At 71.0% G+C, this 55,016-nt stretch carries 53 protein-coding genes and 8 pseudogenes (1 of these 61 running past the window's edge); 37 read left to right on the top strand and 24 right to left on the bottom strand.

Annotated features, from left to right (window positions below; genetic code table 11):
- Nucleotides 1–295 (bottom strand): annotated as a pseudogene (locus tag AB0N07_RS27285) (hypothetical protein); the annotation flags it as partial.
- 155 nt (nt 296–450) lie between these two features.
- Between AB0N07_RS27285 and AB0N07_RS27290 the strand changes: the two are divergent.
- From AB0N07_RS27290 to AB0N07_RS27310, 5 genes and pseudogenes are all read left to right on the top strand, one after another.
- Nucleotides 451–1,365, top strand: a complete 915-nt coding sequence (locus AB0N07_RS27290) for a LysR family transcriptional regulator (protein WP_365839396.1) — start codon at nt 451–453, stop codon at nt 1,363–1,365.
- Between the two features lie 70 nt (nt 1,366–1,435).
- Nucleotides 1,436–1,828 carry a dihydrofolate reductase family protein gene (locus tag AB0N07_RS27295; RefSeq protein WP_365839398.1) on the top strand — a complete coding sequence of 131 codons (393 nt, stop codon included), beginning with the start codon at nt 1,436–1,438 and terminating at the stop codon, nt 1,826–1,828.
- A 156-nt stretch (nt 1,829–1,984) separates the two neighbouring features.
- Nucleotides 1,985–2,213 (top strand): annotated as a pseudogene (locus tag AB0N07_RS27300) (DNA-binding response regulator); the annotation flags it as partial.
- 210 nt (nt 2,214–2,423) lie between these two features.
- The gene (locus tag AB0N07_RS27305) at nt 2,424–3,530 is read left to right on the top strand and encodes an FAD-dependent oxidoreductase (RefSeq protein WP_365839525.1); all 1,107 of its coding nucleotides are present in this window, start codon (nt 2,424–2,426) and stop codon (nt 3,528–3,530) included.
- Between the two features lie 58 nt (nt 3,531–3,588).
- Entirely contained in the window at nt 3,589–4,368 is a 780-nt protein-coding gene (locus AB0N07_RS27310) for an SDR family oxidoreductase (RefSeq protein WP_365839400.1), read from the top strand.
- 12 nt (nt 4,369–4,380) lie between these two features.
- Here AB0N07_RS27310 and AB0N07_RS27315 read toward each other — a convergent pair whose 3' ends face one another.
- Nucleotides 4,381–5,343 (bottom strand): alpha/beta hydrolase, encoded by a 963-nt coding sequence (locus tag AB0N07_RS27315; RefSeq protein WP_365839402.1) that lies wholly within the window; start codon nt 5,341–5,343, stop codon nt 4,381–4,383.
- Nucleotides 5,344–5,462: 119 nt separating this feature from the next.
- Between AB0N07_RS27315 and AB0N07_RS27320 the strand changes: the two genes are divergently transcribed.
- Together AB0N07_RS27320 and AB0N07_RS27325 are read left to right on the top strand one after the other, a co-directional pair.
- Complete coding sequence (locus AB0N07_RS27320; protein ID WP_365839404.1) at nt 5,463–6,260, top strand: SGNH/GDSL hydrolase family protein; 798 nt, start codon at nt 5,463–5,465, stop codon at nt 6,258–6,260.
- 392 nt (nt 6,261–6,652) lie between these two features.
- Nucleotides 6,653–7,243: a PadR family transcriptional regulator gene (locus AB0N07_RS27325; protein ID WP_365839406.1), complete on the top strand. Its 591-nt coding sequence runs from the start codon at nt 6,653–6,655 to the stop codon at nt 7,241–7,243.
- A 13-nt stretch (nt 7,244–7,256) separates the two neighbouring features.
- On the opposite strand, the gene AB0N07_RS27330 is transcribed toward AB0N07_RS27325, so the two are convergent.
- Nucleotides 7,257–7,697: an ATP-binding protein gene (locus AB0N07_RS27330; RefSeq protein ID WP_365839409.1), complete on the bottom strand. Its 441-nt coding sequence runs from the start codon at nt 7,695–7,697 to the stop codon at nt 7,257–7,259.
- Between the two features lie 225 nt (nt 7,698–7,922).
- On the opposite strand from AB0N07_RS27330, the gene AB0N07_RS27335 reads away from it, so the two are divergent.
- The 3 genes and pseudogenes from AB0N07_RS27335 (at nt 7,923) to AB0N07_RS27345 (ending at nt 9,865) form a co-directional block, all read left to right on the top strand.
- Nucleotides 7,923–8,573 carry a TetR/AcrR family transcriptional regulator gene (locus AB0N07_RS27335; RefSeq protein WP_365839411.1) on the top strand — a complete coding sequence of 217 codons (651 nt, stop codon included), beginning with the start codon at nt 7,923–7,925 and terminating at the stop codon, nt 8,571–8,573.
- An 83-nt stretch (nt 8,574–8,656) separates the two neighbouring features.
- A pseudogene (locus AB0N07_RS27340) lies at nt 8,657–9,308 on the top strand (acetoacetate--CoA ligase); the annotation flags it as partial.
- A 50-nt stretch (nt 9,309–9,358) separates the two neighbouring features.
- A complete protein-coding gene (locus tag AB0N07_RS27345) occupies nt 9,359–9,865 on the top strand; it encodes a MarR family winged helix-turn-helix transcriptional regulator (protein WP_365839413.1) in 507 nt (168 codons plus the stop codon).
- 618 nt (nt 9,866–10,483) lie between these two features.
- Here AB0N07_RS27345 and AB0N07_RS27350 read toward each other — a convergent pair.
- A complete protein-coding gene (locus AB0N07_RS27350; protein ID WP_365839415.1) occupies nt 10,484–10,987 on the bottom strand; it encodes a MarR family transcriptional regulator in 504 nt (167 codons plus the stop codon).
- 84 nt (nt 10,988–11,071) lie between these two features.
- Here AB0N07_RS27350 and AB0N07_RS27355 point away from each other — a divergent pair, with 84 nt between their 5' ends.
- The 4 genes from AB0N07_RS27355 (at nt 11,072) to AB0N07_RS27370 (ending at nt 15,164) form a co-directional block, all read left to right on the top strand.
- Nucleotides 11,072–12,340: a multidrug effflux MFS transporter gene (locus tag AB0N07_RS27355; protein ID WP_365839417.1), complete on the top strand. Its 1,269-nt coding sequence runs from the start codon at nt 11,072–11,074 to the stop codon at nt 12,338–12,340.
- Nucleotides 12,341–12,392: 52 nt separating this feature from the next.
- Nucleotides 12,393–12,926 carry an NUDIX hydrolase gene (locus tag AB0N07_RS27360; RefSeq protein ID WP_365839419.1) on the top strand — a complete coding sequence of 178 codons (534 nt, stop codon included), beginning with the start codon at nt 12,393–12,395 and terminating at the stop codon, nt 12,924–12,926.
- Between the two features lie 17 nt (nt 12,927–12,943).
- Nucleotides 12,944–14,632, top strand: coding sequence for a murein biosynthesis integral membrane protein MurJ (gene murJ, locus AB0N07_RS27365; protein ID WP_365839421.1), 1,689 nt, complete (start codon nt 12,944–12,946; stop codon nt 14,630–14,632).
- A 106-nt stretch (nt 14,633–14,738) separates the two neighbouring features.
- The gene (locus tag AB0N07_RS27370) at nt 14,739–15,164 is read left to right on the top strand and encodes a CBS domain-containing protein (RefSeq protein ID WP_365839423.1); all 426 of its coding nucleotides are present in this window, start codon (nt 14,739–14,741) and stop codon (nt 15,162–15,164) included.
- 353 nt (nt 15,165–15,517) lie between these two features.
- On the opposite strand, the gene AB0N07_RS27375 is transcribed toward AB0N07_RS27370, so the two are convergent.
- Nucleotides 15,518–16,639, bottom strand: a complete 1,122-nt coding sequence (locus AB0N07_RS27375; RefSeq protein WP_365839425.1) for a CapA family protein — start codon at nt 16,637–16,639, stop codon at nt 15,518–15,520.
- A 105-nt stretch (nt 16,640–16,744) separates the two neighbouring features.
- Here AB0N07_RS27375 and AB0N07_RS27380 point away from each other — a divergent pair, with 105 nt between their 5' ends.
- Entirely contained in the window at nt 16,745–17,503 is a 759-nt protein-coding gene (locus tag AB0N07_RS27380) for a hypothetical protein (protein WP_365839427.1), read from the top strand.
- Between the two features lie 7 nt (nt 17,504–17,510).
- On the opposite strand, the gene AB0N07_RS27385 is transcribed toward AB0N07_RS27380, so the two are convergent.
- On the bottom strand, nt 17,511–17,819 hold the full coding sequence (locus tag AB0N07_RS27385; RefSeq protein ID WP_365839429.1) for a hypothetical protein: 309 nt from the start codon (nt 17,817–17,819) through the stop codon (nt 17,511–17,513).
- 105 nt (nt 17,820–17,924) lie between these two features.
- Between AB0N07_RS27385 and AB0N07_RS27390 the strand changes: the two genes are divergently transcribed.
- Both AB0N07_RS27390 and AB0N07_RS27395 read left to right on the top strand, forming a co-directional pair.
- Nucleotides 17,925–18,596 (top strand): alpha/beta family hydrolase, encoded by a 672-nt coding sequence (locus AB0N07_RS27390; protein ID WP_365839431.1) that lies wholly within the window; start codon nt 17,925–17,927, stop codon nt 18,594–18,596.
- A gap of 266 nt (nt 18,597–18,862) precedes the next feature.
- Nucleotides 18,863–19,510: a phosphoribosyltransferase family protein gene (locus AB0N07_RS27395; RefSeq protein ID WP_365839433.1), complete on the top strand. Its 648-nt coding sequence runs from the start codon at nt 18,863–18,865 to the stop codon at nt 19,508–19,510.
- 87 nt (nt 19,511–19,597) lie between these two features.
- Here the strand turns inward: AB0N07_RS27395 and argG are convergent, their stop codons facing one another.
- On the bottom strand, nt 19,598–21,052 hold the full coding sequence (argG, locus tag AB0N07_RS27400) for an argininosuccinate synthase (RefSeq protein ID WP_365839527.1): 1,455 nt from the start codon (nt 21,050–21,052) through the stop codon (nt 19,598–19,600).
- 132 nt (nt 21,053–21,184) lie between these two features.
- Between argG and AB0N07_RS27405 the strand changes: the two genes are divergently transcribed.
- Nucleotides 21,185–22,273, top strand: a complete 1,089-nt coding sequence (locus tag AB0N07_RS27405) for a hypothetical protein (protein WP_365839435.1) — start codon at nt 21,185–21,187, stop codon at nt 22,271–22,273.
- Nucleotides 22,274–22,338: 65 nt separating this feature from the next.
- Nucleotides 22,339–23,214: a fructosamine kinase family protein gene (locus AB0N07_RS27410; RefSeq protein ID WP_365839437.1), complete on the top strand. Its 876-nt coding sequence runs from the start codon at nt 22,339–22,341 to the stop codon at nt 23,212–23,214.
- Between the two features lie 198 nt (nt 23,215–23,412).
- On the opposite strand, the pseudogene AB0N07_RS27415 reads toward AB0N07_RS27410, so the two are convergent.
- Nucleotides 23,413–25,086: pseudogene (locus AB0N07_RS27415) on the bottom strand (hypothetical protein); the annotation flags it as partial.
- Between the two features lie 195 nt (nt 25,087–25,281).
- Between AB0N07_RS27415 and AB0N07_RS27420 the strand changes: the two are divergent.
- The 4 genes and pseudogenes from AB0N07_RS27420 (at nt 25,282) to AB0N07_RS27435 (ending at nt 28,842) form a co-directional block, all read left to right on the top strand.
- Nucleotides 25,282–27,618, top strand: a complete 2,337-nt coding sequence (locus AB0N07_RS27420; protein WP_365839440.1) for a molybdopterin cofactor-binding domain-containing protein — start codon at nt 25,282–25,284, stop codon at nt 27,616–27,618.
- An 18-nt stretch (nt 27,619–27,636) separates the two neighbouring features.
- The gene (locus AB0N07_RS27425) at nt 27,637–28,113 is read left to right on the top strand and encodes a (2Fe-2S)-binding protein (protein WP_365839442.1); all 477 of its coding nucleotides are present in this window, start codon (nt 27,637–27,639) and stop codon (nt 28,111–28,113) included.
- Between the two features lie 99 nt (nt 28,114–28,212).
- The gene (locus AB0N07_RS27430; RefSeq protein ID WP_365839444.1) at nt 28,213–28,470 is read left to right on the top strand and encodes a ribbon-helix-helix domain-containing protein; all 258 of its coding nucleotides are present in this window, start codon (nt 28,213–28,215) and stop codon (nt 28,468–28,470) included.
- A gap of 1 nt (nt 28,471) precedes the next feature.
- Nucleotides 28,472–28,842 (top strand): annotated as a pseudogene (locus AB0N07_RS27435) (toxin Doc).
- A gap of 134 nt (nt 28,843–28,976) precedes the next feature.
- Here the strand turns inward: AB0N07_RS27435 and AB0N07_RS27440 are convergent.
- The gene (locus AB0N07_RS27440; RefSeq protein WP_365839446.1) at nt 28,977–29,936 is read right to left on the bottom strand and encodes a LysR family transcriptional regulator; all 960 of its coding nucleotides are present in this window, start codon (nt 29,934–29,936) and stop codon (nt 28,977–28,979) included.
- Nucleotides 29,937–30,019: 83 nt separating this feature from the next.
- Here AB0N07_RS27440 and AB0N07_RS27445 point away from each other — a divergent pair, with 83 nt between their 5' ends.
- The 3 genes from AB0N07_RS27445 (at nt 30,020) to AB0N07_RS27455 (ending at nt 31,794) form a co-directional block, all read left to right on the top strand.
- Complete coding sequence (locus AB0N07_RS27445) at nt 30,020–30,712, top strand: type 1 glutamine amidotransferase domain-containing protein (RefSeq protein WP_365839448.1); 693 nt, start codon at nt 30,020–30,022, stop codon at nt 30,710–30,712.
- Nucleotides 30,713–30,832: 120 nt separating this feature from the next.
- Nucleotides 30,833–31,234 (top strand): SseB family protein, encoded by a 402-nt coding sequence (locus AB0N07_RS27450; protein WP_365839450.1) that lies wholly within the window; start codon nt 30,833–30,835, stop codon nt 31,232–31,234.
- 92 nt (nt 31,235–31,326) lie between these two features.
- Complete coding sequence (locus AB0N07_RS27455; RefSeq protein WP_365839452.1) at nt 31,327–31,794, top strand: anthrone oxygenase family protein; 468 nt, start codon at nt 31,327–31,329, stop codon at nt 31,792–31,794.
- A gap of 45 nt (nt 31,795–31,839) precedes the next feature.
- Here the strand turns inward: AB0N07_RS27455 and AB0N07_RS27460 are convergent, their stop codons facing one another.
- The 5 genes from AB0N07_RS27460 to AB0N07_RS27480 all read right to left on the bottom strand — a co-directional run bounded on the left by AB0N07_RS27460 (nt 31,840) and on the right by AB0N07_RS27480 (nt 38,817).
- Entirely contained in the window at nt 31,840–33,591 is a 1,752-nt protein-coding gene (locus AB0N07_RS27460) for an RICIN domain-containing protein (protein ID WP_365839454.1), read from the bottom strand.
- Between the two features lie 213 nt (nt 33,592–33,804).
- Nucleotides 33,805–34,626, bottom strand: coding sequence for a carbohydrate ABC transporter permease (locus AB0N07_RS27465; protein ID WP_365839456.1), 822 nt, complete (start codon nt 34,624–34,626; stop codon nt 33,805–33,807).
- The gene (locus tag AB0N07_RS27470) at nt 34,623–35,594 is read right to left on the bottom strand and encodes a sugar ABC transporter permease (RefSeq protein ID WP_365839458.1); all 972 of its coding nucleotides are present in this window, start codon (nt 35,592–35,594) and stop codon (nt 34,623–34,625) included. The genes AB0N07_RS27465 and AB0N07_RS27470 overlap by 4 nt, the downstream gene beginning before the upstream one ends.
- 7 nt (nt 35,595–35,601) lie before the next feature.
- Nucleotides 35,602–36,849, bottom strand: a complete 1,248-nt coding sequence (locus AB0N07_RS27475) for an extracellular solute-binding protein (RefSeq protein ID WP_365839460.1) — start codon at nt 36,847–36,849, stop codon at nt 35,602–35,604.
- 39 nt (nt 36,850–36,888) lie between these two features.
- Nucleotides 36,889–38,817: a beta-L-arabinofuranosidase domain-containing protein gene (locus AB0N07_RS27480; protein WP_365839462.1), complete on the bottom strand. Its 1,929-nt coding sequence runs from the start codon at nt 38,815–38,817 to the stop codon at nt 36,889–36,891.
- Between the two features lie 220 nt (nt 38,818–39,037).
- On the opposite strand from AB0N07_RS27480, the gene AB0N07_RS27485 reads away from it, so the two are divergent.
- From AB0N07_RS27485 to AB0N07_RS27500, 4 genes are all read left to right on the top strand, one after another.
- On the top strand, nt 39,038–40,057 hold the full coding sequence (locus tag AB0N07_RS27485; protein ID WP_365839464.1) for a LacI family DNA-binding transcriptional regulator: 1,020 nt from the start codon (nt 39,038–39,040) through the stop codon (nt 40,055–40,057).
- A gap of 54 nt (nt 40,058–40,111) precedes the next feature.
- Complete coding sequence (locus AB0N07_RS27490) at nt 40,112–40,516, top strand: hypothetical protein (protein WP_365839466.1); 405 nt, start codon at nt 40,112–40,114, stop codon at nt 40,514–40,516.
- Nucleotides 40,517–40,524: 8 nt separating this feature from the next.
- Nucleotides 40,525–40,899: a hypothetical protein gene (locus AB0N07_RS27495; RefSeq protein ID WP_365839468.1), complete on the top strand. Its 375-nt coding sequence runs from the start codon at nt 40,525–40,527 to the stop codon at nt 40,897–40,899.
- Nucleotides 40,900–40,978: 79 nt separating this feature from the next.
- A complete protein-coding gene (locus AB0N07_RS27500) occupies nt 40,979–41,929 on the top strand; it encodes a class I SAM-dependent methyltransferase (protein ID WP_365839470.1) in 951 nt (316 codons plus the stop codon).
- 113 nt (nt 41,930–42,042) lie between these two features.
- Here the strand turns inward: AB0N07_RS27500 and AB0N07_RS27505 are convergent, their stop codons facing one another.
- Complete coding sequence (locus tag AB0N07_RS27505) at nt 42,043–42,888, bottom strand: helix-turn-helix transcriptional regulator (RefSeq protein ID WP_365839472.1); 846 nt, start codon at nt 42,886–42,888, stop codon at nt 42,043–42,045.
- 101 nt (nt 42,889–42,989) lie between these two features.
- On the opposite strand from AB0N07_RS27505, the gene AB0N07_RS27510 reads away from it, so the two are divergent.
- The 3 genes from AB0N07_RS27510 to AB0N07_RS27520 all read left to right on the top strand — a co-directional run bounded on the left by AB0N07_RS27510 (nt 42,990) and on the right by AB0N07_RS27520 (nt 44,630).
- Complete coding sequence (locus AB0N07_RS27510; protein ID WP_365839474.1) at nt 42,990–43,697, top strand: SDR family oxidoreductase; 708 nt, start codon at nt 42,990–42,992, stop codon at nt 43,695–43,697.
- Between the two features lie 133 nt (nt 43,698–43,830).
- Complete coding sequence (locus tag AB0N07_RS27515; RefSeq protein WP_365839476.1) at nt 43,831–44,289, top strand: SRPBCC domain-containing protein; 459 nt, start codon at nt 43,831–43,833, stop codon at nt 44,287–44,289.
- Complete coding sequence (locus AB0N07_RS27520; protein WP_365839478.1) at nt 44,286–44,630, top strand: metalloregulator ArsR/SmtB family transcription factor; 345 nt, start codon at nt 44,286–44,288, stop codon at nt 44,628–44,630. Before AB0N07_RS27515 ends, AB0N07_RS27520 begins: the two co-directional genes overlap by 4 nt.
- On the opposite strand, the pseudogene AB0N07_RS27525 reads toward AB0N07_RS27520, so the two are convergent.
- The 5 genes and pseudogenes from AB0N07_RS27525 to AB0N07_RS27545 all read right to left on the bottom strand — a co-directional run.
- A pseudogene (locus AB0N07_RS27525) lies at nt 44,630–44,734 on the bottom strand (electron transfer flavoprotein subunit beta); the annotation flags it as partial. The gene AB0N07_RS27520 and the pseudogene AB0N07_RS27525 overlap by 1 nt on opposite strands.
- Before the next feature lie 52 nt (nt 44,735–44,786).
- Nucleotides 44,787–45,533, bottom strand: a complete 747-nt coding sequence (locus AB0N07_RS27530; RefSeq protein WP_365839480.1) for a GntR family transcriptional regulator — start codon at nt 45,531–45,533, stop codon at nt 44,787–44,789.
- A complete protein-coding gene (locus AB0N07_RS27535) occupies nt 45,526–46,692 on the bottom strand; it encodes an acyl-CoA dehydrogenase family protein (protein WP_365839482.1) in 1,167 nt (388 codons plus the stop codon). The genes AB0N07_RS27530 and AB0N07_RS27535 overlap by 8 nt, the downstream gene beginning before the upstream one ends.
- A 25-nt stretch (nt 46,693–46,717) precedes the next feature.
- Nucleotides 46,718–47,908, bottom strand: a complete 1,191-nt coding sequence (locus AB0N07_RS27540; RefSeq protein WP_365839484.1) for a CaiB/BaiF CoA-transferase family protein — start codon at nt 47,906–47,908, stop codon at nt 46,718–46,720.
- Entirely contained in the window at nt 47,905–48,882 is a 978-nt protein-coding gene (locus tag AB0N07_RS27545) for an MmgE/PrpD family protein (RefSeq protein ID WP_365839486.1), read from the bottom strand. The genes AB0N07_RS27540 and AB0N07_RS27545 overlap by 4 nt, the downstream gene beginning before the upstream one ends.
- Before the next feature lie 378 nt (nt 48,883–49,260).
- Here AB0N07_RS27545 and AB0N07_RS27550 point away from each other — a divergent pair, with 378 nt between their 5' ends.
- Both AB0N07_RS27550 and AB0N07_RS27555 read left to right on the top strand, forming a co-directional pair.
- Nucleotides 49,261–49,596 (top strand): SAV_915 family protein, encoded by a 336-nt coding sequence (locus tag AB0N07_RS27550; RefSeq protein ID WP_365839488.1) that lies wholly within the window; start codon nt 49,261–49,263, stop codon nt 49,594–49,596.
- 13 nt (nt 49,597–49,609) lie between these two features.
- A pseudogene (locus AB0N07_RS27555) lies at nt 49,610–49,876 on the top strand (diaminopimelate decarboxylase); the annotation flags it as partial.
- Nucleotides 49,877–49,970: 94 nt separating this feature from the next.
- On the opposite strand, the gene AB0N07_RS27560 reads toward AB0N07_RS27555, so the two are convergent.
- Nucleotides 49,971–51,218: an MFS transporter gene (locus tag AB0N07_RS27560; protein WP_365839490.1), complete on the bottom strand. Its 1,248-nt coding sequence runs from the start codon at nt 51,216–51,218 to the stop codon at nt 49,971–49,973.
- 143 nt (nt 51,219–51,361) lie between these two features.
- Here AB0N07_RS27560 and AB0N07_RS27565 point away from each other — a divergent pair, with 143 nt between their 5' ends.
- Entirely contained in the window at nt 51,362–52,282 is a 921-nt protein-coding gene (locus tag AB0N07_RS27565) for a LysR family transcriptional regulator (RefSeq protein ID WP_365839492.1), read from the top strand.
- Between the two features lie 3 nt (nt 52,283–52,285).
- On the opposite strand, the pseudogene AB0N07_RS27570 reads toward AB0N07_RS27565, so the two are convergent.
- The 3 genes and pseudogenes from AB0N07_RS27570 to AB0N07_RS27580 all read right to left on the bottom strand — a co-directional run bounded on the left by AB0N07_RS27570 (nt 52,286) and on the right by AB0N07_RS27580 (nt 54,626).
- Nucleotides 52,286–52,719 (bottom strand): annotated as a pseudogene (locus tag AB0N07_RS27570) (hypothetical protein).
- Nucleotides 52,720–52,783: 64 nt separating this feature from the next.
- Nucleotides 52,784–53,995: an MFS transporter gene (locus tag AB0N07_RS27575; protein ID WP_365839494.1), complete on the bottom strand. Its 1,212-nt coding sequence runs from the start codon at nt 53,993–53,995 to the stop codon at nt 52,784–52,786.
- 172 nt (nt 53,996–54,167) lie between these two features.
- A complete protein-coding gene (locus AB0N07_RS27580; protein WP_365839496.1) occupies nt 54,168–54,626 on the bottom strand; it encodes a MarR family transcriptional regulator in 459 nt (152 codons plus the stop codon).
- 135 nt (nt 54,627–54,761) lie between these two features.
- Between AB0N07_RS27580 and AB0N07_RS27585 the strand changes: the two genes are divergently transcribed.
- On the top strand, nt 54,762–55,016 hold the 5' portion of the coding sequence (locus AB0N07_RS27585; protein ID WP_365839498.1) for a 2'-5' RNA ligase family protein. Its footprint extends 279 nt past the window's final position; only the first 255 of its 534 coding nucleotides appear in the window; it begins with the start codon at nt 54,762–54,764; the stop codon falls past the right edge of the window.

Here is a 55,016-nt window from a genome sequence, read left to right on the forward strand (position 1 = left end):
AGTCCGCGGTCACCCGCCGGGAGGTGGCCTCGTCACTGATGTGCTTGGCGCCGTTCTCGCAGTACTCGTTGCGGTGCCGCTCGCCCGGCGCGGGCTCCGGCCAGGCGCAGCCGGGGCAGTCGAAGCCCTTCGCCTGGTTGATGTTCAGCAGCGTCAGCGCGGTGCGCTTCGGCGAGGTCTGGCCCAGTGCGTACTTGAGCGCGTGCGCTACGGCGGGAGCGCCGGTGGCCCAGGTCCTGGGAGCCGAGACCGACAGCTCGCCCTCGTCCGCTCCGTCTTCTTCGAAGCCCCGCATCGCACACCACGCCCTCTCGTCCGCACGCCACTCTTCGTCAGCGCCTCTGAGCAGGTCAAAGCGGAAGTTCCGATCGCGTGACAGGCGGCACCGATCAGTGCAGCGTGTTCAGGACCACCGGCGCGCAACGGCCGTGGGCGAGGGATCATGGGACGGTGCTCCTGCGTCAACTCGAATACCTCGTCGCCCTCTCGCGCGCCCGCCACTTCGCGAAGGCGGCGCAGGCCTGCTACGTCTCCCAGCCGACCCTGTCCGAGGGCATCCGGAAACTGGAGGACGAGCTCGGCATCCCCCTGGTCCAGCGGGGCCGCAGGTTCGACGGCCTGACACCGGAGGGCGAGCGTGTCGTGCTGTGGGCGCAGCGCATCCTCGCCGACCGGGACGCGATGCAGGGCGAGATCCAGGCGCTGCGGGCGGGGCTGACCGGACGGCTGCGCATCGGCACCGTCCCCACCGCCGCCACGGCGGTCGCCCTCCTGACCCAGCCGTTCTGCGCCGCCAACCCGCTCGCGACCGTGCAGGTCTTCGCGGATCTGCAGTCCGTGGACATCGTCAGCCGACTCCAGACGTACGAACTCGATGCCGCCGTGACCTACCACAGCACCGTCGTGGAACACGGCTTCAAGTTCGTCCCGCTGTACCTGGAGCGGTACGTCCTGCTGATCCAGAGCTCCGGCCGCGCCCTGGGCCCGGCCGAGATCTCCTGGGAGGAGGCATCCCAGTACCCGCTGTGCCTGCTGCACCCCGGAATGCAGGGGCGTCAGGTCCTGGAGGCGGCCTTCGAGGCGGCGGGCGTCTCCGTGACCCCGCGTGTGGAGACGGACTCCATCGCCTCGCTGTTCGCGCAGGTCAGAGCCGGGCACTGGGCGAGCGTCGTACCGCATGCCTGGCTGCACGTCTTCGGCGTGCCCGCGGGGATGCAGGCCGTTCCCCTGGTCAGCCCGGTCCGCACGGAGCGGATCGGGCTGGTTCTCCCGGCGCGGGAGCCGGTCTCGGTGATCGGGCAGGCGCTGATTGACGCCGTCGGTCAGGCGGGCGTGGCGGCTGCGCTGGAGCGGCTGCCCGACTAGCCAGGAGCGATGAGTTTCCCGGTGACCGAGGGTCTCCACACCCACCGCGAGCGGGCTGCAGAGCGCGCTCGTGGTCGGCCGCCGGCTGTTCGACGTCACCCGGGGCTGGGACGGTAGGCATCCCTTCGGCGTGCCGGTCTACGTCGTCACCCACCGGGCGCCCGCCGACTGGGCCCACCCGGAGGCCCCCTTCACGTTCGTCACCGACGGCTTGCACAGTGCCATCCAGCAGGCAAAGGCCACCGCCGGTGCGCGCGACGTGGGCGTGGCCGCGGGCGACCTGGCCCGCCAGGCACTGGACGCCGGGCTGGTGGACGAGATCCACGTCGACCTCGTCCCCGTACTCCTGGGCGCCGGCACCCGCCTCGTCGGAGACCTCACCAACGCTCCGATCACGCTTGGCACCCCGCGCGTCGTCGAGAGCGCCGGGGTCACTCATCTCTGCTACCCCGTCAACAAGTAGGCGGCTCGGGCCGGCGGCGGCTGTCTCGTGGGCCGCGCTTGTCACCGCGGTCGGTGTCGGCCGCACGGCTTCTGGCCGGGCGCGGTGCTGTCGGGAGCCGCGCGCGGGAAGGGACGTGGCCGCCGGCGCCCTTCGGGAAGAGCAGGAACACCGACGGTGGACCTCACGCGGGCCCGTCACCCCGATGTCGTCCTGGTGGACACCCGCATGCCGGGCACCGGCGGTCTGGCCGCCGCCGCCATCTGCGTCGACCCCGAACCGTCCGGCACCCGCGGCACCGCGCGTCGGAGCGAGCGACTTCCTGGGCAAGTACGTCGCCACCGACGTCCTGTTGCCCGGGATCCGCCCCGTCGCCTCCGGCGAGGCGCTCCTCTCACCCGGCGCCCGGGCGCCCGGGCGCCCGCGACCGCGCTCAACTCGTGGTCATCGCCTACGGGACCGGCCGCATCCACGCCGTCGCGTTCGCTTCACACAATTCCCACAAAGCCCCATGAAAGCTTTAAGTTTCAAGCGGTACGCTCTTTCGCACTTCGAGTGGCCGAGGAAGCCCCACATCGCGGCGCTCGCATCCCCCCACAGGCACAGGAGACGCGTTGTGCACGACGGCGACGTAGTGGTGATCGGCGGCGGCTACGCGGGAGTACGGCTGGCGAAGCGACTGGACTCGGTGGCGCGGGTCACGCTGGTGGACCGCAAGGAGGTCTTCTTCCACCGTATCGCCTCGCTGCGCGCCGGAGTTCGCCCGGAGTGGTCGGTGACCCCCTTCATCCCGTACGACCGACTGCTGCGCAACGGCCGGGTGGCGGTGGGCAAGGCGGTCCGTATCGACACCACTGAGCGCCAGGTCGTCCTGGCGACGGGGGAGAGGCTGCCGTACGACGTGGTGGTGATCGCCACCGGTGCCGACTACCCCGAGCCGGCCCGCTTCACCGGCACCACCACCGACGAGGCCGTGAAGTCCTTCGCCGGGCACCAGCAGAAGATCGCCACGGCCGGGCATGTACTCGTCGTCGGCGGAGGCCCTTCCGGCGTCGAACTCGCCGCCGAGGTGCGCCTGGCCCGGCCGGACGCCCGGGTCACGCTCGCCCACTCCGGGGCGGCGCTGCTGCACTCCACGGGTGTCGAGCGGGCCGGGCGCAGGGCGCGGGCCTGGCTGGAGGCCCACGACGTGGAGGTACGCCTCGACTCGTTCATGTCGCCCGGCAACGACTTCGGCACGTATCGCGACGCGCACGGCACCGTCATCGAGGCCGACCTCTCCTTCTGGGCGACCGGCACCACGCCCAACACGCTCTGGCTGCGCCTGGGGGGACACGGCGACTGGCTGAACCCGGCCGGGCACGTCAGGGTCGACCGGACCCTGCGGGTCGAGGGACGGCTGGACGTGTTCGCCGTCGGCGACGTGAACGACGCCACCGAACTCAAGATCACCCCCGCCGCGCTGGCCCAGGCCGACCTCGCCGCCTGGAACATCCGTACCTACCTGAACAGTTCCGGCAGGCACCGCAAGGAACCGCGCCTGTACCGGGCGATGCACCGCACCCCGCTCATCGTGCCCTTCGGCCCGGCCGACGGGCTGACCCTGCTGCCCGTGCCGGGCGGCGAGAGCGCGGTCCTCGGCGGCCGCACCTCGGTGCTGGCCAAGGCGAAGACCCTCATGACCCCGTACATGAGGCGCCAACTCGGCTACACCGCAGCCTGAGCACAGGCTCGGCCCTCCCGCGTCCAGGGCGCGGCCAGGGTGTGTCTAGGGTGCGGGCATGACCTCGCAGACGTACCTCTCCGAACTGTTCTCGCTCAGGGACCGCGTCGCCGTGGTGACCGGCGGGAGTTCCGGCATCGGCCGGGCCGTCGCCGGGGCCCTCGCGCGGGCCGGGGCGAGCGTGGTGGTCGTGGCGCGCAGGGAGGCGGAGCTGGCCGCCACGGTCGAGGAGCTGACGGCCGACGGCTGCCGGGCGGCCTGGGTCAGCGCCGACCTGGGCAGCCGCGAGGGCGTGCGCGCGGCGGCCGAGCAGGCGGCCGGGGTGTTCGGGGAGCCCGACATCCTCGTCAACAGCGCCGGGATCAATCTGCGGCCGCCGATGGGGGAGTTGGGCGAGGACGTCTGGGACACCACGATGGCGGTGAACCTGGAGGCGCCCTTCCTGCTGGGACAGCGCTTCGGCCCCGGCATGGCCGAACGGGGCTTCGGACGGATCATCCACGTCACCTCCCAGCAGGCGCACCGGGCGTTCGTGCAGAGCGGGGCCTACGGGGTGTCCAAGGGGGCGCTGGAGTCCCTGGCCCGTTCCCAGGCCGAGGCGTGGTCGCCGTACGGCGTCACCTGCAACACGCTCGTGCCGGGCTTCGTGATGACCCCGCTCAACGAGCGGCTGTCTTCCGATCCCGAGAAGGTGGCGGCGCTGGCCGCGCGCACCATGGTCGGGCGCAACGGTCTGGCCGACGACTTCGCGGGTGCGGCGGTGTTCCTCGCGAGCCGCGCCTCCGCCTACGTCACCGGGCAGGCCCTCTTCGTCGACGGCGGACTGTCCGTCCACTGATCACGTCACGGTTCACACCAGTTCGGTGAGGAAGTCGATGAGCGCTTCGTTCACCTCGCGGGGACGCTCCTGCTGCGTCCAGTGGCCGCAGCCCGCCAGCTTGACGGGTTTGCGGCGCAGGCCGGGCATCAGGTCCGGGAGGGCCGCTATGAGTTCGGGCGTGCCGGGGAAGGCGGGGACCAGGTCGCGGTCGCCGTACACGTACAGGGCGGGCGGGCTGACGACGGCGCCGTGCCAGGGGGCGGTCAGTTCCCAGTTGCGATCGAGGTTGCGGTACCAGTTCAGCGCCCCGGTGAAGCCGTGGGAGAAGCTCTCGGTCAGGGCGTCGAGGTCCTCCTCGGTGAACCACTCCGGCAGGGTCTCGGGGTCCGTCATGGTCGCCAGCCAGCCCTGACCGGGTTCGATCAACGGCTGGGCGCCCGAGCCTGCACCGGGCGCGTCGCCGGAGGCCGTGTAGAAGATCTTCCGCAGGGCCGTGCGGGTGTCCTGCGCCAACTCGGCGTCCGCAACGCCGGGTTGGCTGAAGTAGTTCCAGTAGAAGCGGCCGTCGAACCGCTCGTCCATGACGGCCAGCGGCGGCCGGGAGCTGCGGAACGGCGGCGGCACGCTCAGACCGGCCACGCCGCGCACGACGTCCGGGCGCAGCAGCGCGGTGTGCCAGGCGACCGGGGCGCCCCAGTCGTGCCCGACGACGAACGCCTGCTCCTCGCCCAGCGCATGGATCAGCCCGACGACGTCGCCGACCAGGTGGAGGATGCTGTAGGCGCTCACCTCGGCGGGGCGGTCGCTGCGTCCGTACCCACGCTGGTCGGGGGCGACGACGCGGAAGCCGGCGTCGGCCAGCGGACCGAACTGGTGATGCCAGGAGTGCCAGGACTCGGGGAAGCCGTGCAGCAGCACGACCAGGGGGCCTTGGCCCTCCTCCGCCACATGCAGCCGAATGCCGTTCACGTCAATCATCCGATGCTCAACCATGGGCACGAGCCTACGTGCGCCGTGATCTTCAGGTGGCTGATATATTCAACAATGCGAGTAAGAGATTAATCACCTATGCCGTCGGCAGTCGTGCGGTGTCAACGGAAGGCGGTGGCTCCGTGGCCGGCAGTGGATATCTGCGGTACGTCGCAGTCGGTGACAGCCAGACCGAAGGCGTCGGCGACGGCGACGACGTCCGGGGCCTGCGCGGCTGGGCGGACCGGCTCGCCGAGCAGATCGCGCGGGAGAGCCCGGGCCTGTTGTATGCCAACCTCGCCGTGCGCGGGCGGCTGGCCGGACAGGTGCGTACCGAACAGCTGGCGCCCGCCCTGGAGTTGCGGCCCGACCTCGCCACGGTCGTCGCCGGCCTCAACGACGTGCTGCGGCCCCGGTTCGACGCGGACGAGATCGCCGGCCATCTGGAGGCCATGTTCGCCGCGCTCACCGGACAGGGCGCCCGCGTCGCGACGGTCACCTTCCCCGACCCCGGCCGACTCGCCCCCTCGGCCCGGCCGCTCGCACCCCGCGTCCTCGCCCTCAATGCCCGCATCCGTGAGGCGGCCCGACGGCACGGCGTCGCCGTGGCCGACTCCTGGCCCCACCCGGCGGTGACCGATCCCCGGATGTGGAGCGCCGACCGGCTGCACGCGAGCCCGCTGGGCCACGCCCTCATCGCGGCCGCCGTCGCCCACGCCCTCGACCTGCCGGGCAGCGACGACGGCTGGACGCGACCGCTGCCTCCGGAAGCGGTGGCCCGCACGGGCCTGCGGGCCGTCGGTGCCGAACTGCGCTGGGCGGGCGCCTTCTTGGGGCCCTGGATCGTACGGCGGGTGCGCGGCCGCTCCTCCGGCGACGGCCGCCAGGCCAAGCGTCCCGCACTCCTCCCGGTGACCGTACTCGCCGACGGCCCCTCCTGAACCCCAGGAGGACCAGAGCACCTCGTCCAGCCTCCCCTGGCACCTGAGGCTCGGGAGATGGCGCAGGCCTGATGCGCTGAGCGATGCAGCCCATGCTCGACCGGGTCGGCAGCCGGCTGCTCGAACGCGTCGAGGCCATCGGGGACTTGGGCCGCCGTCCCCCTGGCGTGCACAAGAGCGCTGGTACGGCGTGTGCTCACCGGCTCGGCCTCAAGACGGAGCGGCTGCTGCGCTGCTGGACCGGCTTGGCCTCGACGCCGCCTGTGGCCCGGGGTCCTGAGCCCGCAGGCCTGCACCGACGTGCTGCACGGCGCCCTCTCGCCGGCCGCCGGGTCCGACACCGCCGTAGTAGTCGTCCTATTGATTAATCAACAAGGTGTTAAATTGGGGCAATGGCTCTGCGCAACGCGGTGATGGCCGCTCTTCTGGAGGGTGAGGCGTCCGGGTACGACCTCGCGAAGGGCTTCGAGGCCTCCGTCGCCAACTTCTGGATGGCCACCCCGCAGCAGCTCTACCGCGAGCTGGAGCGGATGGAGAGCGAGGGGCTCGTCTCCGCCCGGGTGGTCCAGCAGGAGCGCCGCCCCAACAAGCGGCTCTTCTCGCTCACCGAGGCCGGCCTGGAGGTCCTGCGCGACTACGTCGGCGAGGCTCCGGCCAAGCCGCCGGCCCTGCGGGACGAGCTGATGGTCAAGGTCCAGTGCGTCGACATCGGTGACGTCGTGGACTTCGAGGCTGTACGCGCCTCGGTCGCCGAGCGCTTCGAGCGGGCCACCGCCAAGCTCGCCCGCTATCTACGCATGCAGGAACGCATGCTCGACGGCCGCACCGAGGACGAGTACCTCGCCACCGCCGAGCGCATCGGCCCCTACCTCACGCTGCTGGGCGGCATCGCCCTGGAGCGGGCGAACCTGCAGTGGAGCGAGACGGCCCTGAAGAGGCTCGAACAGCGCGCCGCGGCACTCGCCGAACCGTCCGGCGACTGACCCGGCCGCCGCGCTACCTGCACGGCTTCTGCAGACCGGCGACGGTGTGCGGGCGGGGATGGCGCACCAGGGCCCACACCGTCTTGCCATGGCGTCCCCGGGGCCGTACACCCCAGGTCTGGGCGAGCTGGTCGACGAGGTGCAGGCCGCGCCCCTTCTCGTCGTCACCGGTGGGCACGTCATGCAGGACCGGCTGCGCCGGGCTCTCGTCGGAGACGGCTATGAAACAGGAGCCGTCCGCCCGCGCCGTCACCGCCAACTCGAACTCGCGCTCCAGGATGGGCCCGTGACGCACGACGTTCGCCGCCAGCTCGGAGGCCAGCAGAACGACCCTCTCCGTCATCTCGTCGTTCGATGCATGCCCCCAGCTGGCCAGATGCTGCCGTACCCGGTACCGGGCGAAGCCGACCGAAGCCGGATGACGGGGAAGCCGGAACGTCTCACGTCTCAGCACACGCATCCCTCCCGAATGACATCGAAAAGATCTCGACACTCGAATAAGCGCACAGTGACAGATGAATGTCACTGCGCACACGGGGGGCGGCTGAATCCGGCCATATCTGGCCGAGTGTCGCCTACTGCCTGCTGCGTAGCCGGTCTGGTCAGACGGGTGCCGTGCCAAAATGGACACCATTGCGCCTGCTCAGCCCACCCGCCCGCGTACCGCCGAGGTTGAACCGTGACCAAGCCCGCCGCCCGTGTACCGATGCGCCGCAACTCGCGGTCCAACCGGGCGCGCATCCTGGCCACGGCCCGCCGGGAGCTCGGCCGCAACCCCGACATCACCCTCGAGGAGCTCGCGCGCGCCGCAGGTGTCGTACGGCGCACGCTCTTCGGTCACTTCCCGGGACGCTCGGCCCTGCTGGAAGCGCTCGCCGAAGAGGCGTCCGAGACGTTCCAGGAAGTGCTGGTGGACGGGGTGCGGCCCGAGGAGCGGGCCGACCGGGCGCTCGCGTACTTCATGCTCCGCATCTGGCCGGTGGGCGACCGCTACCGGATGCTGCTGGGCCTGGCCCGTCGCGACCTGGGTGCGGAGCGGGTGACCGAGGTCCTGACCCCGGCCCGCGATGTGGTCACGGCCATCCTGGAGCGCGGACAGCGCGACGGCGTCTTCCACTCCCATCTGCCGCCCGCCGTGCTGAGCGCCGGACTCGAGGCGATGGCGGTCGCGCTGCTGGAGGACGTCAACACCGGGGCGCTGGAGGACGACGGGACGCGTACGGCCGTCGCCACGCTGATCGCTGCCGGTGTGCCGGAGAAGCAGGCGAGCGCGGTGGTCGAGGAGATCGCGGCGCTCGTGCCGCGCGAGGAGCCTGGCGCCGAGGTGTGAGCCGCGGGATCCGGGTGATCTCGTACCGGGCACGGATCGGTTGCGGCCCTGACGTCCCGCCGTACAGGTGGTGCGGCTGCGGCAGCGGCGCCACGACCTGCACCTACGACGGCAGCCCGGCACCCCTGGCCCGCCCCGACCTGCTCTGGGAACTGGCCTCCCGCCACCGCGTGACCCTCTTCGGCACCAGCCCCCAATACCTGCTGGGCATGGCCGAGTTCGGTATCGACCCGGTCGTGCCCGACCTGCCGGCGATCCGCGTCATCGGCTGCACCGGCTCCGCGCCCAACACCCCGGTATGGGCAGGGGAGTTGTCGGCACCGCAGCTGGGCGTGGCGCTGGCGGCCTACGATACCGAGGGCTTCCCCGTGGTGGACCGGGTCGGCGAGCTGGTCGTCACCCGGCCCGGACGCGGAGGCGCTGGTCATCGGCGCGGAGGAGCCGGACGGCGGCTATCGGATGCCGTTGCTCGTGGTGCTTGCGGCTGGGGCGGTAATCGACGACGCCCTGCGGGAGAAGATCCGCGACGCGATCCGCACCGGCGCGTCCCCGCGGCACGTACCCGACGAGATCCTCCAGGTCCCGGCCGTCCCGCACACCCGCACCGGCAAGAAGCTCGAGGTCCCGGTCAAGCGGCTGCTCCGGGGCGCCCCCGTCGAGCAGGTCGTCAATCCGGCCGTCGTGGGCGCCCCCGACCTCGTCCACTACTACACCCGGCTGGGCGAGGAGCGCCGCAAGAGCGGTGTAGTTGAAATTTCAAACGGTGTTCCGGTAGGATGTCACCCATGCCCACCACGCCGCGCTGGCTCAACGCCGAGGAACGACGAGCCTGGCTGGCCTACGTCGACTTCTCCACGCTGCTCACCGACTATCTCAACCGTCAGCTGAGGCGCGACGCGGGCATGACGCATGCCGACTACAGCCTGCTCGCCTATCTCTCCTCGACGCCCGACGGCGTCCTCGGCATGTCCGAACTGGCCCAGCGGCTCAAGATCACCCGTAGTCGGCTCACCCATGCGGTGAACCGGCTGCGGGAGGTCGGCCTCGTCGACCGCCGCGAGGACCCCGCCGACGGCCGCGGCCAGCTCGCCGTCCTCACCGCCGAGGGTCGCGCCCTGCTCGAACGGGCCGCCCCGGGCCATGTCGACGCCGTACGCCGGGCCGTGTTCGACGCCCTCACCCCCGAACAGGTACGGCAGTTCGCCGAGATCGGCGAGGCCATCAGTGACGCCCTGCACCGCGTGGAGGCCACCGAGACCGATCCGGCGGTACTTCCGTGGCGGCGCAGATAGGGCTCAGCGTCGCAGGCCGCTGCGGGCCGGCTCCGGGCGGTGGACGCCTCGGGGACGGTGGCCGAGCTCGTCGGAGCGGCCCAGCGGGTCGGCCAGGTACCAGATGACGGCCAACCACGTCTCGGGGCCCTGCAGACCGGGCCGCGGGCCAGGCCCCGTAGGGCCGAAGCCGGAGACCTCGCCGTCGTGTCGGCGGGGCAGGGCCGCGCTCGGCTGCCGCTCGGCACAGGCCCGTATCTCGGCCGTACGTGGCCGTCGCCTCCGGCGCCGTTGCCGAGCTGCCGGGTGCGCAGCCGCAAGGGGTGGGCGACGTCCAGCACGTTGCCGGCGTTCTTCCGGCCCCCACCGAAGCGACGGGAGTCGCGGGCGTGGTCCAGGACGGCGTCCACGATGCGGTCCGGATGCGGCACCGGCAGCCCGAACCGGGCGAACGAGCCGCGGGTCAGCCGGTAGTAGCCGTTGGCGACCTGCAGCCGCCCGTCCCTCGCGCCTCGGTCGCCTCCTGGGCGACCAGCCACCGACAGTGGCCGAAATGCCGTACGGACGGCCCCTGTTGATGATCCATACGCGCACGCCAGGCAGCAGGCGGCCCGTACGGGAAGGCACGGGAGTGCTCGCTCAGCCGCGGCCCGTCCTGCCCTCCATGACCTCCACGAGCCGCCCCAGCGCCTTGAGAACCCACTCCCTGTCCTCGCCCAGACCCGCCAACAGCTGGACCTCGGCGGCGAGTTGGCGGGGGAACAGTTCGTCGACGGCCTTCGCGCCGTCTGGCGTGATGGTGACCAGGGCGGCGCGGCGGTCCGCGGGGTTGGGGGTGCGGGCGATGAAGCCGCGGCGTTCCAGCTTGCCGAGCGTCTTGCTCACGCCGGCGCGGGACAGGCCCATGCGCTCGGCCAGACTCCGGGCGATCACCGGCTCGGTGGTGTGCCGCAGCGGAATGAGCATGTCGACCTCCGGGGCGGTGAGCGGAGCGCCCGCGTAGAGGGGCTCCACGGCGCGGCCGAGCAGGGCGGTGGCGTGCTTGAGCAGGCCGACCAGCTCCATGGGCGAGGTGTCGAGCCCGGGGTTGTGCTCGGCCCACCGCAGGCGGGTCTCGGCCGGGGAGGCGGGGGAGGAGGGCATTGTGGTTCGCCTTCTCGCTGTTCGGGTTCTCACTGCTTGGACGGTTATTAGTTAACTGGTGAACTATTGGTTACCGTTATGCTCATGATATCCCGCTCCCCATCGGCTGCGCCGGACGAGACCGACTCCGGCCGACCGTCGGCCTCCAGGCGCGGCACCGCCAGCCTGGTCGCGGTCCTGGGCTCGCTGACTGCGGTCGCCCCGCTCGCCATCGACATGTACGTGCCCGGCTTTCCCGTCATGGGGGACGCGCTCGGAGCGAGCAGCGCGGCCGTGCAGCTGACCATGACCGCGTTCCTGGCCGGGTTCGTCGTCGGACAGCTGCTGATCGGGCCGCTCAGCGACGGGCTCGGGCGCCGTCGACTGCTCATGTCGGGGCTGGCCGGCTTCGTCGTGCTCTCCCTGGTGTGTGCCGCCGCCCCGAACATCGGCGTGCTGACCGGTGCCCGCTTCCTGCAAGGTGTGACCGGCGCGGCGGGCACCGTGCTGGCCCGGGCCGTGCTCACCGACCGTTTCCACGGACCCGAACTGCCCCGCTACTTCGCCGTGTTGTCCCAGATCATGGGTGTGGCACCGGTCGCCGCACCGGTGCTCGGCGGGGCCATCCTCAGCGTGTCCACCTGGCGTGCCGTGTTCGCCGCACTGGCCGTGCTGGGGGTCCTGCTGGTGCTCGCCGTGCTGCGGGCCGTGCCGGAGTCCCTGCCGCCCGAGCGGCGGCACAAAGGCGGGCTCGCCGGCACCTTCCGCGCCATGGGCGCACTGTCCGCCCGCCGCACCTTCATGGGGTACGTCCTCGTCCTCGCCCTTGTCTCCGCCGCACTGTTCACCTACATCAGCGGCTCCAGCTTCGTCTTCGAGAACCTGCACGGCGTCTCGGCGACGACGTACTCCCTCATCTTCGCGAGCAACGCGGCCGGCATGCTGATGGCCGGCGCGGTCTTCTCGCGGCTGGTCGGACGGGGCGTACGGCTGAACACACTGCTCACGGCGGGCGTGTGCGTGGCCGCAGCCGGCGCCCTGACGCAGGTGCTGCTGGTGGTGCTCGTCGGCGAGACTCTCCTCGGCACCTGGGTGACGCTGTTCGTGACCCTCGGTGGCATCGGCATGATCTTCCCGGCATCGATGAGCATCGGGCAGACCCTCGGCCGCCGCACCCCGGGCGCCGCCTCCGCGCTCCTCGGCGGCCTGCAGTTCCTCTTCGGCGCCCTCGCCTCGCCCCTGGTGGGCCTGTTCGGTGAGAACAGCTCCCTGCCGATGGCGCTGATCATGCTGATCGTGGTGGCTGCGGCGGGAGTTGCACTGCTGGCGCTGGCACGCCCCTGGAAAGGGGAGGGGGAACCGGCCGCAGGCTGACGGGTACGGGACGCGGGCGCCGTTGTCAGTGGCTCGTCGTACGCTCCGGCAGATGACACACCACCGCATCGAGTCACGCACCCTCGAAGCCGCGCTCCACGACGTCCGGCAGGCCATGGCCGTACACGACAACGCCCTGGAGTGGCTGCTGCGCCCCGACGCGGCACTGCACCCACCGCTCGCCGCCGAGGTGTGGGCCTTCGACAGCACTCTGACGCAGGTCCTGCTGGTGCGCCACCCTTGGCGGGGATGGGTGCCGCCCGGTGGCAAGGTGGAGCCCGGCGAGACCCCTCGCGAGGCGGCGCGCCGGGAGCTGTTCGAGGAGACCGGCGTCCGGGCCGAACTTCATCCGGTGCCGGCCGCTGTGACGGTGCGCTCCTATCATCCCGACTGGGCTGCCACCTTGGGTGTGACGTTCATCCAAGTCGTCGACGGACGAACGGAGTTGACGCCCGAGGAGGGACAGCCTGCGGACTGGCTGTCGCTGGACGAGGCGTGGCAGGGCTGGTTTCCCGACGACCGGCTGCGGATGAAGCGGTGTGCACAGTGGCTCGGCGAACGCGGCCGGCGAGTGCGGGGATCTTGATGGCATAGGTTGACCGCATGAAGCAGGGGGAGCAGCCCGCGAGGCCGGTCACGTCGGCGGGCGAAGGAATACGAGGGCGGCGTACCGCCCGGCGGGGGACAGCAGCGACGGGCGGACCGGCCCGGTCGTCGGTGCTGATGGCGGTGGCCACCGTCGTGTCCCGCGCCACGGGGCTGATACGGCAGGTGCTGCAGGCCGCGGCGCTGGGCGTGGGCCAGCTGGCCGACACGTACAACACCGCGAACACGGTGCCGACCAGCCTGTACACGCTGCTGATCGGCGGCGCGCTGAACGCCGTCCTGGTGCCCCAGCTGGTACGGGCGCGCGCCACCCATCCGGACGGCGGCCGGGCCTACGAGCAGCGTCTGGTGACCCTCGTGGTGTGTGTGCTCGGCGCGGGCACCGCGCTCGCCGTGTGGGCCACACCGCAGATCGTCGGTGTCTACATCCAGGACACCCCGGACAAGCACCAGGCCTTTCGACTCACGGTGACGTTCGGGCGGTTCCTGCTGCCGCAGATCTTCTTCTACGGATTGTTCGGCATCTACGGCCAAGTACTCAACGCCCGCGAGAAGTTCGGCGCGATGATGTGGACGCCCGTCCTCAACAACGTCGTCCTGATCGGCATGTTCGGTGCCTACCTGGGCCTGATGACCGTCCCGGATCGGGTCGAGGACATCACCGCGACCCAGGTGCGGTACCTGGGCGTCGGGACCACCGTCGGCATCGCCGTGCAGGCCCTGGCGCTGATCCCGTTCGCGCGGGCCGCCGGATTCCGCTTCCGACCCCGGTTCGACTGGCGCGGCACCGGCCTGGGCTCCGGGATCCACGCGGCGAAGTGGACGCTGCTGTTCGTCCTCGCCAACCAGGTCTCCCTGGCGGTGATCACCAACTACGCCAACGCCGCCGATGCGCCAGGGTCGAAGGCCGGCGTGGGCTACACCAACTACATGTACGCGCAGACCATCTGGATGCTGCCGCAGTCCGTCGTCACGGTGTCCCTGGTGACCGCGCTGCTGCCGCGGATGAGCAGGGCCGCCGCCGAGGGCCGTGTCGCGGACCTGCGTGCCGACCTGTCGCGGGCGCTGCGCATCAGCGGCGTCGTCATCGTGCCCACCGCCTTCCTCTTCCTCGCGCTGGGTCCCCGGATCGCCACGCTGATGTTCGCCCACGGCGCGTCCGATGCCGCCGCCGCACAGCCGGGTGGGCAGATGCTGCAGGCCTTCGCTCTCGGCCTGATCCCGTTCTCCGCGCAGTACCTGCTGCTGCGCGGCTTCTACGCCTTCGAGGACACCCGCACCCCGTTCTTCATGGCCGCGTGGATCTCCGCGGTGAACATCGCCCTGGCCACCGCCTGCCATGTGCTGCTGCCCGCCCGCTGGTCCGTGACCGGCATGGCCGGCGCCTACGCCTTCTCCTACCTCGTCGGCCTCGCGCTCACGGCACGGCTGCTGCGCCGCAGGACCGGCGGCCGCCTGGACGACGGCGCCCTGCGCCGCACCTACCTCAGACTGCTGTCCGCCGCCGCCCTCGCCGCGACCGCCGGCTGGGGCGCCGCACACGCCTGTTCCGTCTTCCTGGGCAGCGGGATCTGGGCCACCGCGGGTGCCCTCGCCGCGGGAACGCTCGCACTGGCTGTGGCGTTTCTCGCCCTGGCCCGTCTCCTGAAGATCGCAGAGCTGCGCAGCCTGCCCGGACTGCGGTGACGCAGAGCCGAGGCGCCGAGCGATGGCCGATGGCCGGTTTACCGCCTGCGCTGCGGGCTACGCGGGCGAGAGCACCACCCCGCCGATGCAGGACCTGGGAGCTGCCATGACCCGGAAGATACGCGACGTGATGTCCCCCGGCGCGGCCGCCGTCGAGCCCATGACCACGGTGGCGCGCGCGGCCCGTCTGATGCGTGAGCAGGACGTCGGCGACGTGCTGGTGGCCTACGACTGCGACCTGTTCGGCGTGCTCACCGACCGGGACATCGTGGTCCGGGCCCTCGCCGCGGGCCGCGACCCCGCCGTCACGACCGTCGGCTCGGTGTGCACGCCACCGCCCGTGGTGACCCTGACACCGGACGACACGACCGACCGGGCCATAGAGCTGATGCGCGAGTACGCCGTCCGCCGCCTTCCGGTCGTTGAGCACGGCGGCTGCCCGGTCGGCATCGTCAGCATCGGTGACCTCGCCGGCACCGAGGACCCGCACACCGCCCTCGCGGACATCAGCCGGGCGGCCCCGAACCGCTGACCTCAATGCTCCACGCCTGACCGCAAGGAGTACGTGCGCCCCTCGACACCCCACTCGTCCACCGGCGGCCGCCCAGGCCGGGAACTCCCAGAAGGTGTGCGCCACCGGCAGGCACCGCAGCCGTGGCTCGCCCCACTGCTGGGCACCGGCCCGGATCCGAACGCCGCGGGCGCTCGCGCAGTTCCGCGTGCTCGTCGCTGACCAGCCGGGCACCAGCGGCAGCGGCGGGGATCCGGCGCCGGGACCGCCGTCGAAGACGAGGTGACGGCCACAGCAGGGCAGCAGACCGGCGGGCGCGAAGCGGGGCGTGTTCATCGTGCCCACGTCCAGCAGCGTCAGCCGCAGCCATCGGTTCACGTGCCGGTCCGGGTCCGGTGCGTCAGCGTGAGGGTGCCGTCCGGATCCAGGGTCAGGTGTACGGCCTCGCTGATGCCGTTCAGGGTGGCGCGCAGCCAGCTGCGGTCCGCGTCCGATGCGGGCTCGAGCCGCATACGGCGGGCCTGCAGGGGCACCATGCGCAGGCCGGTCAGGCGCCCTGTGTCTGCCGCGAGGGTGACGAGATGGGCGATCCGCAGGTCGTCGCGATACTCCTCCCAGCCGCCGATGCCCTCGTAGTCGTCGATGAAGTCGCCGCAGCCGTACAGGATCAGCCGGTCGCGGTACACCTCGATCCGGCGGGGGTGGTGCGAGGAGTGGCCGTGGACCACGTCGACTCCGCCGTCCACCAGGGCGCGGGCGAAACGGACGTGTTCCCGGGGCACCCGATAACCCCAGTTCGAGCCCCAGTGCACGGACACGACCACGACGTCGCCCGCACGCTTTTCCGCCCGTACCCGCCGAACCACCTCGGCGGCCGCGGCCGCCGACACCTCGGGCAGACAGGCGACCCCGGACCGGCTGGAGGCGGCCGCCCAACCGGGCGGAACACCGCTGGAGCGTGCCCCGAGGGCGAACACCAGCGCCCGGCCCCCTCCAGGGACCGGCACCGCGGCGGGCGCGTACGCCTCCTCGGCGCTGCGTCCGGCGCCCACCGCCCGCAGGCCCGCGCGAGCGAGCGCGTCCAGGGTCTCCGCCAGTCCCTCGCGGCCGAAGTCCAGCACGTGATTGTTGGCCAGCACGCAGACGTCCGGGGCGGCCACGCTGAGCGCGGGCAGGTTGGCCGGGTGCATGCGGTAGTGAATCAGCTTGTCCGGTGCAAATGTGTCGCTGCACGTCACGGACGTCTCCAGGTTCACGATCCGGACGTCCGGGGCGGCCCGTTCCAGCAGCCGGAGTGCCGCGCCCCATGGCCAGGAGGGAGCGACGGGCGCAGGGATCGGACCGTTCACCGACTCCGCCAACCGGACATAGGAGCGGGCGTCCTCGACGTACCCCTCCCGCAGTTCCGGCAGACCGGGATGCGCCAGGATCTGATCGACGCCGCGCCCGAGCATCACATCACCGCACAGGAACAGCGTCACCGCGCCGCCGCCCATGCCCCCACGGTAGTGGCGGCCACACGGGCGAGGCGAGCGTGAGCCGGTGCACTTCGGGTAGGTGCAACGACGACCAGGGAACGCACCGCACCGCGGGAGACTCCCATGAGCGTCACCCTCGTTCACCCACGACCCAAGTTCGCTCCGGCCCGCCTCACCGAGCCGCCGCCGTCCGGCTACCTCCACATCGCCGCCGCGGTGGAACCCCCGGACGGGATCGGCAGACCCGGCCACAGTCGCGACAAGACGCATCTGCTCGATGTCCTGCGGGCCGAGGCGGAGGACCTCGCCAGCCTGGTCGAGGTGAAACGGGCGAGCGTGTACCGGGCCGCCGCCGTGGCACCGACCGTCGGCCTGCACTCGGACACCGCGCACCCGGCCCGCTACGACGTCGTCGTCCTCGTCGAGACCAGGACACCGCAGGACATCGACCAGGTGCAGGACAGCGCCGCCTGCCTTCGCCTGCACCGGCGGCTGGAGCAGGCCGCGGGCGATGTCCATGTGATGGCGGCCCGCTGCGACAAGTGCGTAGCCGACGTGGGCCGCAGCCAGGAAGGCCTGTTCCAGTTCAGCTACTTCGTCGGTGACGATCCCGAGCTCACCGCGGAACTGTGGGAGCACCTCGCGGGCTGGTACGCCGCGGAGACCGGCCTCGACAACTCGCTGCTGCTGCAGCCCCTCGACGGCACGACCTCCGATTACTGCTTCGTCGGTCATGCCCACTGGGACCTGAGCCTGGCGGCCGTCGCCCTGCGCCAGTTCAGCAAGCCGAGCTTCTACCGCTTCCTGCAGCCCACGCTGAAGGAGAACCGCACGACCGTGATGCCGGTGCTGTACCACCTCGTGCGGCTGCGGGACCGGTGACGCCTCCTCAGGCCCGCTCGTCCGGTCCCATCATGTCGTCGAGACGGGTCGTCTCACCGGCGTGGCGCGTGCGCACCCTGCGGTGGTGGCGATGGTTCGGCCGGTGCGAGACGCCGTTCACCGCGGCGGCCAGCGCCAGGCAGAAGATCAGCGCCAGCGCGAGGCCGGAGCTGAAGACGGCCAGCGTGTTCATGGTGGCGATGTGGTGGTCGAGCACCGAGACGGTGTATTCGGGGCCCCCGGACAGGTTGCCGGCGATCGCCAGGGCGGTGAAGGCGCCTGTCGCCCCGAGGAGAAGCAGTCCGATGAGCAGCATCCGAGTCATCTCCTCGAAAGAGGTGTTTCACCAGTACGGGTACCCGTGACCCAGCAGGCCATACGAGGCCCCGCCGGGCCGGCCACGAGGAAGAAGATGATGGCGATGATCTCCCAGCTGATCTCGGTTCCCGCCGACGGCGTGGCACTCCCGGGCGATCTGGTCCTGCCCGACTCGGCCCGCGCGGTCGTGGTGTTCGCGCACGGCAGCGGCAGCTCCCGGCACAGCCCCCGCAACCGCGCGGTCGCCGCCGAACTGCGCACCGTCGGACTGGGCACCGCACTGATGGACCTGCTCACCGAGGAGGAGGACCGCCGGGACGCCTCCACGGCGGAGTACCGCTTCGACATCCCTCTCCTGGGCCGCCGAGTCGTCGCCGTGGTCGACTGGCTGGAGACACAGCCCGACACCGGGAAGCTGCCGGTGGTCCTGTTCGGTGCCAGCACCGGGGCGGCAGCGGCCCTGGTGGCCGCCGCCGAGCGGCCGCGGCGGACCCTGACCGTTGTGTCGCGGGGCGGGCGCCCGGACCTGGCCGGCGATGCGCTGCCCGGCGTACGGGCCCCGGTGCTCCTGATCGTCGGCGGCCGTGACCCCGAAGTGCTGCGGCTGAACCAGGCGGCCGCCCGGGAGCTCAGCGGCCCGCACTCGCTGCGCATCGTGCCCGGTGCCACTCACCTGTTCGAGGAGCCCGGTGCGCTGGAGCAGGTCGCGGAGATGGCACGGAACTGGTGCGAGGACCGTCTCAAGATCGCAGGCGAGGCCGCGGCGGAGCAATGAGGGGCGAGAGCCGCGCGCATCCTCCGCCGTAGCTGCCGGTGTCCGCGGCCGGCCTGTTCCCTCCGGGTCGCGGCCGCGCTGACGCTGCTGCTCAGCGGCCCTGGCACCGCGCCTGCCATCGCCGCACCCCGCCCGTTGGTCATCCAGGCCGACTCCACCCCCGGGGGACGGAGGGACGGCCGGGGCGCGTGCTTCGACCGGCGTGTGAGGGGTACGCGGGGAACGCACCGAGGGGGCCGTCCGCGCGGGAAGGAGTGGCGACCGCGATGCAGTTCCATGACCGCACGGAGGCCGGGCGGGAACTGGCCGAACGGCTGCGGATCCGGCAGGAGAAGGACGTCCTGCCGCACCCCGTCGTCCTGGCTCTCCCACGCGGCGGCGTCGCCGTGGCCCGGGAGGTGGCGCGGGCGCTGGGCGCCCCGCTCGACGTCCTGGTCGTACGCAAGATCGGCGCCCCGTTCCAGGAGGAGCTCGGGGTGGGCGCGATCGTCGGCGACGACGATCCCCTCTTCGACGAGGACGCCCTCGTACAACTGGGCCTGACCCGGGCCATGCTGGCCCCGGTGGTGGAACGTGAACGCAGGGAACTCCACCGCCGCGAACGCCTCTACCGTCAGGGCCGCCCCGCCCCCGACCTGACAGGCCGCACCGCCATCGTCGTCGACGACGGGCTCGCCACCGGATCGACGGCCCGCGCCGCCCTGCGATACGTACGGCGGCAGGCCCCCGAGCGGGTCGTGCTGGCCGTGCCGGTCGGCTCGCCGCACGCGGCGGACCAGATGCGTGCCGAGGCCGACGAGGTGCTCTGTCTGCAGCAGCCGGCGTCCTTCATGGCCGTGGGCCTGTGCTACGAGAGGTTCGAGCAGCTGACGGACGAGGACGTGCTGAGGGCCCTGCACACGGCGGCCGGCTGAACCCGCTGCGTACGGGGGCGTCGATGAACCGACGGAGAGGCCGGCCCGACACCCACGGTGTCGGGCCGGCCTTTGCGTTCGCAGGCGTCAGTCCGTGCCGGACTCCATCGCGGCGCGGTCCAGCAGCGCGTCCTCCTCCGAGACCTCGCCGCGGGAGGCGATGGCCTCCGCGCCGCCCTCCGGCAGCTCCGGCATGGTGCCGATCAGGCCGGTCGCGGCGGCCTGGGAGGCGCCGATGGTGGGGCTGCCGGTGCCGATCAGGCCGAGGCCGACGTACTGCTCCAGCTTGGCGCGGGAGTCGGCGATGTCCAGGTTGCGCATGGTGAGCTGGCCGATCCGGTCCACCGGGCCGAACGCCGAGTCCTCGGTGCGCTCCATCGACAGCTTGTCCGGGTGGTAGCTGAATGCCGGGCCCGTGGTGTCGAGGACCGAGTAGTCCTCACCGCGGCGCAGCCGCAGCGTCACCTCGCCGGTGACGGCCGCGCCGACCCAGCGCTGCAGCGACTCCCGGATCATCAGCGCCTGCGGGTCCAGCCAGCGGCCCTCGTACATGAGGCGGCCGAGGCGACGGCCCTCGTTGTGGTACTGGGCGAGGGTGTCCTCGTTGTGGATCGCGTTGACAAGCCGCTCGTACGCGGCGTGCAGCAGGGCCATGCCGGGCGCCTCGTAGATGCCGCGGCTCTTGGCCTCGATGATCCGGTTCTCGATCTGGTCGGACATGCCCAGGCCGTGGCGGCCGCCGATGGCGTTGGCCTCCATGACCAGGTCGACGGGGCAGGCGAACTCCTTGCCGTTGATCGTCACCGGGCGGCCCTGGTCGAAGCCGATCGTCACGTCCTCGGTGACGACCTCCACCTCGGGGTCCCAGAACCGCACGCCCATGATCGGCTCGACGGTCTCGACACCCGTGTCCAGGTGCTCAAGCGTCTTGGCCTCGTGGGTGGCGCCCCAGATGTTGGCGTCGGTGGAATACGCCTTCTCGGTGCTGTCCCGGTAGGGCAGGCCGTGGGCGACCAGCCACTCCGACATTTCCTTGCGGCCGCCGAGCTCGGTCACGAAGTTGGCGTCGAGCCAGGGCTTGTAGATCCGCAGGTGCGGGTTGGCGAGCAGGCCGTAGCGGTAGAACCGCTCGATGTCGTTGCCCTTGAAGGTCGAGCCGTCGCCCCAGATCTGGACGTTGTCCTCGAGCATCGCCCGCACCAGGAGGGTGCCGGTGACGGCGCGGCCCAGCGGAGTGGTGTTGAAGTAGGCACGCCCGCCCGAGCGGATGTGGAACGCCCCGCAGGTGAGCGCGGCCAGGCCCTCCTCGACCAGCGCCGCACGGCAGTCGACGAGACGCGCGATCTCGGCACCGTACGTCTTCGCACGGCCGGGCACCGAGGCGATGTCGGGCTCGTCGTACTGGCCGATGTCGGCGGTGTAGGTGCACGGGACGGCACCCTTGTCGCGCATCCACGCGACCGCGACGGAGGTGTCGAGGCCGCCCGAGAAGGCGATGCCGACGCGCTCGCCGGCGGGCAGGGAGGTGAGGACCTTGGACATAGGAAGAGTATGCATGATCTCGCATGATCATGCAAAGCCTTGGATGGGGAGCGCTGAGGGGCTGCTCCCTGTGCACTCCGATTCCTCGGGGTTCCTGCCCCCGGGACGCCGCCGCTCAGGCACCATGATCGTGTGACATACGCGGTGACTGTGGACGTGGACCTCCCCAAGGGCGCCCCGGAGCTCGACGTTCTTCAGCGGGAGGGCGTCGGCTTCCTGCTGCGCAAGGGGCTCGATTCGATCGCGGCCATCGAGGGGCCCGACGGAATGGAAGTCGACCTGGTGGACGACGTCATCGCCGTCCATCCCGCCGGGGTCCTGCTGAAGCTCTTCGTCGACGCACCGGCACTGGAGTTCGCCGAGGACGCCGCCCGTGAGGTCGTCGCGGAGCTGCTGGAGCGCAGTGAACCCCTTGCCGACTGGGAGATCACCCGCTGCGGGGTGGAGCTGCATCCCGACCTGCTGCAGGAGAGCCTGGACGCGGCCGACGGCCCGGACGCACCGCCCGCGGATCCCGCCGAACGCGCACGCCGGCATGCGGCGGCCGAGCCCGCGACCGGCCCGGGCCGTCTCGACCGCGACGAGGTCGACGCCATGCGCAGCACACTCCGTGCTCTCGCACCGACGCTGCGGGCCTTCCCGCTGGAGGCCTTCGGCCACCACGAGGACGAGGAGGAGCGGACCGTCGGCCGGGAGGCGGCGGAGGTCGCGGCCGGTGCCGTCGTGTACGCCATCGATCTGCTGGTCGACGAGCTCTTCACGGACCTGGCCGGTCTGGAGGAGGACGGGCCCACCGTCGCGGAGACCGACGCGCCGTTCATGGTCCTCGACGATCTGCCCCCGCAGTTCGCCCTGCAGTACACGGTCCTGTTCGTCCGCCGCCTGACCGTCACCGCGGTGAGCATGACCGGCCGCCTCACCCAGCCGCACTTCGGCGGGCCCAGCTGCGTGGCCGAGGAACTCCTGCTGAAGTTCCTGCTCGCCCAGGCCGAAGTGACGGCCGACCTCTACGAGCTGCTGAGCGACGAGGTCGAAACCGCCCTGCAGGTCTTCGCCGACGGCCTGTTCGAGGACCTGGACCACGACTGGCTGTACACCCCGACCGCGGACGGCATCGCCAAGGGCGCCGTGCAGGACTGGTTCATCCCCTTCGGCGAAGAGCGATACGTCCATCCCTATGCCGCCAATGACGACGGCGATGACGAGGAGCACCTGGACTGACCCGTCCTGGACGGCCCACCCTGGACCGGCTCCGGTCGGCCCACGGCGGTCCTACTGTGGTGTCCGTGCACATCGGCTTCCCCTCCGACAGCGACGGCCCGGGCGCGGCTGCGGCCAGGATCACCGGGCGTACCGTGCGCGGCGAGCGACAGTTGTCCGCGTCCCTCGCCGAAGTCGGCCTCGACGACGGGTGGTCGGTGATGGTCAAGCGCGGTGACGATCCGGGCGCGGTGCAGGCCGAGGCGGCCGGGCTGCGCTGGCTGGCCGACGCCGGCACGGTCCGCGTTCCGGACATCCATGGGCACGACCAGCGCTGGCTGGTGACGGGCGTGGTCGCGCAGGGCCCGCCGACGTCCCCGGCGGCGGTGCGGTTCGGGCGCGGGCTGGCCGCCCTGCACGCCGCCGGTGCCCCCGTGTTCGGCGCGCCACCACCCGACGGTCCCGTGGACGCGTACATCGGGCGGGCTCCGATGCGCAATGTCCCCGGCACCGACTGGCCCCGCTGGTACGCCGAACACCGCGTGCTGCCCTACCTGCGCAAGGCCGTCGACCGGGGCACCGTCCGCCCTGCCGAGACGGCCGTGATCGAGCGCGTCTGTGAACGGCTGCCCGAACTGGCGGGGCCCGCCGAGCCGCCCGCCCGGCTGCACGGCGACCTGTGGAACGGCAACGTGCTGTGGGGAGCCGACGGGCAGGTCTGGCTGATCGACCCGGCCGCACATGGCGGCCACCGCGAGACCGACCTGGCGATGCTGCACCTTTTCGGCTGCCCGCACCTGGAGCACGTACTCGACGGTTATCAGCAGGCGGCGCCGTTGGCCGACGGATGGGCGGACCGGGTAGGGCTCCATCAGCTCTTCCCGCTGCTGGTGCATGCCGTGCTGTTCGGCCGCGGATACGCCGAACAGGCCCTCACGGCAGCACGAAGGGCCCTCGCGTGACGAGACGCGAGAGCCCTTGCGTGAAGCGAGCGGCGAGGAAAGCGAAGGGACTGGCATCAGAAGGTGTTTTGAGAAGGAAGTCCCGTTCATGGCCTCGCCTGCGGCCCACCCTAACAGTCAGTCGGGGATCAGGTCGCGCAGATTTTCCGGGGTGAAGATCCGCGAGTCCGGGTGCAGTCCGTCCGGCCGCTCCGTGCTGCGCACCGCGCCCAGCCGCAGGTTGATGAACTCCGACGCGCCGTCCGGCGCCTCGGTGATGTCGCCCGAGTGCTCGCCCTCGAACTGGGTGAGCGAGGTGTACGACAGCCAGGACACCGTGCGGTAGCGGGCGTCCAGCAGCACCGCCGACAGGTCGAAGTCCGTGCGCTGCTCCGCCTGCTTCCAGTGGACGAAGAACCGCAGCAGCTCCCCGGCGACCGTAGTGACCGAACCGCGGGGCAGCACGCCGAGGCCCGCCGCGGTCGCCCGCCCGCTGAGCGGGAGCGCGACGTCGAGGACATCGGGGTCGACCAGCAGGCGCTCGGGGGACGGAAGCCGGCGGCGTATCTCCGCGTCGAGGGCGGCGATCAGCCGCTTGCGCTGCGCCGGCGCCAGCGGTGGCCGGGTGTCGTCGGTGACCCACGCGCGGCCGCGCCGGTTGACGAAGACCCGGCGTTCGCCGGTCTCCTCGGCCCGGTTGTGCAGGTGTTCACGCACCGACAGCACGATGCGGCCGGCCGCCTGGGACACCACCTGCTCGGCGGCGGCCACCACGGACTCGCGCTCGTCCTCGACCTGCGCCGCGCGCAGCAGCCGGTCCAGGGAACGCAACAGCTTGCCCGGCGCGGACTTGAGCAGCTCGGCCGCCCCGGTCACGTCGTCCCTGTCCAAGAGCTCCTCGACGCGGCTGTCGAAGGACCGCACCCGCTGTTCACCGCGGGCGACGGCGAACACCTCCGCGGCATGCGGCCACTGCGGGTACTCGTGCGGGTGGAGCCGCTCACCGAGCCGCTTCCACGGCTCGCGACGGACGGACACATCGGCCAGCTTGGCCGGGGCCGCCGCGACGAGCGCGTCCAGAGCGGCGAGCAGAGCCCGGCGCACCGGACGCGGAAGCGTACCGAAACGGGTCGGCTCCAGGAGCGTCACATCACCGCCCGACATCGCGCAGGCCAGCCGCAGCACATCGGTGACGCTGTCGAGCAGAAGACCCGAACCCGCCGTCAGACGCGCCGCGTTGACGACCGCACGGTTCTCCCGGACCGGGATCGCCTCGGGCTGCGGCCCGTCCACGCAGTGCCCGGCGAGCACCCCGAGATCGCCCAGGTCGTCCTCGCCCAGCGGAGTGCTGCTGCCGGCAAGCGCCAGATACAGCGCCCTGACCTCGTCCTCCACCGTCCCACCCAGGTGCAGCACGGTCAGCCGGTCGCCCGCCGCCGCGATCAACTCGTCGTGGGCGGCGAGCATTTCGGCGTACGTGTGCCGGTAGGTGCCGTAGGAAGGCAGCGTGAGCAGGTCCACCACACCGCTCTGCAGCTGGGCGAGCGTCCCCTCGCGGGTCTTGTCCTCGGCGAGCGCCCCGGCGATGCACCGCATCCAGAAGTCGAAGGTGTCCGGCACATGGGCCGGGAAGTCGATGAAGTACACGTTGTGCCGGACGTGGTCGCCCACCATCTCGCGGACCGTGCGCAGCGTGCGTACGGCGGTGTCGACGACCGTGCCCTCGGACAGCCCCGACAGATGCGTCAGCAGGTCCGCCGAGAGCTTGAAGCCCGCCGACATCAGCACGGCGTCGAACTGCCGTGCAGCAACGTCCCCTCGACCGGCCGGGCCGGTCGGCAGGGGAAGACGGTGGGTGTGCCGGATGACCAGTGGTTCCGGACGGTCGGACATTCCGGAAGGATCGCAGAGCCGTGCCTGCCCACGCATTCGGGTTTTCTGCCCGACCGCGCCCCTTCCGCCTCACGCGTCCCACGACTTGTGGGTTTTCCGTGTGGATGCGGCTCGTAGATCTTTCGCGGAGCGCGCCTGACGTGCACAGTCGGGATCCGCCATCGAGGCGAGTGCCGCGCGCTTGGAGGACCGCTGATGGGAGCCCACGACCACCCGCAGCCGCAGGACGCCGATCCCGCTGCGGACGGCATCGGACGCAGACGCTTCCTGGGATACGTCCTGGCCGCCTCCACGCTCACCGTCGCCGCCGAGCTCGGCGAGGCCGCCCTCGCGCCCGGCCGGGCCGCAGCGGTCGTCCCCTCCGCGCCCGGACCGGCCGAGCTCTACGACCTCAACGACATGCTCACCCATGCCACCCTGCCCACGGCGAACCTGATCACCGTCCGGGTCGACACCGACGGCACCGCCTCCTTCGCCCTGCCCCGGGCCGAGGTCGGGCAGGGCATCACCACCTCCAGCGCGATGCTCGTCGCCGAGGAACTCGACCTGCCACTGGACAAGGTCCACGTCACCCTCGCCGACGCCCGCCCCGAGCTGTTGTTCAACCAGCTCACCGGCGGATCCAACACCACCATCTCCACCTTCACCCCGATCCGGGTCGCGGCAGCCGTCGCCCGCGGCCGGCTCCTTCAGGCCGCAGCCCTCGAACTCGGCGAGGCCGCCGACACCCTCACCGCGAAGCTCGGCGTCATCACCTCCTCCCTGACCGGCAAGAGCCTCACCTACGGCGAACTCGCCGCGAAGGCCGCCGCAGTGACGACCAGCCAGGTCTCGGTCACGCTGAAGAAGTCGTCCGAGTTCAAGGTCATCGGAACCGCGCAGCGACGCGTCGACGCACTGGAGGCCGTCACCGGCCGCAAGAAGTTCGCGATGGACGTCCACGTGCCGGGTGCGCTGCCGGCCATGGTGTGCCGTCCGCCCACGATCAACGGCACGGTCCGCACGGTTGACAACCTCGACGAGGTGCGGGCCATGCCCGGCATCACCGACGTCGTACGGATCTCCACCGGCGTCGCCGTCCGCGGCCGCACCTTCGGGCAGTGCATCGACGCCGTGCGCGCCCTGAAGGTCGCCTGGGGCCCCGGCACCGTGGACGACGCCTCCGACGACACCATCCGCGACGAACTGCGGGGGGCCGAACTCCCGCTGCCCGCCCTGGACCTGCTCACCAAGTCGGTCGACGCCCGCTTCACCTTCCACTTCGCGAGCAACAGCGCCCTGGAGACCAACTGCGCCGTCGCCGACGTACGCGAGGACTCGGCCGAGATCTGGGCCAGCCTCAAGTCCCCGATCACCGCTCAGGAGCAGATCGCGCTCACCCTCGGACTGCCCGCGAGCGCCGTCAAGGTGCATGTCACCCAGGGCGGCGGCTCCTTCGGACGCAAGCTCTTCCACGACGGCGCCGCCGAAGCCGCGGAGATCTCCAAGGCCACGGGCAAGCCGGTCCGGCTGATGTGGCACCGCACCGACGACTTCCGCCAGGGCCGCACCCACCCCATGTCCACCTCACGGGTGCGCGCCACCTATGCGCTCGGCCAGGTCCTCACCTACGACCAGCGCCACACCTCCGTGGCCACCGACTTCGGCCACGGCGTCGGCGAGATCATCACCTCGGAAGCGGCCCGACTGCCCGTCGGCGACCTCACCTTCTCCGAGACGATCTTCACGCTCACCCAGCAGACCCCGTACAACTTCGGCGTCGTCACCCAGCTCCTCAGCGAGACCGACAAGGGCTTCCACACCGGCTCCATGCGCAACATCTACTCGCCCAACGTGCGCTGCGCGCAGGAGCTGATCGTGGACGAGCTGGCCAAGCGGATGGGCAAGGACCCCTGTCAGTTCCGCCGCACCTTCCTGAAGGACGAGCGGGCCCGGGCCGTCCTGGACAAGGCCGCCGAGGTGGGCAGTTGGGGACGCAGCATGGCGGCCGGAACAGCGCAGGGCATCGCGCTGCACCCCGAGTACCACGCCTACGTCGCCGTCCTCGCCGAGATCGACTGCCGCCCACGGACCACCGGCCGCAAGGTCCCCGACGCCTACACCGGACCACGCGTCACCAAGGTGGTCTGCGCGGTCGACGCCGGGCTCGCCGTCAACCCGCGCGGCCTTGAGGCCCAGATGATGGGCGGCATCATGGACGGCATCGCGATCACCCTCAGCTCCGGACTGCACCTGGCCAACGGGCACTTCCTGGAAGGCAGTTGGGACAACTACTTCTACACCCGCCAGTGGAACACCCCGCCGGAACTGGAGATCGTCGTCATGCCACCGACCACCGGCAGGCCCGGCGGCGCCGGCGAGCTCGCCGTCGCGGGCGCGATGGCGGCCGTGGCCTGCGCGTACGGGCGCGCGACAGGCACCATGCCGACCACGTTCCCGATCAACCACGCAGGTCCCCTCGGTTTCGAACCGCTGCCCACCACCCCGCCGATCCCGGCGTCCCCCACCGACGGCCTGAGCCGCGCCTACTAGGAGCCCAGGAGGTTCTTCGTGCCCGAACACACCTTCATCCTCAACGGCAGACCGGTGACCGTCGACATCGAGGACGACGTACGGCTGCTGTGGGTGCTGCGGGACGTCCTGGGCGTCACCGGACCGAAGTACGGCTGCGGGCTCGGCGTGTGCCAGGCCTGTACGAGCCACATCAACGGCAAGGCGTTCAACCCCTGCAGCGTCCCGGTCAAGGACCTCGGCCCCACCGACGAGGTGACGACCATCGAGGGCCTGCCCGCCACGGTCGGCAGGGCACTCCACCCGATGCAGGAGGCCTGGCTGGAGTACGACGTCGCACAGTGCGGCTACTGCCAGCCCGGCCAGATCATGACCGCGGTCGCCAAGGTCCGCCAGGCTCGCGAGGAGGGCCGCGACATCAGTGAGGCCGACCTCGACGAGATCCGCAACGTGTGCCGGTGCGGGACGTACCACCGTATCCGGGAGGCGATTGTGGCCGGTGCGCAAAAGTACTGAACGGGCGCTGAGCGCTCTACGGGGATCCGGGTGCTGCTCAGGGGCCGGTTCCGTCGGATCCGTTCCCGGTGCTGTACGTCCTGCCGTACGGTCGTGGGTATGTCGAAGGCAGTGACGATCCGGGTCCCCGACGAGCTCCACGCGCAGCTGCAGGAGCGGGCAGAGGCCGAGGGCACCACGGTGACCGCACTCATCACCGAGGCCGCACGCAACGCCTTGCGCGACCCCCGTCTCGAAGGCGCCGCGGAAACCTTCCGCAAGTTCGTCAAGGACAATGCGGACGCGTTCGACGCCGCCTTCCCCGACGACGCCCCCGCCCGTCCGGACGCGGCCGAGGGCCCGGGGCGGGCCGCCTGACGTGGAACTCCACATCGACATCCGCTGGCTGCTCGAGTGGCAGGCGGAGGTGCTGCCGAAGCACCGGAAGTCCACGACTTCTCCAACCTCGTGGCCGCCATCGCCCGGCACCGCGTCAACACCCCGCAGGTCGGCGCCACCGTGGACAACGCCTGGCGCGCGGCCGCCCTCATGCACGCAGTCATCCGACTCCGCCCCCTGCCGGCCCGCAATGCCCTGTACGGCGCCGCGATCGTCGTCGCCTACATGGCCGCCACCGGCGAGGCCGTCGACCCGCCTTACGGAGCGCTCATCGACCTCGCCCGGGACATCGACGTCGGCCGCGCCGACGGATACGACGCCGCCGACCGCATCCGCTCGTGGCGCATCTGACCACCGGCTGAGCCGCCGGCGTGCTCCACAGCCGGTGCCCAGGGTCTTGCGAGGGTAGGCGGACGCGAGACGCTGGTCGCGCCCACGCGGCGGAGCCGCATATGGATACGCCTCGCGCCTCTTCGGAGCACTGCTCAGTTGTTGCGCACCGCCTGGAGCAGGTGCTCGCGGACCAGGGCTACGTGAGGGTTGGCGGAGGCGCCGGGGCGTTGGACGAGGAAGGCGGTGTTGATGGGTGGGTCGTCCGGGTCGTGCAGCAACACCAGGGCGCCCGAGGCCAGTTCGGCGGTGCACAGATAGCGGGGAAGGACCGTGAAGCCCGTACCGCCGACCACCGCTGCCTTGACCGCGTTCAGGTCGGGCATGGTGACCGCCGGCTGGCGGACGAGGCGTCTGCCGAAGACATGACGCCAGTAGCGGCGCACGATCGGCAGATCCTCGGCGTAGGCGACCAGGGGCACGCCGTGGAGGGCGGCGGGCCCGGCGGCGGCGATCCCGGCCGGCCCGCCGATGCGCTCGGCCCGGTCGGGGGCGGCGACCAGCACGAAGTCCTCGTCCGCGAGGGGCACGGCGGCCAGGGTCCGGCCGCGTGGCCGGAAGGTCGCGATCACCAGGTCGTGGCGGCCCGCCCGCAGGTCGTCCAGGAGCGGCTCGGTCAGTCCGGGGGTGATGCGCAGCCGTACGCCTCGGTCCACCAGCGGCGCGAGACCGGGCAGAACGGATCGGGTCAGGAACTCGTGCGGTCCCGCCAGGTGCACCGGATCCGGCGACTGGTCCTCGGCCGGTCCGCCCCGACCGGTGATCGTGGCGAGGGAATCCAGCGGCTCCACGATGCGGGCGGCGAGCTCGTCGGCGTACGGAGCGGGGGAGACCCCGCGGGCCTGGCGCTGGAACAGCTCCCGGTCCAGTTGCCGCTCCAGCGCGCGCACCTGCGTCGTCACCGTGGGCTGCGACAGCCCGAGCAGACGCGCCGCGGCCGTGAAGGAGCCGGTGCGGTAGACGGCGAGAAAGGTACGCAGCAGATTGAGATCGAGTGCCGTCGAGCCGCCGACCTGGGCTCTCTCCTGCCCGTCATAGGTTTCCCTATTCCTCATATCGATGAGCCTATTGGATTCCAATGGCAGGCGGAGCTTACGTTTGGATCACCACTACGCTGACGACCCTTCGGAGACAGAGCATGTCGAAGATCCTTTTCGTGATGACCGGCGTCGACCACTGGACGCTGGCCGACGGCACCCGCCACCCCACCGGCTTCTGGGCCGAGGAGGCCGTCGCTCCCTACGAGGCGTTCAAGGCCGCCGGTCACGAGATCGTCGTGGCCACTCCGGGCGGTGTCGTGCCGACCGTGGACAAGGGCAGCCTCGCCGCCCAGTACAACGGCGGGCAGGAGCAGGCCGACCGCGTCGCCGGCGTGCTCGCCGCGGCCACCGAGCTGCAGCACCCCATCAGCCTGCAGGACGTGAACCTCGACGAGTACGCCGCCGTGTACTACCCCGGCGGCCACGGCCCGATGGAGGACCTCGCCGTCGACGCCGACTCCGGCAAGCTGCTCACCCTCGCCCTGGAGTCCGGCAAGCCGCTCGGCGTCGTCTGCCACGGCCCGGCCGCGCTGCTCGCCGCCGAGCGGGACGGCGTCAACGCCTTCGCCGGGTACCGGGTGGCCGCGTTCACCAACGACGAGGAGACCCAGTCCGGCTTCGCCGACAAGGCCAAGTGGCTGCTGCAGGACCGGCTGACCGAGGCCGGCGTGCAGGTCCAGGTCGGTGAGCCGTGGGCGCCGCACATCGTCGTCGACCGCAACCTCGTCACCGGCCAGAACCCGGCCTCCTCCGCCCCGCTCGCCGCGGAGCTGCTCAAGACCCTGGGCTGAACGTGACGTCGGCGGCGGGACAGGGACACATGACCGCCGGGACTTCGGGTAGCCGCCCCGGCGGACCACTGGCGGGCACAGTGACGTGTCCCGCTGTTCGACCCGGTGATTGGATCAACCGTGACCGACTACTCTCCCGACGGCTCCACCCCCGCCGTACATCAGGCCCTGCGTGCCGTGGTCGGGGGCGATGCGGACGAGGCCGAGCTCAACACCCTGGCCGGCAGCGAGGTACTGGTGCCGGCCGGTTCCGGTGCCGCCGAGGAGCAGGATCCCTCGGCGGTGACCCTGCCCGTCTACGCACAGGAGGACGGCACCGAGCTGGTGCCTGTGTTCACCACCGAAACGCGTCTGCAGTCGGCGCTTCCGCAGGTCACACAGCATCGCCGGATGGCGCTGGGCACGCTCGCCCACCGCTGGCCGTCCGAGACGCTGGCGCTCGTCATCGACGCCGGTACACCCGAGGAAGTGGCTCTGACGGCTGAGGGGGTCAGGCAGCTGCTCGACCGCGGCGCCGCCTGAGGTCACATCTCGGCAGTTCCTTTCGTCATCCCGAAGGGGAACAGGGTCCCCCGGAGGGAGCGTGCGCGATGGCGGGAACCACGTTTACGGGAATGACGCGGCAGGTGAGTCTGCTGGGCTGCGGACTGCTGGCGGGGACAGCCGTCACCGTGGGCTTCCTCGAGCTGGCGCTACGGAGGCTGAGTGGACCGGAGTACGTGCGTGTACGGCAGGCCGAGTTCGCCGTCTTCACCTGGTTCATCGGCGGCGTCCTGGTGCCGACTCTCATCGCCGTGACCATGCTGGCCGTGCAGGAACGGAGGGAGCTGCCCCGCCCCGCACTCCCTCCGGCGGCCTTCGTGCTCGCCCTGCTCCTGCTGGCCCTCGCGGTCTCCCTCGCCGTCAACGGCCCCATCAACGTCGAGCAAATGAGCTGGAGTCCGCAGAATCCCCCTGCTGACTGGGCCCGCATACGCGATCGCTGGCAGATCGCGCATGGCGTGCGGACCGCCGCGATCGTCGTCGCGCTCGGTCGCCTGACCGCAGCGACCGCCGATCGACGCCGACCGGCTGTCGTCTGACTGGGCGTGGGCGTTCCCGCAGGTAGGGGAACGCCCACGCTCGGGTCACCGCGCGGTCAGCTTCCACAGATGGTCGGCCGTGCCGTTGTCGTCCCACTGCAGGACCTGCGCCCCGGACGACGTACTCATGTTGTTCACGCCCAGCAGCAGCCCGCTGTTGTAGTTGGCGATCTTGTAGTAGCCGTCGCCGGACGGGATGAGCTGCCAGAGGTGGTCGGCGGTCCCGTTGTCACTCCAGATCAGGGCCTTGCCGCCGTCCGACGTGCTCATGGAGTCGATGCCCAGCAGCAGTCCGCTCGCCCTGTTGACGATCTTGTAGAGGCCGGAGCCCGCGGGCGTCAGCGTCCATGACTGGCTGCTGCCCGTGCTCGACGTCGCCTGGACGACCGAGGTGCCCTGCGCCGTCCCCGCACCCGAGGTGTCGAGCGCGAGAGCGCTGTTCTTGTTGGTGATCTGGTACGTCCCGGCCAGCGAGGTCGAGGTGCCGCTCGGGGTGATCACCAGGTGATAGCCGTCGGAGGCGTTGGTCGTCACGGGCACGGTGATGGAGCCGTTGGAGGCGGTGTAGTCGGCGTCGGAGATGGTGACCGGACCGGAGACCGCCGTCGTTCGCCCCTTGGAGGGCGTGTACTCCAGCTTCACGTGCACGGTGGACCCGAACGCCGACAGCGAGCCGAGCCCCTTGACGGTGACCGCGCTTGAGCCCGCCCCGCCGCCGAAGATGACACTCACCTGGTTGCCGGCGCCGTTGAGCGAGGCCGCGCCGTCGATGCCCGTCTGCGCCGGGGGAGTGGTGACCAGCATGTTCCCGGACATGTCGCCGTACCACTTGTAGAGCCAGTACGCGCCGTTCGGTGAAGCCCCGGTGTCGGTCAGGGTGTCGCCGAGGGTGCCGTAGTGGTTCCAGAAGGCCATCTCGGCGTCGCGCACGCCCGCCCGCTCGAACTTGGCGGCGTAGCTGACCATCGGCCCGGGGACGCCGACCTCGCTGGGCGTGCCGTACTCCTCGATGGCGATCGGGCGGTGGCTGAGACCGAGGCTCGTCTCCAGCGCCCGGTAGTCGGCCACGTGCGCGGCGATGTTCGCGCTGGTCTGCAGCTCGTGCCAGGCGACGATGTCGGGCACCCCGTTGTTCGCGATGGCGTCCTGGAGGAACGACTTCATCTTGCTGTCGGTGTACGTCGCGAAGCTCGGCCCCTGGATGGGGGTGCCGGTGTCCTTGGACCGGACCTCCTTGTAGGTCCTCGCCCAGCCGTCGTCGAAAGCACCGGCCGCCGAGGTGTTCCAGGTGCCCTCGGGCTCGTTCCACAGCTCGTAGGCGGCGATGTTGGTGGCGCCTGACGACTTCACGGACGCGACCTGCTTGTCCACGGCGGACAGCCAGTCGCTCCAACTCACCCACTTGTACGGGAAGTTCGGATACCAGTCCGGCATGCGTACGACGACCTTGGCGCCGGCCCGCGCCGCCTTGGACGCCACCACGAGCGCGTCGCCCGCGGGCTTGGGCTCGCCGTTGGGCAGCTGGGAGCCGCCCGGGGCCATCTGCACGAAGGTGTTCGGCTTGAGCGCGGCCGTCAGGCTGTCGGAGGGGGTGCTCGCGTCGGCGAGCCCGTACAGACTGCCGGTCGCCACGTGAGTGACGGGCCGCAGGGTCTGGTCGGCGTTGACGACCAGGGTGGTGGACGCTGTGGGGGCCGCCTGCGCGGGGGTGGCCACGGCGAGGGCGGCAGCAGCGAGAGCGATCGCGCCGACGCTCGCGGTCAGGCGTGTGGGGACGGGTAGTCTTGTGCGGCTCATGACACGGTTCTCCTCATGGAGGGGGATGGGGGGAACAGGCAGGACAAATCAGCCTGCGGTTCGGCGGCGCCCCAAAAGGGCGCGGGGCTGTTTCGATGTGCGGCTCCGCCGCGCGGGCGCGACCAGCCACGACGGCGCTGCAGACCGACGCCATATCGCCGCCCCGCGGCGCAGCCGCAAATCGACACAGCTAGCGGAGCGCTCAGCGCCGCCTCAGTCCTTCACGGCGCCCGCGGTCACACCCGCGGCCACATAGCGCTGTGCGAGGACCAGCAGTACGGCTGCGGGGACGGACGCGACGACGGCGGTGGCCATGATCGCGTTCCACTCCTGGTTGTTGTTGCCGATGTACTTGTAGATGCCGAGGGTGATCGGCCTCAGATCGCCGCCGCCGTCGAGGGTGTTGGCGAAGACGAAGTCGGACCAGGCCCACAGGAAGCTGAACAGCGAGACCGTGACCAGGGCGTTGCGGCTCACCGGCAGCACGACGGACCAGAAGGTGCGGAAGGTGCCGGCACCGTCGATGCGGGAGGCGGCGATCAGCTCGCCGGGGATCCCCGACATGAACGCCGTGAAGATCATGACTCCGAAGGGCACGGCGATGGTCGAGTCCGCGATGATCAGGCCCCACCAGGAATTGAGCAGCCCGAAGTCCAGGAAGATGCCGTAGAACCCCATCGCCATGACGATGCCGGGGATCATCTGCGCGATCAGCAGCCCCAGACCGAGCGCCCCGCCCCCGCGCGGACGGAGTCTCGCCAGCGAGTAGCCGGCCGGGGCGGCGAGCAGCAGGGTGAGTGCGACCGTGCCCAGGCCGATGAGCAGGCTCGTGCCGAGATACGGCAACTGGTCGTCCAGGACGGCCTTGTAGCCCTCGAAGGTGGGGTGCAGGGGCAGCAGGTCGGGCGGGTCCTTGCGCATGTCCTGCTGCGGGGTGAGGGACACGTTGAGCATCCAGTACACGGGGAACAGCATCAGCGCGGTCAGGATCAGCCCGATGGCCGTGTAACGGCGGGCAGGCGTACGGGACTTCATGCTTCCTGCCTCCTCTGGACGCGGATGTACAGCAGACCGAAGACGAGGGCGATGAGGATGAGGATGTTGCCGACCGCGGCGCCGGGGCCGAACTTGGGCAGCAGCGTGCCGAAGCCGAGCTGGTAGGACCAGGTCGCCAGGGTGGACGAGGCGTCGCCCGGGCCGCCCTTGGTCATGATCCAGATCAGGTCGAACACCTTGAGGGTGTAGACGAGCCCGAGCAGCAGGGTGATCGCGGAGACCGGGCGCAGCAGCGGGAAGGTGATGCGGCGGAACTGCTGCCAGGCGCTCGCCCCGTCCAGCGCCGCCGCCTCGTACAGCTCGGCGGGGATGTTCTGCAGGCCGCTGTACAGGATGACCAGGTTGAACGGGATGCCGATCCAGATGTTGGCGACGATCACCGAGGCCAGGGCCCAGTCCGGCGAGGTCAGCCAGCCGACCGGGTTCACCCCGAGGAAGTGCAGGAAGTAGTTCACCACTCCGGACTCGCTGTTGAACATCCACGACCACGTCGACGCCGACACGATCAGCGGCAGCAGCCACGGGATCAGGAACAGCGCGCGCAGGGTGGGTGCGAGCCGGAAGTGCCGGTTGAAGAAGACCGCCAGGGCGAGCCCGATGACGTACTGGAAGGCGATCGAAACGAAGGTGAAGATCATCGTGTGGCGTATCGCCGGGCCGAACGTCGGGTCGTCCAGGACCTTCCGGAAGTTGTCCCAGCCGGAGAACGGCGCATCCCCCGCCACGAACGACCGCACGGTGTAGTCGCGCAGGCTCAGGTCGAGGTTGCGGTAGAGCGGATAGACGTAGAAGGCGGCGAGGTAGGCGAGGAGGGGGGTGACGAACGCGAGCGCGGTCAGCCGGCTCCTGCGCCGGTGCCGGCGGCGCATGGACTCGGCGTCGGTGCCGCTCGCCCCCGCCGCGGCGGACGCTGCCCGCCGCGGACGGTCGACCCGGGCGATGGTCATGCCGGCCCTAGCCCTTCTGCGCGCTCGACTGGGCCGTGTCCAGGGCGTCCTGCGGGCTCTTGCTGCCCGACAGCGCCGCCTGGACGGCGGTCCACATCGGCTGGGAGATGGTCGGGTACTTGGTGCCCAGACCGCCGCTGGTACGGCCGCGGGCCGCGGCCACCGCGTCCACCCAGGGCTTCAGCTTCGGGTTCTGCTTCACCTGCTCGGCCTGCACGGCGGCCGTCGGCGCGACGTACTGCAGCGTCGTGTCGGTGGGCAGCAGGTTCGCGTCGTTGGTCAGACACGTGACGATCTTCTTGCTGACGTCGTAGCGCCCGGTGTCCTTCTGCACGGGCACGGTCACGAACTCACCGCCTGTCGGCACCGGCGCCGAACCGCCGTTCTGCCCGGGGATGTTGATGATTCCGTAGTCGAAGCCGGCCTTGGCCGCGTTGCCCAGCTGCCAGGTGCCGTTCTCGCCGAACGCGTAGTCGCCGGTGGCGAACTCCTGCCAGCTGGTGGTCTGGGTGTTCTGCAGGACGTCCTTGGGGGCGTACCCCGCGTCCACCCACTGCTTCCACAGGGAGAGAGCCGCAACTCCCTTGGCGGAGTCGAGCTTGGTCAGGTCGCCGCCCGCGCCCCAGAACCACGGCAGGAACTGGAAGCTGCCCTCCTCCGTGTTGATCGCGGAGAACGTGATTCCCTTCTTCCCGGCCGACTTGACCTTCTTCAGGGCGGCCGTCAGGGAGTTCCAGTCCTTGATGGAGGCCGCGTCGACACCGGCGGCGGAAAGCACCTTCTTGTTGTAGTAGAGCGCGAGGGTGTTGGCGCCGATCGGCACCCCGTAGGAGGCGTTGTCGATGGTGCCCGCGCCGATGATGTTCTTCTGGATCAACTTCGTGTCCAGGCCGAGATCGCTGGTCTTGTTGAGGATCCCGGCCTCGACAAGCGTGGAGACGACCGGGTTGTCCACCAGCATCACATCGGGCGCATTGCCCTGCTGGGCGGCCAGCAGCGCCTTGTTGCCGAGGTCGGTGGTGTCGTACGCGGTGCGCTTGAGCTTCACCCCGGCCTTCGTCCCGCACCCGGTCAACAGCCTGCCCCAGGCCGAGGAGGCGTCGAACTGCGGGTAGGGGTCCCAGAAGGTGTACGTCCCGCCGGCCTTGCCGGAGGAGGAGTCCGAGGAGCCGGAGCCGCCTGAGCAGGCGGTCAGGGAGGCGAGCGTGCCGACGGCCGCGAGCGCGGCGAGGAGGGTGCGGCGGGTGGGTATCACGGGGTGACCTCGTTGTCGTAGACCGAAGTTGAGGGTGTGTCAGGAGGTGGGCAGCCAGACGCGCATGGCGCCGTCCTGCCGGTTGGCCCAGGCGTAGTAGGGGACCGCCGTGAGCTCGACGGACTCGCCGTCCGCGGGGGTCTCATGGGTGCCGGCCGGTCGGTAGGGCCACCACCCCGCATCGGGGATGACGCGCCGCCGCCCGGCCGCCACGACCGTGGTGACCCCGCCGAGCAGGTCCGGACGGTGCTTGACGGCGAGCGGACGGCTCGGGTCGAGGACGATGTCGTCGAGGCCGCCGCCCGGGTGGTCGACCTGCTCCAGGCAGTACACGAGCGGCCCGCGTTCGATCGCCGCACAGCCGCGCACGGCATCGACGCGCGGGTCGCCCGCCGTCAGCCGCGGCTCCAGGCCGAGTTCGAGGACGACCTGGTCACCCGGCGTCCAGGTGCGTTCGATGCGCAGCCAGCCCTCGGTGACCGGAGCGTCGCTCTGGTCGTACGTCACCTCGCCGCACCGCACCCGGAACTCGCGGCACCACTGCGGGATGCGCAGCGACAGCGTCCAGGGCCGGTCGGCCGGGGTGTCCTCGACGGTGAGGGCGATCGTGCCGTGCCAGGGGTAGTCGGTCTCGGCGCGCACGGCGATCGGTCCGGCGGCGTAGCGGCCGGTGACGTACTGGTGGATCTGCAGACCGTCGTCGTCGCCGGTGGCGAGGTAGTGCTCCAGGCCGGCCAGCAGCCGCATCACGTTCGGCGGGCAGCAGGCGCAGCGGAACCAGCGGGTGCGGCGGGCCGACTGGTCGCCGCCGGGGTCGGTGTGGCCGTCGCGGACCTGCAGCGGGTTGACGTACAGCCAGCGTTCGCCGTCCAGCGAGACCCCGGCGAGGAAGCCGTTGAACAGGGTGCGCTCGATCAGGTCGCCGTAGCGGGCCTCGCCGGTGAGCAGGGCCATGCGCCAGCTCCACTGCACGGAGGCGATGGCGGCGCAGGTCTCGCAGTAGGCGCGCTCATTGGGCAGTTCGTACGGGTCGCCGAAGTCCTCCTCCTCGTGATGGGCGCCGAGGCCGCCGGTGAGATGGGTCTTCGTGGTGGTCATGGCGTGCCACAACCGCTCGGCGGCGGCGCGGAGTTCGCCGTCCCCGGTCTCGGTGGCGAGGTCGGCGGCGGCGGCCAGCAGGTACAGCTGCCGTACGGCGTGGCCCTCGACGTTCGTCGCCTCGCGCAGTGGCACCCGGTCCTGGCAGTAGGCCTCGCCGCCGAGCAGACCGTGGCCGTGCCGGTCGACGAAGTAGCCGGCGAGGTCCAGATAGCGGCGCTCGCCGGTCTCCCGGTACAGCTCGACCAGGGCGGTCTCGACCTCGGGGTGGCCGTCGATGCCGTCGATCTCCTTGCCGCTGCCGGGCGGGCCGAAGACCGAGTCGATGTGGTCGGCGAACCTGCGGGCCACGTCGAGGAGGTCACCGCGTCCGGTGGCCCGGTGGTGGGCGACCGCGGCCTGGATGAGATGGCCCGCGCAGTACAGCTCGTGGCCCCAGCGCAGGTCCTGGTAGCGCTCGCTGCCCTTGACCAGCTGGAACCAGGTGTTGAGATAGCCGTCCGGCTGCTGGGCGGCGGCGACCAGGGAGACGATCCGGTCGACGTCCGCCTCCAGCTCGGCGGACGGGCCCTGGGCCAGCTGCCAGGCCGCCGCCTCCAGCCACTTGTAGACATCCGTGTCGACGAACGGGTACGCGCCCTGGAAAGCGCCCTCGACGGAGCCCGCCGCGAGCCGCAGATTGTGCAGGTTGCCCGCGGACTCGAGCAGGTCCGGGCCCTGCGGGATGGACGTACGCGCGTTGACCTCGCGGCGCACCTGCCAGAAACCGTCGGTCACTTCGGCCGCGGCGGGGCGCAGGACGGAGTGGGCGCCGGGGCCCAGACGGACCGGGCCGGTGGGGGAGGGCGGGGTGGCGTCGGTGCGGGGCATGGCTCTCCGAGAGGTGGAAGGCGGGGGGAGCGACCGGAACTGGGCAACGATCTGCGCAACCGTTTGCCTCGCCGATGAGTAGAGGGTAGGCAGGGGATCGCGGTCAAGGGCTCTGCGCAAGATTTCTCTCGTTGCTCAAGGGCTGGCACTCCGCCGGACCGCCTGCGAGCATGGACCGCGCCGAGCCCGCCAGGGACGACGACTGAGAAAAGGATTGCCCGTGACCGAAGCCGCTCCGCGATCCACCACCGGCCGGGCGAAGCTCGCCGACGTCGCCGCCCTCGCCGGTGTCAGCGTCGGCACGGCATCCAAGGCGCTCAGCGGCAGCGGCCGGATGCGCCCGGAGACCCGGCAGCGGGTGCTGGACGCCGTGGAGACGCTCGGCTTCCGACCCAACCAGCATGCGCAGAGCCTGCACACCGGCCGCAGCTGGACGGTCGGGCTGATGACGACGGACGGCATCGGCCGCTTCAGCACGCCCGTGCTGCTGGGCGCCGAGGACGCGCTCGGCGCCGGGAAGATCTCGGTGCTGCTGTGCGACACCCGGGGCGACACCATCCGCGAGCAGCACCACCTGCGCAACCTCATGGACCGCCGGGTCGACGGCATCATCGTCACCGGTCGGCGCACGGACCCGCGCCCGCCCCTGAGGGGCCTCGACGGCATCCCCGTCGTCTACGCGCTCTCCCCGTCCACCGACCCCTCCGACACCTCGGTCGTCTCGGACGACCGGGGCGGCGCCCATCTCGCCGTCGAGCACCTGCTGGCCACCGGCCGCACGAAAATCGCCCATGTCACCGGCCCCGAACACCATGCGGCCGCCCGCGACCGCGCCCGCCACGCCGTCGACCTGCTGGAGCGCTCCTCCCTCCAACTCGCCACCGGCCGCGTCCACTTCGGGGAGTGGAGCGAGGCCTGGGGGCGCCGGGCCACCGATGCCGTCCTGCGCACGGCCCCCGACACGGACGCCGTCTTCTGCGGCAACGACCTGATCGCACGAGGCGTCGCCGACGCACTGCGCGAGCGCGGCGTCGACGTACCCGGCCAGATCGCCGTCGTCGGCTACGACAACTGGGACACCATGGCCCTGGCCTGCCGCCCGCCGCTGACCACGATCGACATGGACCTCACCGAGATCGGCCGCATCGCCGCCCTGAAACTGCTGGAGGCCATCGACTCCGAGGCGGTTCCGGGAGTGCACACGGTGCCGTGCCGGCTGGTGGTGCGCGAGTCCACCTGACGGCCCCTCCCGTGGCGTTGACGGATACCCGCCGGGCTCCCGACGATGATCGGCATGCGTTTCCTACGGCGACTGCGCGGCGACCTCTCCGCAGGAGAGAACCTGGAGCTCTATGTCACGGCGCTGCTGTCCCTGACCCTGGCCGTGCTCGGCGTGTTCGACGTGGCCGGCGGCAAGGTCCTCGCCGCCGCCACCCTGGCGACGCTCGCCCTGCTGGCCGGGAGCCTGCTGGGCAGCCGGCGCCAGATCGCCGATCTGGCCGCCGAGGTCCGGGCCGGCCGCTCCGGGGAGGTCTCCGCGGCCGACTTCTTCCGCAGGGACAGCCCGAGGCCGTCGAACAGGTCCGCACCGCACGGGACATCAGGATCGTCGGCATCACCCTCGCCCGCACCCTGCGCAACCTCGTCGACGAGCTGGAGCACCGCGCCGCAGCGGGCGCAGTCGTCAAGGTCGCACTGATCGACCCCATGTCGACGGCGCCCGCGGAGGCCGCCCGGCGCAGCACCGTCGCCGACCGGCCCGAGGTCTACGAGAACCGGTTGCGCCCCTCGATCGACCTGCTCAGGGAGCTCGTGGAGAGGCCGGGAGTGGACGGCAGGGTCGAGGTCAGGTTCCTGTCCTTCGTGCCCGCCCACGGGCTGATGCTCCTGGATCCGGGACGGTCGAGCGGCACCATCCACGTCGACGTGTACTCGCACAGCTCCGCCAGCGGTGACGCCGTCTTCACGGTGAAGCCGGGGCGCGACGGCCACTGGTACGAGCACTTCCAGACCGAATTCGAACGCGTGTGGGAATCTGGTCGGCCGGCCGGTGAAAGGGACGGCTTTCCCGGTGCCCGGTGATGGAAGGTGCGACGAGCTGTTCACTGGACGTTCAGGCGGGCGACCGTTTGTTCGGTCCCCAGTGAGTAGGTTCCCTTTCATGGCGACTGCACAAGCAACTGACAACAATCCCGGCGAGCTGAAAGACGTCCCGGGCTGGTTCCCGCCGTTGGACCAGGTCCTGTTCACGTGGTTCCTCGAGCGTCAGGAAACGCGTGGGTTCCGGGGCGACCTGCTGGAACTCGGCGCCTACATGGGCAAGAGTGCGATCCTGCTCGGCCAACACCGCCAGGACGGCGAGAAGTTCACCGTCTGCGACCTCTTCGGTGGCGACGCCCCGGACGGAGCCAACCAGGCCGAGACGGCGAAGTCGTACTCCTCGCTCACCCGACAGGCCTTCGAGCGCAACTACCTCTCCTTCCACGACGCCCTGCCCAGGGTGATCGAGGCCCCCACCTCCGTGATCTCGAAGGAAGTGGCCCCGGGCAGCTGCCGCTTCGTCCACATCGACGCCTCGCACCTGTACGAGCACGTCCACGACGACATCGGCGCGGCCCGCGACCTGCTCGTGCCCGACGGCATCGTCGTCCTGGACGACTTCCGCTCCGAGCACACCCCCGGCGTCTCGGTCGCCACCTGGGAGGCCGTGCTCAACCGCGGGCTGCGCCCCATCTGTCTCAGCACCCAGAAGCTGTACGGCACCTGGGGCGACCCGGAACCGGTGCAGGAGGAACTGCTGGCGATGCTCAGGGACCGCACGGACGTCGGCCTGAGCGTCCAGGAGGCCGCGGGACACTGCCTGGTCCGCACCCGCGCACAGAAGGGGATGCAGCCGCCGCCCTTCCCGCGCTCCCGGTACTACACGGCGCCCGAGTCGCGCACATCCCCTGCCACCGCTCCCGCCGCCCCGGTGGCCTCCGCGCGCCGTCGGCCCCGTTCCCGGGTCCGCCGCATCGGCGTGGACCTGCTGCCTCCGATCGTCACCCGGGCGATACGCCGGGCTCTCGCGCCCGGCGCTCAGGCGGCCCCGCGGCGTCCGTTCGCGCAGTAGGCCCGGATCTCGTCCCGGTGAGCGGGTGGGCCCTCCTGCCCGCTCGGCTGCCGTCGGAGCCCTGGCCGAGGAGACGCTCCGCTAGGGCCTGTCGTTTGGATCAGCTCGGCGACCTAGCCCTTCCCGGCCAGGTTCTGTGTGCCGATCACGGAGATGAGATCCAGCTTCTCGGCGGCCTCGGTGCCCGGCTCGGCGGAGTAGACGAGGATGTGCAGGTCGTTCTCCTCCACCCGCAGCAGGTCGCAGTCCAGCGTGAGCACACCCACCTGCGGATGCTCGACCGTCTTGCGCGAGGCCGCCAGCCGGCCGACGACGCCCGCGTCCCACAGCTGGGCGAACCGCTTGCTCTTGGTGCGCAACTCCGTGATCAGGAGCCGCAGTTGACGGTCGGCCGGATAGCGGGCGGCGGTCGTCCGCAGCTCCGAGACCATGCCGACCTGAAAGGCACGCCACTCCTCCGGGGTATGCCGCACTCGGCTCGGAAACCCGAGGAAGTTGCGCCACACGCCGTTGCGCTCGAACCCGCGCAGGCCGGACGGGTCGCCCATCAGCGCCGCGTACATCGGGTTGGCCAGCAGCAGGGTCATGGCCGCGTCGGAGACCGCGACAGGCGTGTCCACCAGCCGGTCCAGCAGCCGCTGGACGCTCGGCGTGATGAAGCCGGGCACCACGTCGGGACCCGGCGGCACCAACTCCGCCAGACCGTACAGGTACGAGCGCTCGTCCCCGGACAGCCGCAGCGCCCGGGCCAGCGCCTCGACGACCTGCCCGGAGGGGTTGGCCGCCCGCCCCTGCTCAAGACGCGTGATGTAGTCGACCGAGATCCCGGCCAGCAGGGCCAGCTCCTCGCGCCGCAGACCGGCCGCCCGCCGGTGGCCGCCGGAGGGCAGCCCCGCCGCCTCCGGGGCGACCCGGTCGCGCCAGCGCCGCAGCGCCCGTCCGAGTTCCGTCGCCGTCATGCCCCCAGTGAACACCGCGGTCCGCGCATGTGCCTGGTACTCCGAGTCCCAGGAAGACGGGTCTCCTGGCTGATGGGGGTGGCCCGGGGCAGTCTGGACGCATGACGACAACACTGATCACCGGAGCCAACAAGGGCATCGGCCACGAGACCGCCCGCCAGCTCATCGCCGCAGGTCACACCGTGTACGTGGGGGCCCGCGACGCCGAGCGCGGACGCCGGGCCGCCGAACAGCTGGGCGCACGCTTCGTCCTGCTCGACGTCACCGACGACGCCACGGTCGAGGCCGCGGCCAAGGCCATCGAGGCCGACGGCGGACTGGACGTACTGATCAACAACGCCGGGATCGAGACCCGTGGCGAGGGAAACAGCGTGCCCACCGCCGAGACCGTGACCGCCGACCAGATGCGGAACACCTTCGAGACGAACGTCTTCGGCGTCGTCCGCGTCACCCACGCCTTTCTGCCCCTGCTGCAGCGCTCGGCCGCGCCGGTGGTGGTCAACGTCAGCAGCGGCCTCGCCTCGCTGACCCATCTCTCCGACCCCGACCACCCCGCGCACTTCTACCCGGGCGTCGCCTACCCGACGTCCAAGACCGCGGTCAACATGCTCACCGTGCAGTTCGCGAAGGCCTTCCCGAACATGCGGATCAACTCCGTCGAGCCTGGCTTCACCAAGACGGACCTCAACGGAAACACCGGCACCCAGACCGTCGAGCAGGCCGCCCGGATCATCGTGCGCATGGCGCAGACCGCCCCTGACGGCCCGACCGGCGGCTTCTTCGACGTCAACGGCCCTCTGCCGTGGTGACGCGGCCCGCGCCCTGGTGAGCGCGCCGGCCACGAAACGCCGTCGGCCCGACCGCATGCGCAACCATGTGGTTGCGTATGCGGGCATGGATGTGCAACCGTTGGGTAGCGCATTCGGACGAGACGAGGTTGCCGTGATTCCCGACTCCATCGAACGGACCATCGTGATCAACGCTTCCGCGGAACGGGTCTGGTCGGTACTGACCGAACCGGCCTTCCTGGGAGACTGGTTCGGCAACGGGGAACCCGTGAAGATCGACCTGCGACCGGGCGGGCTGCTGCTGTTCGACCACGGCGTCCACGGTGCCATCCCTGCCCGTATCGAGACGGTCGAGCCGCCGCACACCTTCTCCTGGCGCTGGTCTCAGGGCGCCCCGGGCGAAGAACCGGCGGACGCCAACGCCACGCTCGTCGAGTTCACCCTCACTGCGGATGAGGCAACGGCAGGTACCCGGCTCACGATGACCGAGACCGGCTTCGCTCACCTCGGGCTGCCGGTCGAAGAGGCGGCCGACCGCCACCGCGCCAACAGCCTGAACTGGCCCGGCAAGCTCGACCGCCTGCGCACCCAGTGCGAGCACACCAAGGCATGACCGGCACGCAGGAGGGCGAACAGGCCCCCGAGGACGTCCTGCTGGCGCTGGCAGACCCGATCCGCCGGCAGATCCTCAACACCCTCGTCGGTGAAGGCGGCGCGACATCCACCTCGCTCGCCGCAGCCCTGCCCGTGACACGCCAGGCGGTGGCCAAGCATCTGGCCGTCCTCGACCGCGCCGGCCTGGTCCGCGGCCACCGCACCGGACGGGAAGTCCGCTACGAAGCGCACCTGAAGCCCCTGGAGCGCACGACCCGCTGGCTGAACGCCCTCGCCGCCCAGTGGGACCGCCGCCTCGACGCGATCAAGGACCTCGCGGAGCAGGAAGAACCGTCGTGAACACCGTCCACGTCGTCCCGGTCGACGGTCAGGTCATCGGCGAAGCGCCGGTCGCCAGTGGCGTCGGGCACGTACTTCACAGTGACAACGATCCTCAAGCTCAAGATGCCTTCTCCTTTGCAGACATCCTTGGGCATGGACAGGCAGCTGTAGGCATCACCGACCGCTGCGCCGCAGCCGCACGCGGTACGAGTAGTGCTCCGGCAGGAAGTGGCTGATGGCCAGTTCGACGAGCTGACCGGCGACCGTCTGGTAGACGCGGTCGATGCGCAGCAGCGCGCGGCCCGGTTCACAGCCCAGGTGTTCGGCGATCTCCGGCGAGGCCTCGGCGACGGTGATGCTCTGCTCGGCCTCGGCGATCGGTTCGGGCAGCCGCTGGTCGAGCAGACCGATGACGGTGAAGGCGTTCGGTGTACCTGGCAGCGTCAACTCATCGACGGACTGCAGCAGTTGGCCGACGGCGGGCGGCAGCCAGACCGACGTGTGGCAGAACGCGACGTCCTCGTGCAGCCGTAGAAAAGCGAGCTTGTGCACCCGGTCCGTGTTCAGGCCCAGTCGTCCGGCCGCGTCGACGTCGACCCGTCGGTGCAGAGGTGTGACGACGTCCATACGGGTGTCGATGGACAGCCCCATCAGGTCGTCCACCGAGCCGAACTGCCGCAGGTACTGCTCTTCCCGGGGCGTGGCGAACGTGCCGCGCCCGGGCACGCGGTAGACCAGTCCCTCGGCCACGAGGTCCTGGAACGCCCGGCGCACGGTCTGCCGGCTCACCCCGTAGTTCCCGGCCAGCTCCGCCTCGGTGGGCAGCCGGACCCCGTCCGGGTAGTCGTGCCGCAGGATCGCCGCCCGCAACTCTCTCCCGAGCCGCGAGTACGTGCTCTCCCGCTGCGGTCGCTCAGCCATCCAGACCGCCCCTTGCCACCAACTGCGCGGCGATCACGTTTCGTTGGATCTCGTTCGTGCCCTCGCCGATGATCATCAGGGGCGCGTCGCGGAAATACCGCTCCACGTCGAACTCCGTCGAATAGCCGTGACCGCCGTGAATCCGTACCGCGTCGAGCGCGATCTCCATCGCCGTCTCCGAGGCGAACAGCTTCGCCATGCCCGCCTCCATGTCGACCCGGTGCCCGGCGTCGGCCTCCCGGGCCGCGTACAGGGTCAGTTGGCGGGCGGCCGTGAGCTTGGTGGCCATGTCGGCGAGGTAGTTGCCGATGGACTGGTGGCGCCAGATGGGTTTGCCGAACGACTCCCGTTCCTGGGCGTAGCGCAGCGAGTCCTCCAGGGCCGCTCGCCCCACGCCGAGCGCCCGGGCGGCGACCTGCAGCCGCCCGGTCTCCAGCCCCTTCATCATCTGGGCGAAGCCGTGGCCCTCCTCGCCGCCCAGCAGGGCGTCGGCCGGTACGCGGTAGTCCTCGAAGGACAATTCGCAGCTCTCGACGCCCTTGTAGCCGAGTTTGGGCAGATCGCGGGAGACGACGAGGCCCGGGCCGTGCTCGGCGAGCAGGACCGAGATGCCCGCATGGCGGGGGCCGGCGGCCGGATCGGTCTTGCACAGCAGCGCGATGAGGCCGGCGCGGCGGGAGTTGGTGATCCAGGTCTTCGCCCCGTTGACCACGTACTCCCCGCCTTCGCGGCGCGCGATCGTCGTCATCGCCTGGAGGTCAGAGCCGCCGCCCGGCTCGGTGAGCGCCATCGTGGCGCGTACCGCCCCGGTCGCCAGCCTCGGCAGATACCGCTGCTTCTGCTCCTGCGTGCCGTACAGCACGAGGAGTCTGGAGACGACGGTGTGCCCGCCCATCGCTCCGGCCAGACTCATCCAGCCGCGCGCGAGTTCCTCCGTGACGAGTACGAAGCACGGTGTGGAGACCGGGTTGCCGCCGTACTCCTCCGGGATGGCCAGGCCGTAGATGCCGAGTTCCTTCATCCGCTCGATGAGGTTCTCGGGATAGGTGTCGGTGTGCTCCAGCTGCCGGACGACGGGCTTGACGTCCTTGTCGACGAACTCCCGCACGGTCCGGACGACGAGGCGTTCGTCGTCGGAGAGGATGTCCAGGACGCTCATGGGGCGCAACTCCACATCTCGGGGGTCAGATGACGGCGTCGGCGCGCAGCGCACGGATGTCGTCGGGGGAGAGGCCGAGACCGGTGAGGATCGCGTCCGTGTGCTCGCCCACCGCCGGCACGGGATCCATGCGCGCGGGGATGCCCGCGAGGTCGGCCGGTGGGAGCAGCGCCTGCACCGTCGCGCCGGGCACGGCCACCTCGCGCCAGCGCTCGCGGGCGGCCAGCACCGGATGGTCCAGGAACGCGGCGACGTCGTTGACTCCGGCGCAGGCGATGCCGATGTCCTCGAGGTCCTTGAGGAGTTCCTCGGCGTCGGAGCGGGCGCAGCGCTCGGCGACGATCGCGTTGATGTCGTCGCGGTGTGCGACACGGTCGGAGCCCGTCGCGAAGCGCGGATCATTCGTCAACCCCGGCTGGCCGAGGAAGTGCGTGCACAGGACGGCCCACTCGCGCTCGTTCTGGATGGAGAACAGCACCTGCTTGCCGTCGGCCGTCGCGAAGGCGCCGTACGGTGCGATCGTGGCGTGCTGGGTGCCGAGCCGGGCGGGCTGACTGCCGCCGTAGCGCGTGTAGTTCGCGGGCTGGCCCATCCAATCTGCCAGTGCTTCGAACAGGGACACCTCCACCGGGTGCGTCCGGCCGGTGGTGGCCCGCGTGTACAGGGCGGTGAGGACGCCCGTGTAGGCGTACATCCCGGCCGCGATGTCGGCGACGGAGATCCCGACACGCGCCGTCTCCTCCGCGGTTCCGGTGAGCGAGACCAGGCCGGTCTGGCACTGCACCAGCAGGTCGTACGACTTGCGGTCGGCCCACGGCCCGCTCGTGCCGTAGCCGGAGACCGTGCACGGGATCAGCCGCGGATAGCGCTCGGCGAGTGCGTCGACGCCGAGACCCAGCCGGCCGGCGGCGCCGGGCGCGAGATTCTGTACGAACACGTCGGCGCCGTCGAGGAGTCGGTGCAGGATCTCGATGCCCTGCGGGGCCTTCAGGTCCAGTGTGAGGGACTCCTTGGAGCGGTTGAGCCAGACGAAATAGCTGGAGTGGCCGTGCACCGTCGTGTCGTAACGGCGCGCGAAGTCGCCCTCGCCCGGCCGCTCCACCTTGATGACCCGGGCGCCGAGATCGGCGAGCTGCCGGGTGGCATAGGGAGCGGCCACGGCCTGCTCCAGACTGACCACCGTGATGCCCGACAGGGGAAGCTGCTGCACCGTCATGCCTCCTGGCCCTCGTAGGGGATGTACGCGAAGTGCTTCCGCAGCACCTCGGCCGCGCTCGTCCACGTCGGCCCGTCCGGCAGCGCCGGCTCGGTGTGCACCTCACTGCCGTCGGCGAGGGCGATGCGCGGGGAGACCCGGCCGTCGAGGAGGGAGCCGATCTCGCCCGGCAGCAGGTCGGCGTGGACGCGAGCGACGAGCGGATGGACGGTTCCCGCCGGTGTGGTCACGGTGACGGCGGTGACCACACCGCGGACCTGGTCGCGCACCTCACGCAGGGCGGCGATGGGCCGCTGCATGGCGTAGCAGCAGGGCAAGAGTTTGGCGGCCAGGCCTCGGGGGACGGCCGGGGACGCGGGGAAGTCCGCGGCGGGCTGGCCGCCGACCCGCTTCAGCCAGGCCTCCAGAACCCGCGGATCGGTGGTGGCGCCCGCCCGCGCCAGCCGTGCCGCCCGTACGCCCGCCTCGGCCGCGAACCCGACCTGCAGCGACTTGCCGTGGGCCCCGAAGGCCTCCTGCCCGCCGCCGGCGGCGGGCACGGCGAGCGCCATCGCGGTGGCGAGCCCCGTCACGTCCAGGCCGGGGGCGAGCCCGGCCGCGACCGCAGCGGCCGGGGCACCCGCGGTACAGGTTGCATGCCGGCCCGCCGCGTGGTGGCACCGGCCGAGCATCGCCCCGAGCCGTGCCATGACTCCCGCACCGGCGAGATACGCCCGCGCGCCACCGCCGGCCGCGAGCACCGCCGGGTCGGTGACCACGGAGATGTGCGTGGTGGTGTCGGTGTGCAGATCGTCGAAGTCGAGTACGTGCGCCATGGCCGCCCGGCGTGCCGCGTCCGGCAGCGGAGCGGTGACGCCGCGCTGATGCGCACGGGCGGCCGACGCGACGGCCAGGGCCCGCTCGGCGAGCGCCAGGTCGTCCGGCGTCGCGCGGTACGCGTGAGCCCACTGGGCGAGGGCGCGGGCGACGGTCAACGGTCCCCCAGGGATTGGATACCTGCCTCTGCTCGGATTTGTACGGCCAAATCCGTGACCCTGTCAACGCTGTCGTCAGCGCCATGACCTGTGTCTTGGCGCACCATGGCGATGTGTCGGAGCAGACATCGGGACCCTGGTGGGAATTTGTACACAACGACGTGTCGGGCTGAGAACCAGCCGGCCCTCGCCGCCGGCGTCAACGCCACGTCAGTGTCTGCCCGATGCCCGTCAGCGTTGCGTCATGAGCCGGCGGATCACCGGGGCGGGCAGGCATAGCGTCATGGGTGCGTCCCGTTCCGCCTCCCCGCGTTCGGGGCGCCCAGCCACCTGCCCGGCCCGGACCCCGCTCGGGCCCCCGTCTCTTGGAGGCGTTCCATGGCAGAGATCCTGTGTGGCGAAGACCCGGAACCCTCTGATCGGTTCCCGGCCGGACCCCTGTTCGTTCCCGTCCGGCCGGGACCTTCGGGGTGTGTGACGCGTGGTTTCCGCACACCTCTCGGCGACCGTACGGCTGTCGCCTTCACCTCCGAGAGCCGGCTGACCGCGGCGCTCGGGCCCGGGCAGCCGTGGATCAGGCTCGCCGAGCCGGCTCTGCGCGCGCTGACCGAACCGCTCGGCGTCACCACCATTACGGTGAATCCCCAGTTCACGGCCCGGGCGGCCGGTCCGGTGAGCCCCGTCGTTCCCGCGTTCGCTGTACGCGTCGGCTGAGAGGGAGGCCATCATGACCACCGTTCACGGCAGTTCCGTCACCACAGTCGACGGCGACCTTTCGGTCTGGCCTGCGTCCACCACCGAGCTCCGGCCGGGCGACCTGGCAGTGGGCGGCGTACCGCTCGCCGAGATCGCCGACCGCTTCGGCACACCCGTCTACGTCCTCGACGAGGCCGAGGTCCGCGACCGTTGCCGCACTTATCGAAACGCCTTCCCCGACACCGAGATCCTGTACGCGGCCAAGGCGTTCCTGCGCCGCGCGATGATCCACTGGATGTTGGTCCTTCACCACCTTGCCCGCCGCGATGAGCGGCAACTCCTCACGGAACCCGATGGATCGGAGCACCTTGGATCCATGTCCTGGCGACGGCTCAGGCCGCTTCGCCGACGCTCGGCTGAGCCATCTCCGCGGGGCCCGCGATACGGCGGGGCAGCAGCAGCGGGGTGGCCAGGGCAAGGACGCCGGCGGCGGCGATCGCCGCGCGGGGGCCGGTCAGGCCGGCCAGCAGGCCCCACAGGGCGGTCATCGCGGCGGTCGTCGCCTTGGTGGTGACCGACCACGCGGAGAGCGTGCGCGCCACCCGGCCCGTGTCCGTCTGCCGCAGCCGAATGGTGGAGTACACCGGGTTGAAGACGGCACAGGACACGATCACCCCCAGCTCCACGACCATGACGAGCACCAGCCCCGCCGTGCCGGGCCCGACGAAGGCGAGGCCGATCGGCCAGCACGCGCGCAGCGTCCCCGAGACGAGCAGTACCCGGCGCTCTCCGAACCGCGGCACGAGCCGGCGCGCCAGCCGCGAGCCGATCAGGCCGCCGACGCTGGGTACGGAGAAGGCCAGGCCGTACTGCCACGCCGCGAAGCCGAGATCGCCGACCATCAGCACGGCGAGCAGCGGAAGCGACACCATGATCAGGGCGTTGTACAGCACGGTGTTGAAGAACATCGGTCGCAGCGTCGGATGGCCCAGGATGTACCGCCATCCTTCGAGCAGGCTGCCGGCGGGCGCCCGCCCTCGCTCCGGCCGTACGGGATGCGTCTCGGTCCCGCCGATCGCGCGGATCCCGACGGCCGACAGCAGGAAGCTCACCGCATTGGCGACCACGGTCATCACCGGCCCGAACAGGCCCATCGCGGCGCCGCCCAAGGGCGGCCCGAGAATGGTCGCCGTCCACTGGGTCGCCTCGAACCGCGCGTTCGCAGCGAGCAGGTCCTCCGGCGGCAGCAACGACTTGACGAAGGCCCCGCTCGCCGCGGTGAAGCTGATGTCGGCCGCGCCGACGACGATCGACACAACCAGAAGTTGTACGAAGGTGAGCGCGCCGAGCGCGAACGCGACCGGAACGGTCAGCAGCACCCCACAGCGGACCAGATCCATGGACATCATCACGGGCCGCTTGCGACGGAACTCCATCCACGGCCCGAGCGGCGTCGCCACCGCCGCCCCCACCGCGAGCCCGGCCGCCGACAGCACCGCCACCTCGGTCGCCCCGGCATGCAGCACGATCACCGCGATCAGCGAGAACGAGTCGAAGGCGAGCCATGTGCCGACCGCGCTGACGGCGTACGCCCCCCACAGCCACCCGAACTGCCGCCCCAGCGCCCGCCCGCCCCGCATACCGGCCTCCCCGCTCCGCTCGAATCCCGACCGGCGACATCAAAGCCGGTCACACGGCGCCGGGGCAAACAACCGACGCGCCGGTCACCCGACAACCGGAAGTTGTAGACCGACGGACAACCGGACGTTGTAGAAAGGTGCACGTGGACATCGACGCAGTGCGCACTTTCGTGGCCGTCGCCGACGCGGGACAGTTCCGGGAGGCCGCCCTCGGCCTGGACGTCACCCAGCAGGCCGTGTCCAAGCGGGTCGCCGCGCTGGAGAAGGACCTCGGCGCGCGGTTGTTCACCCGCACGGCCCGTGGCGCCCAGCTCACCGTCGACGGCCAGGTCTTCCTGCCCCACGCCCGCGAACTCCTGCAGGCCGAGGAACGCGCCGCCGCCTCCGTACGGCCCGGTCGTCGCGCCCTGCGCGTCGACGTGATCGGCCGCCGGCTCGCCCCGGCCGACCTGGTCCGGGACTTCCACCGCGCCCACCCCGACTCGGCCCTCGACGTCGTGACGCTCTTCGACGCCGACGCGGCGATCTCCGCGGTGCGCTCCGGCACCATCGACGCGTCCTTCCGCGCTCTCACGCTTCCCGCGCGGCAGCTGCCCGAGGGCATCGAGGCAGCCCGCGTCCACGACGAGCCCCTCGAACTCCTCACCGGACCCCGGCACGCGCTCGCTTCGGCCCGCGCCGTCACCCCGGCCCAGCTTGCCGGGCACCGGATCTGGATGCCCGGCAACGTCGCGGGCACCGAATGGGCCGCCTACTACGACGACCTGGCCGCGGCCTTCGGCTTCACCATCGAGGTCACCGGTCCCGACTTCGGCACCGAACCGCTCCTCGACACCATCGCCGACTCCTCGCTGCTCGCGACCTTCGTCGGCGTACAGACCCGCATGGTCTGGCCGGCCGACCACGACCTGCGTCGCATCCCCGTGCGCGACCCGACGCCCGTCTACCCGCACTCGCTGATCTGGCGCGCCGACAACCTGCATCCGGCGCTGGCCTCGCTCCGCGCCCACCTCGGCACAGCCCGGCGGGACGCCGACACCTGGACCCCGAAATGGGCCCAGTGACGGTCAGTTGCGGGTGTCCCGGTCGGGGCCGGTGCGCAGCCCCCGGACCATGACGGCGATCGCGCCGCCTCCTCGTCGCCGAGGGCGAAGTCGAAGACGTCGATGTTCTCGCGTATGCGGGCGGGTGGGACGGACTTCGGGATCAACACGTCGGAGACGCCGACCGCGCGGATGCGGCCGTCGCCCGCAAGCTTCTCGATGGCCTGCCAGAACTCCCGGTACGGGTCGCGGGCCCGGAGTGGGCCCTGGTCGGCGTTCTGCAGCTGGGTGGTGACGAACAGTTCCCGGCGGGTGATGCCGGAGGAGGCGAGGGCGGTGCCGACTCCGGCCTCGTCGCCGTGGACGGCGGCCGTGTCGATGCCGCGGTACCCGGCGCTCACCGCGAAGGTGGTCCCGGCGTCGGGGACCTGGAAGACGCCGAAGCCGAGCTGGGGGATCTCGACGCCGTTGTCGAGGGCGACGGTGGGGGCATGTTCGTTGCGTTCCTTGCGAGTTGGTGGATCAGTGCCGTGCGGCGGCCGGGATGTGCTCGGCGGGTGCGGACGCGGCCACGACACGGCCGGCCGGACGGGTGCGGCGGTCCAGGAAGGCCGCCAGGAAGGACAGGAGCAGCGCGCTGCCGGCCAGCAGGGCACCGACCCGGCTCGGCGCCGTGTAGCCGAGCCCGGCGGAGATGACGAGACCGCCGAGCCAGGCGGACAGTGCGTTGCCGAGGTTGAAGGCACCGATGTTTGCGGCGGAGGCCAGCGTCGGGGCGGCCGAGGCCTGGTCGAGCACCCACTTCTGCAGCGGGGGCACGGAGGCGAAGCCCAGCGCACCGATCAGCGTCAGGGTGACGGCGGCGAGAACCTTGTTGTGGGCGGTCGCCGTGAACAGCAGCAGTGTCAGGGAAAGGGCACCGAGCGCGGTGAACAGCATGGGCATGAGGGCACGGTCGGCGAACCGGCCGCCCACCAGGTTGCCCAGGAACATCCCGGCTCCGAACAGCACCAGCAGCCAGGTCACCGCACCGGCCGAGTAACCGGCGACCTCCGTCATCATCGGCGTGATGTAGGTGATCGCGGCGAACACCCCGCCGAAGCCGAGGACCGTCATCGCCATCGCGATCCAGACCTGCACATTGCGGAAGGCGGCGAACTCGGTACGGATGGTGCCGGACTCCGGACGGCCCAGCTCGGGCACCAGCTTCGCCACCCCGACGAGGCCCGCGATGCCCAGCGCGGCGACCGCGGTGAAGGTGACCCGCCATCCGGCGGCCTGGCCGATGTAGGTGCCCAGCGGGACGCCCACGACGTTGGCGACGGTCAGGCCCGTGAACATCAGGGAGATCGCGGACGCCTTCTTCTCCGGCGCGACCAGGCCGGCCGCGACCACGGAGCCGATGCCGAAGAACGCGCCGTGCGCGAGGGAGGCGATCACCCGGCCGACGAGCATGAGGCCGAAGGTGGGTGCGAACGCGGACAGCATGTTGCCCACCACGAAAAGGCCCATGAGGAACATGAGCATCTTCTTGCGGGAGACCTTGGTGCCGAGGACCGTCAGCAGGGGCGCACCGAAGACGACGCCCAGGGCGTAGCCGGAGACGAGCCAGCCGGCGGTGGGGATGGAGACACCGAAGTCACCCGCGACCTCGGGCAGCACGCCCATGATCACGAATTCCGTGGTGCCGATCCCGAAGGCCCCGATGGCCAGGGCCAGGAGGGCGAGAGGCATGGGAACCACCTTTCCAAGCGATTGCGCGTAACGCTTACAGGCGTCGACAATAGTTGCAGACGCGCTATAGATGCAATCGCATCGAATGGCTGGGGCGGGTAGTAGGTGTCTGCAAGTATTGGCGCATGGGAGAACCCCCGCAGCGACGACTCCGGCGGCGGGGGTCTGGAGGTCAGGCAGGAACGCGAAGCGTCTCGACGGCTTGGACCAGCGGGGCGAGTTCCGGGCTCTGGGCGGCCTCGTCCAGGGCCTCGCGCAGGGCCGCCTCGTTGGTCGGACGGGCCTCCTCCAGGAGCCGGAGGCCGGGCTCGGTGACGTTGGTGTAGATGCCGCGCCGGTCGGTGGGGCACAGGTAGCGGGTCAGGAGCCCGCGGTCCTCCAAGCGCGTGACCAGCCGGGTCGTGGCGCTCTGGCTGAGGACCACCGCGTCGGCGACCTGCTTCATCTGCAGGTGTCCGCCCTCCCCGTCGTGCTGGCGGCTCAGCACGTCCAGCAGGGAGTATTCGCGCACGCTCAGATCGTGCCCGGCCTGCAGGGCGCGCTCGATGTGGGCCTCGATCCTGCCGTGCAACAGCGACAGGGCGGACCAGCTCGATGCGAGCGCGGTGAGTGCCGGATCCGTCGCGGTCATGGGCTGGGTCCTCCGTCCCGAAGTGTCTGCGGTCCAGGATAGGGCATCTGTGAAATTGTCGGCGGGGGCCGGTAGGGCGCGTGCGCAAGGGGTGTCGGGTCGCGTTCTCCGCCTTCCGCCTGGTACACCCATGGCATGGCAGACGAGGAATCCAGTCGTTTCGTAGCGGGGCAGACGGCGCTCGTCGTACCCGTACCCGAGGCGGAAGCGGTGGTCCGGGAGTGGCGGGACCGTTTCGACCCGGCGGCCCGATCCGGTGTACCGGCCCACGTCACAGTGCTCTTCCCCTTCCTGCCCGCCTCCCTCGTGGACGCCGGGACCTGCGCCGCCCTGGACGAGATCTTCGGGCGCCACCCCTCCTTCGAGGTGTGGTTCGAGAAATCCGGACGG

Origin of the sequence: Streptomyces sp. NPDC051172 (assembly GCF_040682555.1) — a bacterium.
In the GTDB taxonomy this organism is placed as follows: domain Bacteria; phylum Actinomycetota; class Actinomycetes; order Streptomycetales; family Streptomycetaceae; genus Streptomyces.

Coding starts and splice junctions, on each gene's coding strand:
- AB0N07_RS27310 (WP_365839400.1), top strand. CDS start 3,589: ATGACCTCGCAGACGTACCTCTCCGAACTGTTCTCGCTCAGGGACCGC.
- AB0N07_RS27315 (WP_365839402.1), bottom strand. CDS start 5,343: ATGGTTGAGCATCGGATGATTGACGTGAACGGCATTCGGCTGCATGTG.
- AB0N07_RS27325 (WP_365839406.1), top strand. CDS start 6,653: ATGGCTCTGCGCAACGCGGTGATGGCCGCTCTTCTGGAGGGTGAGGCG.
- AB0N07_RS27345 (WP_365839413.1), top strand. CDS start 9,359: ATGCCCACCACGCCGCGCTGGCTCAACGCCGAGGAACGACGAGCCTGG.
- AB0N07_RS27350 (WP_365839415.1), bottom strand. CDS start 10,987: ATGCCCTCCTCCCCCGCCTCCCCGGCCGAGACCCGCCTGCGGTGGGCC.
- AB0N07_RS27355 (WP_365839417.1), top strand. CDS start 11,072: ATGATATCCCGCTCCCCATCGGCTGCGCCGGACGAGACCGACTCCGGC.
- AB0N07_RS27360 (WP_365839419.1), top strand. CDS start 12,393: ATGACACACCACCGCATCGAGTCACGCACCCTCGAAGCCGCGCTCCAC.
- murJ (WP_365839421.1), top strand. CDS start 12,944: ATGAAGCAGGGGGAGCAGCCCGCGAGGCCGGTCACGTCGGCGGGCGAA.
- AB0N07_RS27370 (WP_365839423.1), top strand. CDS start 14,739: ATGACCCGGAAGATACGCGACGTGATGTCCCCCGGCGCGGCCGCCGTC.
- AB0N07_RS27375 (WP_365839425.1), bottom strand. CDS start 16,639: ATGGGCGGCGGCGCGGTGACGCTGTTCCTGTGCGGTGATGTGATGCTC.
- AB0N07_RS27380 (WP_365839427.1), top strand. CDS start 16,745: ATGAGCGTCACCCTCGTTCACCCACGACCCAAGTTCGCTCCGGCCCGC.
- AB0N07_RS27385 (WP_365839429.1), bottom strand. CDS start 17,819: ATGCTGCTCATCGGACTGCTTCTCCTCGGGGCGACAGGCGCCTTCACC.
- AB0N07_RS27390 (WP_365839431.1), top strand. CDS start 17,925: ATGATCTCCCAGCTGATCTCGGTTCCCGCCGACGGCGTGGCACTCCCG.
- AB0N07_RS27395 (WP_365839433.1), top strand. CDS start 18,863: ATGCAGTTCCATGACCGCACGGAGGCCGGGCGGGAACTGGCCGAACGG.
- argG (WP_365839527.1), bottom strand. CDS start 21,052: ATGTCCAAGGTCCTCACCTCCCTGCCCGCCGGCGAGCGCGTCGGCATC.
- AB0N07_RS27420 (WP_365839440.1), top strand. CDS start 25,282: ATGGGAGCCCACGACCACCCGCAGCCGCAGGACGCCGATCCCGCTGCG.
- AB0N07_RS27430 (WP_365839444.1), top strand. CDS start 28,213: ATGTCGAAGGCAGTGACGATCCGGGTCCCCGACGAGCTCCACGCGCAG.
- AB0N07_RS27440 (WP_365839446.1), bottom strand. CDS start 29,936: ATGAGGAATAGGGAAACCTATGACGGGCAGGAGAGAGCCCAGGTCGGC.
- AB0N07_RS27445 (WP_365839448.1), top strand. CDS start 30,020: ATGTCGAAGATCCTTTTCGTGATGACCGGCGTCGACCACTGGACGCTG.
- AB0N07_RS27455 (WP_365839452.1), top strand. CDS start 31,327: ATGACGCGGCAGGTGAGTCTGCTGGGCTGCGGACTGCTGGCGGGGACA.
- AB0N07_RS27460 (WP_365839454.1), bottom strand. CDS start 33,591: ATGAGCCGCACAAGACTACCCGTCCCCACACGCCTGACCGCGAGCGTC.
- AB0N07_RS27465 (WP_365839456.1), bottom strand. CDS start 34,626: ATGAAGTCCCGTACGCCTGCCCGCCGTTACACGGCCATCGGGCTGATC.
- AB0N07_RS27470 (WP_365839458.1), bottom strand. CDS start 35,594: ATGACCATCGCCCGGGTCGACCGTCCGCGGCGGGCAGCGTCCGCCGCG.
- AB0N07_RS27480 (WP_365839462.1), bottom strand. CDS start 38,817: ATGCCCCGCACCGACGCCACCCCGCCCTCCCCCACCGGCCCGGTCCGT.
- AB0N07_RS27490 (WP_365839466.1), top strand. CDS start 40,112: ATGCGTTTCCTACGGCGACTGCGCGGCGACCTCTCCGCAGGAGAGAAC.
- AB0N07_RS27495 (WP_365839468.1), top strand. CDS start 40,525: ATGTCGACGGCGCCCGCGGAGGCCGCCCGGCGCAGCACCGTCGCCGAC.
- AB0N07_RS27500 (WP_365839470.1), top strand. CDS start 40,979: ATGGCGACTGCACAAGCAACTGACAACAATCCCGGCGAGCTGAAAGAC.
- AB0N07_RS27505 (WP_365839472.1), bottom strand. CDS start 42,888: ATGACGGCGACGGAACTCGGACGGGCGCTGCGGCGCTGGCGCGACCGG.
- AB0N07_RS27510 (WP_365839474.1), top strand. CDS start 42,990: ATGACGACAACACTGATCACCGGAGCCAACAAGGGCATCGGCCACGAG.
- AB0N07_RS27520 (WP_365839478.1), top strand. CDS start 44,286: ATGACCGGCACGCAGGAGGGCGAACAGGCCCCCGAGGACGTCCTGCTG.
- AB0N07_RS27530 (WP_365839480.1), bottom strand. CDS start 45,533: ATGGCTGAGCGACCGCAGCGGGAGAGCACGTACTCGCGGCTCGGGAGA.
- AB0N07_RS27535 (WP_365839482.1), bottom strand. CDS start 46,692: ATGAGCGTCCTGGACATCCTCTCCGACGACGAACGCCTCGTCGTCCGG.
- AB0N07_RS27540 (WP_365839484.1), bottom strand. CDS start 47,908: ATGACGGTGCAGCAGCTTCCCCTGTCGGGCATCACGGTGGTCAGTCTG.
- AB0N07_RS27550 (WP_365839488.1), top strand. CDS start 49,261: ATGGCAGAGATCCTGTGTGGCGAAGACCCGGAACCCTCTGATCGGTTC.
- AB0N07_RS27560 (WP_365839490.1), bottom strand. CDS start 51,218: ATGCGGGGCGGGCGGGCGCTGGGGCGGCAGTTCGGGTGGCTGTGGGGG.
- AB0N07_RS27575 (WP_365839494.1), bottom strand. CDS start 53,995: ATGCCTCTCGCCCTCCTGGCCCTGGCCATCGGGGCCTTCGGGATCGGC.
- AB0N07_RS27580 (WP_365839496.1), bottom strand. CDS start 54,626: ATGACCGCGACGGATCCGGCACTCACCGCGCTCGCATCGAGCTGGTCC.